We start from the raw sequence: 57,671 nt of genomic DNA, 5'->3' as shown, positions 1-57,671 counted from the left end.
CCGTTCCAGCGGGTGCTCCCCGCCGACGAGGCCACGCTCGACATGCCCCTGGTGGTGACCGACGAGGAGGGCCTGCCGGACGCCATGGCCGAGGCCGTGGCCCACCGCTTCGAGCTCTCCAAGGACATCCCGGTGGCGGCGACGCTGTTCCGCACCGGCGAGCAGGAGCACGTCCTGGTGCTCCTCATCCACCACATCGCCAGCGACGGCGAGTCCATGGCCCCGCTGGCCAGGGACCTCGGTACCGCGTACACCGCCCGCATGCAGGGCGACGCCCCGCAGTGGGCGGACCTCTCGGTGCAGTACGTCGACTACACGCTGTGGCAGCGCGAGGTGCTCGGGGACGAGAACGACCCCGACAGCGCGCTGGCGGGCCAAGTGCGGTACTGGCGCGAGGAGTTGGCGGGCGTACCGCAGCCGCTCCAGCTGCCCGTCGACCGCCCGCGTCCGCCGTCCGCCAGCCACCGCGGCGACACGGTCGAGTTCGGCCTCGCGCCGGACGTGGTGGCCAGCGTCGACGAGCTGGCCCGCGCGCACGGCGTGACCGTCTCGATGGTCCTGCAGTCGGCCCTCGCGGTGCTGCTGCACGGCCTCGGCGGCGGCGACGACCTGACCATCGGGTCGCCGATCGCCAACCGCACCGACGAAGGCCTCGCGGACCTGATCGGCTTCTTCGTCAACACCTGGGTGCTGCGCGCCGACCTGTCGGGCAACATCACCTTCGAGGAGCTGCTCGACCAGGTGCGGAACAAGTCCCTGGCCGCCTACGACAACCAGGACGTTCCCTTCGAGCGCCTGGTGGAGGAGCTCAACCCGGAGCGCTCCACCGCGTACTCGCCGCTGTTCCAGGTGATGTTCGCCTGGCAGAACTTCGCCCGGAAGGACTTCACCCTGCCCGGTGTGCGGGTGGAGTTCGAGCGGGTCCGCAACGAGTCCGCGAAGTTCGACCTGTTCTTCAACATGGCCGACCTTCCCGGCATGGGCGTACTGGGTCATCTGGAGTACGCCACCGACCTGTTCGACCGCAAGACGGTCGAGGCCGTCGCCGCCCGGTTCACCCGGGTCGTGGAGCAGCTGGCGGCCGATCCGCGCCAGCGGGTCAGCACGGTCGAGCTGGTGGAGCCGGCCGAGCGGGAGCTGGTGCTGCGCGGGTTCAACGACACCGCGGTGGCGACCCCCGACCTGACCGTCCCCGGCCTGTTCGAGCAGCAGGTCGCCCGCACGCCGGACGCGGTCGCGGTGGAGTCCGGCGAGCAGTCGCTGACCTACCGGGAGCTGGACGCGCGGGCCAACCGCCTGGCGCGTGAGCTGGTCGGGCGTGGTGTGGGTCCGGAGTCGGTGGTGGCGCTCTCGCTGCCGCGTTCGGCGGACCTGGTCATCGCCCTGCTCGGCGTACTGAAGGCGGGCGGCGCGTATCTGCCGATCGACCCCAAGTACCCCAGCACCCGGCTCGACTTCATCCTGTCCGACGCCCGGCCCACGCTGCTCCTGAGCGACGCGGAGACCGTCGGGATCCTCCCGGAGACCGACACCCCGCGCCTGCTCCTGGGCGACCTCGATCTCGCCACGAGCGAGCAGGACGCCGGATTCGGCGACGCCCAGCGGATCTCCGCGCTGCGGCCCGAGCACGTGGCGTACGTGATGTACACCTCCGGCTCGACCGGACAGCCCAAGGGTGTGGCCATCACCCACCACAACGTGGTGAACGGTGTGTCGGCGCTGGCGGCCTCGGTCGGCATGCACCCGGGCACCCGCACCCTGGCGGGCACGTCCATCAACTTCGACGTCTCGGTGTTCGAGACCTTCACCACGCTGTCCTCGGGCGGCACCCTCGAAGTCGCCCGCGACGTCCTGGTCATCGGCGAGCGCGGCGGCTGGAGCGGTGGGGTCATCAGCACCGTCCCGTCCGTCTTCGCCGAACTGCTCGACCAGACGGCCGGCCGGATCAGCGCCGAGACCGTGGTCTTCGCCGGCGAGGCCCTCCCGGCCTCCCTGGTGCGACGGGTGCGCGAGACGATCCCCGGCGCCCGGCTGGTCAACGCCTACGGGCAGACCGAGTCGTTCTACGCCAGCACCTTCGCCCTGCTTCCCGAGGCGGAGTGGGACGGTGCGGGCAGCGCCCCGATCGGCGCCCCCATCGGCAACATGCGCACCTATGTGCTCGGCCCCGGCCTCGTGCCCGTGCCGCCGGGTGTGGTGGGCGAGTTGTACGTCGCCGGGAACGTCGGGCGCGGCTACCACCGGCGTCCGTCGCTGACCGCCGAGCGCTTCGTCGCCGACCCGTTCGGTCCGGCCGGATCGCGGATGTACCGCACCGGCGACCTGGCCCGCTGGAACGCCGACGGGCAGCTGGAGTACGCCGGCCGCGGTGACGCGCAGGTCAAGGTGCGGGGCTTCCGCATCGAGCCCGGCGAGGTCGAGGCCGCGCTGGTGGCCCACCCCGAGGTGGCCCAGGCGGTGGCGATCGTCCGCGAGGGACCGGGCCGCGGCAAGCAGCTGGTGGGCTATGTCGTGCCGGTCGGCGCGGACTCGGACCACAGCGTCGACGGCCTCGGCGATCTCGAAGTGGACATGACCGCCGGTCTCTCCGCCCGCGATCTGCGCCGCTTCGTCGCCACCCGGCTGCCGGAGTTCATGGTGCCGTCCGCCTTCGTCGTCCTGGACCGGCTGCCGCTGGCCCCGAACGGGAAGCTGGACCGGGCGGCCCTGCCCGACCCGGAGTTCACCGGCGGGACCTACCGCGCGCCGCGCACGGCGGTCGAGCAGACCCTCGCCGCCGTCTACGCCGACGTGCTCGGCCTGGAGCGGGTCGGTCTCGACGACGACTTCTTCGCGGTGGGCGGCGACAGCATCCGCTCCATCCAGGTCGTCACCCGGGCCCGCGCCCAGGGCATCGAAGTGACACCCCGTCAGATCTTCGAGCAGCGCACCGTTGCCGAGCTGGCCGAGGTCGCCACCAGCGACATCGGGGCCCGCCTGGTGCTCGAAGAGCTCGAAGGCGGCGGCGTGGGCCGCATGCCGCTGCTGCCGATCGGCGCGTACATGCTCGAACTGGGCGGCGGCTTCGACCGGTTCTCCATGTCGATCGCCCTGGAACTGCCCGAAGGAATCGACGAGCACCAGCTCGCCGCGACCCTCGGCGCGGTCCTGGACCGCCACGACATCCTGCGCTCCCGCCTCCTGCTGGAGGACGGCGGCGCCCTGGAGGTCGCAGCGCCCGGCACGGTGGACGCGGCCTCGCTGATCCGCAAGGTCGTCTGCGACGGCACCTGGAGCGACTGGCAGCAGGCGGCCGCGGCAGAGCTGGACGCCGCGACCGGCCGCCTCGACCCGGCCGCCGGAGTGATGGCCCAGTTCGTCTGGTTCGCCCCCGAGCAGGGACCCGGCCGCCTCCTGGTGGCACTCCACCACCTGGTGGTGGACGGAGTGTCCTGGCGGATCCTGGTCCCGGACCTCGCCGAGGCCTGGAAGGAGATCCGGGCCGGCCGGACCCCGGAGCTCCCCGAGGTCGGCACCTCCATGCGGCGCTGGACGCACGCCCTGGTGGAGCAGGCGGCGAGCCCCGAGCGGGTCGCCGAGATGGAGCTGTGGCGCGGCACGCTGGACGGACCCGACCCCGTACTGGGATCGCGGCCGCTCGACCCGGCGGTGGACGTCCTGTCGACCGTCGAGCACCTGGAGATCCAGCTGCCGGTCGCGGTGACCGAGGCGCTGCTCACCTCGGTGCCGGCCGCCTTCCACGGCGGCGTCAACGACGGCCTCCTGGCCGCCCTCGCGCTCGCCGTCGCCAAGTGGCGGCGCGGGCGGGGCGTCGTGGAGTCCTCCGCGCTGATCCGCCTGGAGGGCCACGGCCGCGAGCAGGACATCGTGCCGGGCGCCGATCTGTCGCGCACCATGGGCTGGTTCACCAGCATGTTCCCGGTCCGCCTGGACACCGCGGGCTTCAGCCTGGACGAGGCGTTCGCCGGCGGCGCGGCCGCGGGCGGTGTGGTCAAGGCCGTCAAGGAGCAGCTGCGGGCGGTCCCGGACAAGGGCATCGGCTTCGGCCTGCTGCGCTACCTCAACCCGGAGACCGCCGCCGAGCTGCGGCAGCACTCCGCGGGGCAGATCGGGTTCAACTACCTGGGCCAGTTCTCCTCGGCCGACATGCCGGAGGAGCTGCGCGGCCTCGGGTTCACCCAACTCCCCGACATGGACGCGCCGTTGGACGCCGACATGCCGGCCATGTCCACCGTGGAGATCAACTCGGCGGTCATCGACACCGGCCAGGGCGCCCAGCTCGGCGCCATGATCGGCTTCCCGGCCGGGGTGCTCACCCGCGAAGAGGTGCAGGAACTGGCCGACCTGTGGTGCGAGGCGCTGACCGCGCTCACCCGCCACGTCGCCACGCCCGGCACCGGCGGTCTGACCCCCTCGGACCTGCCGCTGGTCTCGGTGCGGCAGAGCGACATCGAAGCCTGGGAGCAGCGCTATCCGGGTCTGGCCGACGTCTGGCCGCTGACCCCGCTCCAGTCCGGACTGCTCTTCGAGTCCACGCTGCTCGACGACGACACCTTCGACGCGTACCAGATGCAGATCGTCTTCCACGTGTCCGGCCAGGTCGACCCCGCCCGGATGCGCCTGTCCGGGCAGGCGGTGCTCGACCGGTACGCCAGCCTGCGCACCGCGGTCGTCACCGACGCCGGAGGCAACCAGGTCCAGGTCGTCCTCGACCACGTCGAGGTGCCCTGGCGGGAGGTCGACCTCAGCACCCTGGACGAGGGAGCCCGCGAGGAGGCCTTCGAGAAGCTCCTCGCCGACGACCACCACGAGCACTTCGACCAGGCCACGCCCCCGCTGCTGCGCCTCACGCTGGTCACGATGGGCCCGGACCGCTCCGAACTGGTCCTGACCGCCCACCACATGCTGTTCGACGGCTGGTCGTTCCCGCTCCTGATGCAGGACCTGCTGCGCCTGTACGGGTCCAGCGGCGACGCCTCGGCGCTGCCGAGGGTGCGCGGCTTCCGGGACTTCCTGGTCTGGCTCTCCCAGCAGGACCACGACGCGACCGCCCGCGCCTGGGCCGAGGAATTCGCCGGGGCCGACCCGACGGTGCTCGCCCCCGGGGCCCCGGACAACGAGGGTGTCGGCCAGATCGACATCCCGCTGCCGCTGGAGGATGCGCGCCTGCTCAACCGGCGCGCATCCGAGCTCGGCGTCACCGTCAACACCCTGCTCCAGAGCGCCTGGGGCGTGCTGCTCGGCCAGCTCACCGGCCGTCAGGACGTGGTGTTCGGCGCCACCGTCTCCGGCCGCCCGCCGGCCCTGGCGGACGTCGACTCGATCATCGGCCTGTTCATCAACACCCTTCCGGTGCGCGTCACGTACGCCCCCGGGGACTCGCTCGCCGATCTGGTCACCGGTCTGCAGAAGCGGCAGGCGGCGCTCCTGGACCACCACTACTACGGGCTGAGCGACATCCAGCAGTCCCTCGGGCACAAGAGCCTGTTCGACACGCTGGTCGTCTTCGAGTCCTTCCCCGTGGACAAGGAGGGCCTCACCGACGCCAACACGGCGGCGGGCATCGCCTTCACCGGCATCCGCCCCTTCTCCGGCACCCACTACCCGCTGGCCCTGATGGCCGGTGCCGAACCGCACCTGATGATGGTCCTCCAGTACCGGCAGGGTGCCTTCGGCCGGGACGAGGTGGAGGCGATCGCGGCCCGACTGGCGCGGATCCTGCGGCAGTTGGCGACCGAGCCGACCACACCGGTGGGACGGGTGGACGTACTGGAGCCGACCGAGCACCAGCGGCTGCTCGAACTCAACGACACGGCCGCCACCACGCCCGAACTGACCGTTCCCGGTCTGTTCGAGCGCCAGGCGGCGGCGAGTCCGGACGCGGTCGCGGTGGTCTGCGACGGCCAGGAGCTGACGTACGGTCAGGTGAACGCGCGGGCCAACCGGCTGGCGCGCGAGCTGGTACGGCGCGAGGTCGGACCCGAGTCGGTGGTGGCCCTGTCGCTGCCGCGCTCGGCGGACCTGGTGGTCGCACTCCTCGCGGTACTGAAGGCGGGCGGCGCCTATCTGCCGATCGACCCCAAGTACCCCAGCCACCGCCTGGCGGCCATCCTCACCGAGGCCCGCCCGCAGCTGATCCTCACCGACACCGCCACCGAGTCGGTGCTGCCGCCCAGCGACAGCGCCGTGTTCCACCTGGACACCTTCGACCTCGAAGGGTCCGCAGCGGACACCGATCTCACCGACGGGGACCGGACCGCCCCGCTGCGCCCCGAGCACCTGGCGTACGTCATGTACACCTCGGGCTCCACCGGCACGCCGAAGGGTGTGGCCATCACCCACCACACCGTCGTCAACGGTGTGCTGCGGCTGGCTCCCCAGGTGGGCATGGGTCCGGGGCGGCGGGCACTGGCGAGCACCTCGATCAACTTCGACGTCTCCGTGTTCGAGATCTTCACCACCCTCACCTCGGGCGGCAGCATCGAAGTGGTCCGCGACGTCCTCGTCCTGGGCGAGCGGGACGGCTGGTCGGGCAGTGTGATCAGCACCGTCCCCTCCGCCTTCGCCGAACTGGTCGACCAGATCGCGGAGCGCACCACCGTCGACACGCTGGTCTTCGCCGGTGAGGCGCTGTCGGCGACGCTGGTGGAACGGGCCCGCGCGGCGTTCCCGGGCGTGACCGTGGTCAACGCCTACGGGCAGAGCGAGTCCTTCTACGCCACCGCCTTCGCCGCCCCGGGCGACGAGGAGTGGACCGGCTCGGGCAGCACTCCCGTCGGTACGCCGCTGGGCAACATGCGCACCTACGTCCTCGGCCCGGGTCTGACGCCCGTGCCGCCGGGCACCGTCGGAGAGCTGTACGTCGCCGGAAGCATCGGCCGCGGCTACCACAACCGCCCCGGCCTGACCGCGGAGCGCTTCGTCGCCGACCCGTACGGTCCGGCCGGTTCGCGGATGTACCGCACCGGCGACCTGGCCCGCTGGAACGCCGACGGGCAGCTGGAGTACGCCGGCCGCGACGACTCGCAGGTCAAGGTGCGCGGTTTCCGCGTCGAGCCCGGCGAGGTCGAGGCGGCCCTCACCGCCCACCCCGACATCGCCCAGGCGGCCGTCATCGCCCGCGAGGGCCGGGCGGGCAACGCGGGCAAGCAGCTCGTCGCGTACGTGGTCCCCGCGAGCGAGGGCCTCACCGCCGACGAACTGCGCCGACTGGCCGCCGAACGCCTCCCGGACTACATGGTCCCCGCGGCGTTCGTGACGCTGGAGCGGCTCCCGCTGGCCCCCAACGGCAAGCTGGACCGCAAGGCGCTGCCGGACGTGGAGTTCACCGCCGGGACCTACCGGGCCCCGCGCACCCCGCGCGAGGAAGTGCTGTGCGGACTGTTCGCCGAGGTGCTCGGCGTCGAGCGGGTCGGGATCGACGACGACTTCTTCACGCTGGGCGGGCACTCACTGCTGGCCAGCCGGCTCATCAACCGGATCCGCACGCTGCTCGGCGTCTCGATCCCGATCCGGGTCATGTTCCAGTCGGCCACCGTCGTGGAGCTGGACGAACACCTGGCGTCGGGCACCGGATCGTCGGAGTTCACCGACCCGTTCGGAGTCGTCCTGCCCCTGAAGACCGGGGGAGACGGGGCACCGGTGTGGTTCGTCCACCCGGGTGTCGGGCTCTCCTGGGCGTACATGGGATTCGCCGCCCACCTGGGCGACCGGCCCCTGTACGCGATCCAGGCGCGCGGCTTCGACGGTGCGGCGCTGCCGGAATCGATCGAGGAGATGATCGCCGACTACGTGGAGCAGATCCTCAAGGTCCAGCCGGAGGGCCCCTTCCACCTGGTGGGTCTCTCCCTGGGCGGCACCCTCGCCCAGGCCATGGCGGCCCGGTTGCAGAGCCAGGGCCACGAAGTGGCCACCCTCGCCCTGCTGGACTGCGTCCCCGCCTCCTGGTTCACGCACAACGAGACGGTCGACGTGTCCGAGGTGCGCGAGTTCTTCGGCGAGCGCCTGCCGGCCCTGGCCGGAACGGCCGAGGGCGACCGGGAATCCCTGATCGACAATTCGGCGGCCATCATGGTGCGGCACATCACGCTGATGAAGGACTTCGAGTCCCCGGTATTCAGCGGTGACGCCCTCTTCTTCAACGCGACGCTGAATCCCGACGATTCGTACCGCGCCCACTGGACTCCCCACATTCTCGGGGACGTTCAGGAATGGGACATCCACTCCACGCACCTCGGAATGAACATGCCGGGCCCCGCGGCCGAGATCTGCAAGGTCATCAACCGGCACCTCAATGGCATCAAGGCAACTTCGGGAGCTTCTCTTGTATGACGTGATTGTGGTTGGCGCGCGAGCCGCCGGAGCACCGGCCGCCATGTTGCTCGCGCGCGCCGGATACCGGGTGCTCATGCTGGAGCGGGCCCGGTTCCCCAAGGACACCCTGTCCACCCTCTACATCCACCAGCCCGGTGTGGCGCAGCTGGCCCGCTGGGGCGTGCTGGACGACGTCGTGAACACCGGCGCCCCGGTCCTCGACCAGGTCCGCTACACCATCGACGACATCAGGCTCGACGGCTGCTCCTGGCCGGCCGACGGCCAGGCGGCCTCCTACGCGCCCCGGCGCTACCTGCTCGACTCGATCCTGGCGCAGGCCGCGGTGGACGCGGGCGTCGAGTTCCGCGACAACTGCTCCGTGAACGACCTGGTGTGGGAGGACGACCGGGTGGTCGGCGTCCGCATCGGCTCGGTCCGGGGCGGCGGCGGCACCGTCGAGCGCGCCCGCCTCGTCATCGGCGCCGACGGGATGCGCTCGACGGTCGCGGCGAAGGTCGAGGCCCCCCTCGTGATCGAGGACCCGTCCCTGACCTGCGCGTACTACAGCTACTGGTCGGGCCTTCCGGAGCAGTTCCGGCTCTTCGAGGCGCCCGGCCGCTGGGTCGGCACCGTCCCGACCAACGACGGCGCGACCCTGGTGGCCGGCTACTTCCCCCAGTCGGAGTTCAACACCGTCCGCGGCGACGCCCTGAACGCGCTGCTCGACTGCGTGGCCGCGACGGCCCCCGAGGTGCGCGAGCAGATGGCGGGCGGCGAGCGGCTCGAACGGGTCCACGGCACCGGCGACCAGCGCAACTTCTTCCGGCAGGCCGCGGGCCCCGGCTGGGCGCTGATCGGCGACGCCGGACACCACAAGGACTCGATCACCGCGCGCGGCATCACCGACGGCTTCTTCTCGTCCCAGCTCCTCGCGGACTGCATCGGCGACGGCCTCCAGGACCCGGACCGTCTTCAGGCCGCCCTGGAACGCTTCTCCGTGCAGCGCACCGAGGCCCTCATGCCCTATTACCGCAGCACCCTGAAAACGGGCCGACTGTCCGCGCCGGAGCACCAGTTGGAGATGCTGCGCGCGATTTCCACCAGTCCCGAACTCAGTTCCCGGTACTTCTCGACGATGTCGGGCGTCTGCCCGGTCGATGAATTCCTCACCCCCGAGCTGCTCGAACTCATGGCGGACCGGGTGGCCGCGTGACCGGCGCCGCTCTCTGTGGAACCGAACTTTCTGTGGACGCGAAGGGATTGACACGATGACCGACGTGACGATCGGCCCCGGCGCCCGGCTGGGCGAGGAGCCGACGCTGATGCTGCGGGACCGGGGGTCGGCCACCACCGGGGACGAGCTGCTTCCGCTCTCCCTCGGCCAGGAACAGCTGTACAAGCTCGCCTCCCACGGGCCGGAGCACCACCTGGTCGTCGCGCTCCGCCTCACCGGCGAGCTGCGGCAGACCGCCCTGACCGAAGCGGTCCGCCAGCTGGTGGCCCGGCACGAACCGCTGCGCACCACCTACGCGGTGGTGGACGGCAAGCCCTGCCAGAGCGTGTGGCCGGTCGCCCCGATCGAGCTGGAGCTCGCCGACCTCGCACCGCTGCCCGCACCGGCCCGCCAGGCCCAACTGGACGCCCGCATAGGGGAGTTGCTCGCGGCTCCCTTCAACCTCGCCTCCGGCCCCGTGCTGCGGGTGCTGCTCGCCCAGCTGACCGCCACCGAGCACGTCCTGGTGCTGTGCCTGCACCAGATCGCCGCGGACCTGTGGTCGAAGGACGTCATCACCGCCGAGCTCGGCGAGCTGTACGAGGCCGCGCTGGTGGGCCGGCCCGCCCACCTGCCCGAGCTCACCGTGCGCTACGCCGACCACGCGGCCTGGCAGCGCAAGCGGTTCAGCGACGCCAAGCTCGCCTCGCGCCTGGACTGCTGGCGCAAGCGGCTGGCCGACCTCCCCGTGCTGCGGCTGCCCACCGACCGGCCCCGAGGGGGCGGTCGCGGCGCCGACGGCGCGCTGCACTCCTTCCGCGTCCCCGCCGAGGTCGTCAGCGGTCTGGGCGAGCTGGCCCGCGAGCGCGGCGGCACCCTGTTCGGCGGCCTCTTCACCGCCTGCCAGGTGCTCTTCTCGCGCTACAGCCAGCAGCAGGACCTGGTGCTCGGCACGGTCGCGGCCGGCCGCGAGGCCCGGCCCGAACTGAGCCGCCTGGTCGGCCACTTCGCCAACCCGCTCGTCGTGCGCGGCACCGTACTGCCCGCCACGCCGTTCGCGGAGCTCCTCACCGAGAGCACCCAGGCCCTCCAGGACGCCTTCGCCCACCAGGAGGTGCCCTACGAGCGCCTCGTGGACGAGCTGGGCGAGCAGGGCGAGGGCGGCCGCCGGCCGCTGGTGCAGGCCATGGTGGTGCTGCGCGAGACGGCGGGCCACGAGGCCGCCCTGCCCGGACTCACCGTGCGGGAGTTCCGCCCCGCCGGTGTGCCCTCGGCGTACGACGTCACCGTCGAGTTCACCGGGACCGAGACCGGCGAACTGGCCGGGGTCCTGGAGTACGACACCGCGCTGTTCGACGCGGCCACCATGCAGCGGCTCGCCCGGCACCTGGTCGTCCTGCTGACCGCCGCCGTCGCCGACCCGGCGCGCCCGGTGGGCGAGCTCCCCCTCCTCGACGAGGAGGAGCGCCGCACGGTGACCGCCGACTGGGCCGTCAACCGCGTCGACTTCCCCGCCGACCGCGGCGTCCACGAGCTCGTCGGCGACCAGGCGCGGGCCCGCCCCGACGCGGTCGCGGTGGTGGACGGCCGCGGCGGCACGACGACGTACGCGGAGCTGGACGCGCGGGCGAACCGGCTGGCCAACCTCGTGGTGTCGGCCGGTGTCCGGCCCGGGTCCTTCGTCGCGATCTGCCTGCCGCGCGGCCCCGAACTGTTCGCCGCGCTGCTCGGCGTCCTGCGGGCCGGCTGCGCCTATCTGCCGCTGGACCCCGAATACCCCTCCGACCGGCTGGCGTTCATGCTCGCCGACGCCGAGGCGACGGTGTGCCTGACCGAGCGGCGGCTGACGGCGAAGCTGCCGGACGCGGACGTGCGGATGGTCTGCCTGGACGAGGAGAAGGAGACCATCGCGGCACTGCCCGACACGCCGCCGCGGATCGAGGTCTCGGGGCGGGACGCCGCGTACGTCATCTACACCTCGGGCTCGACCGGCCAGCCCAAGGGCACCGTCATCGAGCACCGCTCCATCACCCGCCTGGTGTGCAACGCCGACTACGTGGCGCTGCGCGAGGACGACGTGGTGGGCCAGGGCGCCGACGCCACCTTCGACGCGGCCACCTTCGAGATCTGGGCACCGCTGGTCTCCGGGGCCCGCCTCGTCGTGATCGACAAGCACACGCTGCTCGACCCGGCCGCCCTGATCGGCACGCTGACCCGGCACCACATCACCACGCTGTTCCTGACCACCGCCGTCTTCAACCAGGTCGTCGCCGCCGACCCCACCGCCTTCCGCACGCTGCGCCACCTGCTCTTCGGCGGCGAGGCGGTCAACTCCGCGCGGGTGGCGCAGGTCCTGGCGGCCGAGCCGCCCGAGCGCCTGCTGCACGTCTACGGGCCCACCGAGACCACCACGTACGCCACCTGGCAGCTGGTGCGCGAGGCCGACGAGAACACCGCCGTCCCCATCGGCGGCCCGCTCGCCAACACCACGGTGTACGTACTGGACGAGCAGCTCAACCCGGTACCCGTCGGGGTCGTCGGCGAGCTGTACATCGCGGGTCCCGGGGTGGCGCGCGGCTACCTCAACCGTCCCGAGCTCACCGCGGAGCGCTTCCTGGACAACCCGCACGGCCAGGCGCCGGACGACCGGATGTACCGGACCGGGGACCTGGTGCGCTGGACGGGCCAGGGCGCCATCGAGTACGTGGGCCGGGTCGACCACCAGGTCAAGGTCCGCGGCTACCGGATCGAGCCGAGCGAGATCGAGCTGGTCCTCGCCCAGCACCCGGGCATCGAGGCCGCGTTCGTCATGGCCCTGGAGGAGGACGGGCACAAGCGCCTGGTCGGCTACGTACGGCCGGTCGACGGGCAGCAGCCCGACGCGGCCGAGCTGCGCGACTTCGTGGCCGCCCGGCTGCCGGAGTTCATGGTGCCCTCGGCCGTCGTGACGCTCGCCGAGTTCCCGCTCACCCCGAACGGCAAGATCGACCGCAAGGCGCTTCCGGCCCCGGAGCACACCGCGGACGCCGGCGCCGGCCTCGCGCCGCGCACCGACACCGAGCGGCTGCTCGCCGAGATCTGGTCCGCTGTCCTGGGGGTCGCCGAGGTCGGCGTCACCGACAACTTCTACCAGCTGGGCGGCGACTCGATCCTCGGGATCATGGTGGTCGCCAAGGCGAAGAAGGCCGGGCTGCCGATCACCGCCAAGGACGTGTTCCGGCGGCAGACGATCGCCGAGCTGGCCGAGGTGGTCGACGGCGAGGCGTAACCGAAGCACGAAAGCAGCGCGGCCCGCCGGATCCTGTCCGGCGGGCCGCGCTGCCGCCCGCGTGCGGGCGCACGGGCAGGGGCTGGGCACGGCGAAAGGGCCGCACCTTCAAGGTGCGGCCCTTTCGCCGTGTACGGGCGCCACAGGCCCCGTGCCGCCCCGGTTCAGATACGTCCCCGGCCGAGCTCCAGGAGCGTCATGGCGAGGGTCGTACCGGGCTTGCCGAGCGAATCGCTGTAGTGGGACAGGATCTCCATCTCACGGGACAGGTTGACGCGGCGGCCGCCCGAGGAGATGCGGGTCTCCTGGATCATGGCCGAGTAGGCCATGCGCTCCCGGATCAGGCCGATGATGCGGTTGTCGAGCGCGTCGATGCGCTCACGGGCGTCGCTGATCACCGACGCGGCCTGCTCGGTACGGGCGCCGGTGGTCTCGATGGGCGCCTGCGCGGTGGTGGTGACGGACATCTTCGGGGCCTCTTCTCGATGGGACCGAACCGTTGGGCACCAGCAGACCGGACAGCCCGCAACGGGTGCGCAACGCGGGCGCCGGAGACGCCTGTTGCGCAGGCGTTGCGCGGTGCGGTGTTCGATGGCCCATGAGCGGCCTCCCCTCGCGCGGGCGGGCCCTGTGCCACCGGGCGCGGGGGAGGAGGCCGACAGCCGCCATGACGTGGGGGTTTCTGTGGTCGAGGCGAACGGGGGGAGTGGTCGAGGGTGTTGACGGTCCGGCCGTGCAGAACGGTGCGCAGAGGCGACCGATGGCGAGCCGCATCCGAGGACTGCTGCCGCAATCCCATGAATCCATTCCCGTTGGGGAGCGGACCGCGCTGCTTAGCGCGTCCGCGCCCATGCACACGGAGGCATGATGACCAGTCGGACCAGTGACCTCGAAGGCGCCACAGTCGCCCCGTTCCGCAGAAGGACCGACGCCCTGCCCCGCCAGCGCAGGAACAGCCCGGACGACCGGCGCGCCCAGGTGCTCACCACCAAGGTGGGTCTGCAGCTGCCGGCTGGGATGAACTACGACGACTGGGAGCAGGCCGGGTGCCGGCTCTCCGGCATCGTGGACTCGTCCTCGTGGTGGCTCGGCGACTGGCTCGTCTACGGCAAGGACCACTACACCGACCGCTACCAACGGGGCATCCGCACCGCCGGGCTCCAGTACCAGACCCTGCGCAACTACGCCTGGGTCGCCCGCCGTTTCGCCTTCGACCGGCGCCGCCAGGCGCTGACGTTCCAGCACCACGCCGAGATCGCCTCCCTGCCGGTCGAGGAGCAGGAAGTGTGGCTGGACCGCGCCGAGCAGAAGAAGTGGACCACCAAGCAGCTCCGCGGCGCGCTGCGCATGGCGCGGGCCGACGAGCCGCGGGCCGGCAAGCAGTTGGAGACGACCCGGCGTCTGGCCCTGCCCGACAGCCGCCTGCAGTGGTGGCACAAGGCCGCTGAGCAGTCGGGGCTCGGCCTGGAGCAGTGGGTCCTGGAGACGCTCGACAGCGCCGCCGGGCGAGCCCTGGAGGAGATCGCCGAGCTGGAACAGCTACAGGAGCGGGCCAGCATCAGCGCCTGAGAGCCGGGCTCGGACACCGGCTCCCACCCCACGGTTCGTCGCACATGCCGCAGGGCCCGCACTCCGCCAGGAGTGAGGGCCCTGAAGGCTGTCCGGACGAGCCTACGCGGCCGGGGGCCGCGGCCGGCTCAGACCCGCGCGCACGACGGCAGCTCGCTCATGAGCCGGGCCGCCTCGCGGTGCCGGCCGCACTCACGTCCGGCGAAGGACGCCTGCACGCGGTCGCGGACCTCGGGTGCCTGCTCCTGGCTGAGCTTGAACATGCCGTCCGCTCCGGTCACCCGGATCCGGAACGAACCCACCGCGGGCGCCAGTTTGTGGAAGTAGCCGATCGACTCGGACATGTCCCAGCCGGTGCCGAAAGCGCCCTCGAAGGCCCGCACGGTGGACTGAACCACCTCCAGCGTCTCGTCGAGCGAGTCGAACTTCTCGACCACGCCGTGCACATGGACCGAGGTGAAGTTCCAGGTCGGGGCGGCCGGCGTCAGCTCGTACACGGTCGGCGACACATAGGCGTGCGGGCCGGAGAAGACCAGCAGGACATTGCTTCCCGTCTCCAGCGCGGACCAGTGGGGATTGGCCCGGTTCATATGGCCAAGAAGAGTCCCGCCGGACAGGTCGTCGGACCATTCTCCGACCATCTGCGGATCCGGTATCACGGGCAGGTGCGTGGCATAGGGACTCGCCGGAGAACTTCCGTCGGCCGGGCTGCTGTTGGAGGCCATAAGCGCCATCGGATTGTTGCGGATCAGATCGACCATCCACGAACCGTCAGGTTCACGATATTGACTGGGAACGAACATCCGGCATCCACCCTTTCAGAGGTCCCACACGCGGCAGGGGTGCCACTCGACATCGACGCTACTGCGGCTTCGCGTGGTCCTGTCAAATAATTTCGGCACACTTGCGAAGCTGTACTGTCGACAGGACATCGGCATCCTGTTGCGTTCCTTGACCGAAAGTCTTGCAACACTCGTCCGGCCGCTCTAGGTTGGTTTCCGAGGCGTTCTTGAGTGCACCCCTTGAACGCATGTCTCCCGGACCGCCGGTTGAGACTCCGAAACCACAAGCCATGAGCACGACGACAGTTGACGACTTTCCTGTTCAGAGGCCTCTTGGGATATACACGAATTGGCCTGCCGAAAGGTCGGCAGGTCCCGTCACAGCTACCCAAACGGGAGAATTCTCTATGAGTACTCGTGCACCCGAGGTATACGACGTTGTCGGCATCGGTTTCGGCCCGTCGAACCTGTCGCTCGCCATCTCTCTGGAAGAACACCGGGAGAACACTCCGGCAAACCCGACCACCGCGGTCTTCTTCGAGCGGCAGCAGGCGTTCGGCTGGCACCGGAACATGCTGCTGCCGTCCGCGACCATGCAGATCTCGTTCCTGAAGGACCTGGCGACCTTCCGCAATCCCGTGTCGCGGTTCGGCTATGTGTCGTACCTGCACGAGTCGGGCCGGCTGGCGAAGTTCGTCAACAACATGGACTTCTTCCCGACCCGGCTGGAGTTCCACCAGTACCTGGAGTGGGCGGCGGCGAACTTCACCGACCGCGTCTCCTACGGGTCGGACGTCACCGCGATCCGGATGCCGCCGGGGCTCGCGGGCGAGCGCCCCGACTACGTCGAGGTCGAGGTCCGGGACAACGCCACCGGCGTGACCCGGCTGGTCAACGCGCGCAACGTGGCCATCTCGACGGGCCTGGTGCCGCGCATGCCGCAGGGCATGAAGGCCGACGAACGCGTCTGGCACAGCTCGGAGTTCCTCGCCAAGTACCGGCGCATGAACCCCAGCGACCTCAAGCGCGTGGCGGTGGTCGGCGCCGGCCAGAGCGCCGCCGAGATCACCAGGTACCTCTACGACAGCCTCCCGCACGCGGAGGTGTCCGCGATCTTCCCGTCGTACGGATACTCCGTCGCGGACGACACTCCTTTCGCGAACCAGATATTCGACCCGGACGCCGTCGACGACTACTACTACGGAACGGAGAAAGCGCGGGAATCGTTCTGGCGCTACCACAAGAACACGAACTACTCGGTGGTCGACGGCGACGTCATCAAGGACCTGTACCGGCGCTCGTACGACGAGGACGTCGCAGGCGTCAAGCGGCTGCACTTCCTCAACATGACCAGGGTCAGAGAGGTCAAGCGGGCCGGCGACGAGACGAGGGTCCTGCTGGACACCCTGCTCGACGGCCACACGAGGGAACTGGACGTGGACGCGATCGTGTTCGCCACCGGCTACGACTCCCTCGACCCGAGCCGGCTGCTCGGCGACCTCGACCGCTACTGCCTGCGCGACGACGCCGGACGGCACCAGGTGCAGCGCGACAACCGGCTGGTCACCCTGCCCGAACTGCCCTGCGGCCTGTACATCCAGGGCGGCACCGAGCACACCCACGGCCTGTCGTCGGCCCTGCTGTCCAACATCGCCATCCGCAGCGGGGAGATCGCCGACTCCATCGTCAGCAGCCGGCCCGTGGCGGCGGAGCGGGGGCAGCTGGTGGCGGCCATGGCGGGTTGACCGGATGCCCCTGCGCGAAACGGCCCGTCAGCCGGGCTGACGAGCCGTTCGCAGGTGGGGGGATCGGAGCCTGCCGATGGGCAGCCGCCTAGGCGGCCATCGCCTCACGCAGGCTCTTGGGGCGCAGGTCGGTCCAGTTCTCCTCGACGAAATCCAGGCACTCCTGGTGACCGCTCTCGCCGAACGCCACCCGCCAGCCCGCCGGAACCTCGACGAACGAGGGCCAAAGGGAGTGCTGCTCCTCCTCGTTCACCAGGACATAGAACTGGCCATCCGCGTCATCGAACAGGTTGCTGCTCATCGTCCACTCCAATTCAAGCCGTTCACGATCTGCTTCCCGTGGGAAGTGATTCGTGATCCGTGTACTGTGCGAGGTGGATGGGCTCCCATCCCGCATTCTTAGGGTGTTCGGCCTTTCGGAGTCGCGCATAATGGCAAATACGCGCTCCTGAAGGCCGGTTGATCTGTCCATGCATATCAGTGATCGGTCCACGGTCAAAGCCGGGTAGTTTCTTCCCGGCCGGGACCGCCCGGTGTCCTGTGGACAGGACAGTCCGTGCTGAAGGACTTGAATTTCCAGCAGTTTGGCACAGGGCGCTAGACGAACGGTCGAGCTCCGGAAGATAGTGGCTGACGTACCGCTCCGGCACCGGCTTGGAGACACGGGCACCGGCAGTCCGGGCCCGATGGACCAGCCGCTCGCGGCAGCCCTCTCAAGCCGCTCGCCCCCTTAGGAAACAAGGCATTTTTCCACCCTAGGAGTTTCGCCATGAGTGTTACGGCAGCGCAGGGCTTCTCGGCCGCAGGCGTCGCAGCCGGAATCAAGAGCAGTGGCAACCCGGATCTCGCCCTCGTGGTCAACACCGGCCCGAGCAGAGCCGCGGCGGGTGTCTTCACGTCCAACCGGGTGCAGGCCGCGCCCGTCCTGTGGAGCAAACGGGTTCTGGCCGGCGGAGAGGTCGGCGCCGTCGTCCTCAACTCCGGTGGCGCCAACGCCTGCACGGGCACCGAGGGCCAGGACGACACGCGGGCCACCGCCGAGAAGGTGGCCGGGCTGCTGGAGGGACACAGCGCCGATCAGGTCGCCGTCGCCTCCACCGGGCTCATCGGCATCCGGCTGCCGATGGACCGGCTGCTCAGCGGAGTCGAGAACGCGGCGGCCCAACTGTCCACGGACGGCGGTGAGAACGCCGCCCTCGCCATCATGACCACCGACTCGGTGCACAAGACCGCCGTGTACGAGGGCGACGGCTGGACCCTGGGCGGCATGGCCAAGGGCGCCGGCATGCTCGCCCCCGGCCTCGCCACGATGCTGGTGGTGCTCACCACCGACGCGGACCTCGCCAGCGACAGCCTCGACAAGGCGCTGCGCGCGGCGACCCGCACCACCTTCGACCGGGTCGACTCCGACGGCTGCATGTCCACCAACGACACCGTGCTGCTGCTGGCTTCCGGATCCTCCCGACTCAGCCCGGAATACGGCGAGTTCGCCGAAGCGGTCCGGACCGTCTGCGACGATCTGGCCCGCCAGCTCATCGGCGACGCCGAGGGCTCCTCCAAGGACATCCGCATCGACGTCGTGGGCGCGGCCTCGGAGGACGACGCGGTCGAGGTCGCCCGGACCATCGCCCGCAACAACCTCCTCAAGTGCGCCATCCACGGCGAGGATCCCAACTGGGGCCGGGTGCTCGCGGCGATCGGCACCACCCGGGCCGACTTCGACCCGGACCGGCTGAACGTCGCCTTCAACGGTGTGTGGGTCTGCAAGGACGGCGCGATCGGGGCGGACCGCGACGCGGTGGACCTGCGCGGGCGGAGCGTCGTCATCACCGCCGACCTCGCCGCGGGCACCGAGTCGGCCACCGTCTGGGCCAATGACCTGACCGCCGAGTACGTCCACGAGAACAGCGCGTACGCATCATGAAGACCGACCAGCACCCGGGCCTGGCCAAGGCGGAGTCCATCCTGGAAATGCTGCCGTGGCTGATCCGCCACCGCGGCGAGATCGCCGTCATCAAGTTCGGCGGCAACGCGATGGTCGACGACGAGCTGAAGGCCGCCTTCGCCCGCGATGTCGTCTTCCTCCACCACGCCGGACTGAAGCCGGTGGTCGTGCACGGCGGCGGCCCGCAGATCAGCGCGGAACTCGACCGGCGCGGACTGGCCAGCGAGTTCAAGGCGGGCCTGCGCGTCACCACGCCCGAGGCGATGGACGTCGTACGCATGGTGCTCGCCGGCCAGGTCCAGCGCGAGCTGGTCGGTCTGCTGAACCAGCACGGCCCGCTCGCCGTCGGCCTCACCGGCGAGGACGCCCACACCATCACGGCCTCCAGGCACTGGCCCGAGATCGACGGCGAGCTGGTCGACATCGGCCGGGTCGGTGAGATCACCGAGGTCGACACCGGCGCCGTCGAGGCACTCCTCGAAAACGGCCGGATCCCGGTGATCTCCTCTATCGCCCACTCACAGGACGACGGACATGTCTACAACGTCAATGCTGATACGGCGGCTGCGGCGCTCGCTGCGGCGCTTGGCGCCGAAACCCTGATGGTCCTCACCGACGTCGAAGGCCTCTACGCGGACTGGCCCAACAGCGACGAGGTGATCAGCAGGCTCACGGCGACGGAGCTGGAGGAGCTGCTGCCCGAGCTGTCCAGCGGCATGGTGCCGAAGATGGCGGGCTGCCTGCACGCGGTGCGCAACGGCGTGAGCAACGCCCGCGTCATCGACGGCCGGGTCCAGCACTCGGTCCTGCTGGAGATGTTCACGGACGAGGGAGTCGGCACGGTGGTCGTGCCGGACGGAGAAGAGGGATCGAAATGAGCGAGGCCGACAATACCGAGCTCGTACAGCGCTGGCAGGCCTCGCTGATGGGCAACTACGGGACCCCCCGCGTGCCGCTGGTGCGCGGCGAGGGCGCCGCGTTCTGGGACGCCGACGGCAAGAAGTACCTGGACTTCGTCGGCGGCATCGCCGTCAACGCCCTGGGTACCGCGCACCCGGCGGTCGTACGGGCCGTCAGCGAGCAGGTCGGCCGGCTCGGCCACGTCTCCAACCTGTTCATCGCCCCCGAGCCGGTCGAGCTCGCCGAGCGGCTCCTGGAACTGGCCGGCCGGCCGGGGCGCGTCTTCTTCTGCAACTCCGGCGCCGAGGCCAACGAAGCCGCCTTCAAGATCGGCCGCCTGACCGGGCGCCGGCACATGGTGGCGACCCGGGGCGGCTTCCACGGCCGCACCATGGGCGCCCTGTCGGTGACCGGGCAGCCGGCCAAGAGGACTCCGTTCGAGCCCTTCCCCGAGGACGTCACCTTCGTCGAGTTCGGAGACGCCGAGGCGCTGCGCGAAGCCGTCACCGCGCACACCGCCCTCGTCGTCCTCGAACCGATCCAGGGCGAGAACGGCGTGATCGTCCCGCCGCCCGGCTACCTGGCCGCCGCCCGTGAGATCACCCGGGCCGCCGGAGCACTGCTCGCCGTGGACGAGGTGCAGACCGGCATCGGCCGCACCGGCCACTGGTTCCAGCACCAGGCCCAGGGCATCGAACCGGACATCGTCACGCTCGCCAAGGGCCTCGGCGGCGGGCTCCCGATCGGCGCGACCCTCGCCTTCGGCCGGGCCGCCCAGCTCCTGGGCCCCGGCTCGCACGGCACCACCTTCGGCGGCAACCCGGTCGCCTGCGCGGCCGCGCTCGCCGTCCTCGACACCATCGCGGGCGAGGGACTCCTGGACCACGTCCGGCGCCAGGGCGAGCAGCTGCGCGACGGCATCGAGGCGCTCGGCCACCCCCTGATCGCCGAGGTGCGCGGAGCGGGCCTCCTGATGGGCATCGTCCTGGCCGAGCCGCTCGCCCTCCAGGTGCAGCAAGTGGCCGAGGAATCAGGTCTGTTGGTGAACGCCGTCGCGCCGGACGTGATCCGGCTCGCCCCGCCGCTGATCATCGGCGACGAGGAAGTCGCGGCCTTCCTGCACACCCTGGGCCGCGTACTGGGACACATCCACGAGGGGTGGCGCCGGGCGACGACCGCCGTCGACGCCCTCACCGAAGAGCGCGCCGAGCGCTTCGCCCACCTCTGATGTTCACGACCGACATGGCTGACGGCGGCCGTCGGGGACCGGTACGGAGACAGGCCCGCGACGGGGAGGACTCATGAAGAAGATACGAGCGGCAGTGGCCGGAGCGAGCGGGTACGCGGGCGGTGAAGTGCTGCGTCTGCTCCTGGGCCACCCCGATGTCGCGATCGGCGCCCTGACCGGCAACTCCAACGCGGGCCAGTACCTGGGCACGTTGCAGCCGCACCTGCTGCCGCTCGCCGACCGCGTCCTGGAGCCAACCACCGTCGAGGCGCTGTCCGGCCACGACGTGGTCTTCCTCGCCCTGCCGCACGGCCAGTCCGCCGCCGTCGCCGAACAGCTCGGCCGCGACGTCCTGGTGGTCGACATGGGCGCCGACTTCAGGCTGGCGAACGCGGCGGAGTGGGAGAGGTTCTACGGCTCCGCCCACGCCGGCACCTGGCCCTACGGACTTCCCGAACTCCCCGGCGCGCGGGCCGCGTTGGAGGGTTCCAAGCGCATCGCGGTACCCGGCTGCTATCCCACCGCCGTCTCGCTGGGCCTCTTCCCCGCGTACGCCGGGCGGCTCGCCGAGTCGGAAGCGGTGATCGTCGCCGCGTCCGGGACCTCGGGGGCGGGCAAGGCGGCCAAGCCGCACCTGCTCGGCTCCGAGGTCATGGGCAGCATGTCGCCGTACGGCGTGGGCGGCGGCCACCGGCACACCCCGGAGATCGCGCAGAACCTCAGCTCCGTCGCGGGCGAGCGGGTGACCGTCTCGTTCACACCGACGCTGGCGCCGATGCCGCGCGGCATCCTGGCCACCAGCTCGGCGCGGGCGAGGCCCGGAGTGACCGCGGAGGCGGTCCGGGCCGCCTATCAAAAGGCTTACGCGGACGAGCAGTTCGTCCATCTGCTGCCCGAGGGGCAGTGGCCGACGACCGGCGCCGTGCACGGCTCCAACGCGGTGCAGGTCCAGGTCGCGTACGACGAGAGCGCGCACCGGATCATCGCGGTCAGCGCCATCGACAACCTCACCAAGGGCACGGCGGGCGGTGCGGTGCAGTCCATGAACATCGCCCTCGGACTTCCGGAGGAGACGGGCCTGTCCACGATCGGCCTCGCGCCGTGAGCCGCACGGCCGGTCGCTGACCTCTCCCGTACCGCGTACCGCCGCCGTGGGCGGCACCCCAAGAACGCGCCGTCACCCACGGCGCCGCACGAAGGCGCCCCACCCACGAGCGGGGGCGCCGTACCAAGGCACCCCGACCCCGGGTGCCTCAAGGGCGTGGCGGCCGGGGCGCACCACAAGCCCCGGCCCGCCCGCTCAGGCCTCCAGCCCGTTGAGCAGCCGGTCCAGGCCGTAGGAGAAGATGTCCGTCGAGCCGCCGCCCATCGGGTCACCGGTGCGGCGCGACACGCACCAGGCGTGCAGTCGCGGGTAGGGCTGGGCGGCCTGTTCGACGGTCGGCCACAGGTCTTCGGCCCACTCCTGCGGGCTCTTGCCGCTGCGGTTGAGCGCCGTCAGCCACGCCGCCTCACTGGTGCCCATCCCGACGACGTACGCCAGCAGCGCCTTCATGGCATGGTCGGCCTCGTCCAGATCGCAGCCACCGGCCTCGAAAACGGCCAGCATGCGGTCGGTATTGCGCATCATGTTCGGGCCGAGCGACGAGAATCCGGCACGGCCGAGGACGGAAACAAGCCACGGGTGGCGGAGGATGGCGGCACGCAGACTCTGCGCGCTGCGCGCGGCCGCCGAGCGCCAGCCCTCCTCCTCGGCGTCCGGCACCATCATCTCGCCGTAGACCTCGTCCACGACCAGCTCGATCAGCTCGTCCTTGCTGGCCACGTGCGAATACAGCGAGGTGGCACCGGCGTTCAGACGGGCGCCCAGGCGGCGCATGCTCAGCGCCTCAAGCCCCTCGGCGTCCAGGAGCACGATCGCCTCGGCCACGATCTGTTCGCGGCTCAGTGCGGGCTGCTCGCGTCGTACGCGGCGCGGGCGGGTCCAGACCGATTGGATCAGCTGCTCCTTGGCAGGCATGTGGGGCCTCCTTCTTCTCTCGTCGCTTCAGGATAGCGCGTGAACCGCACGTTGTGCGGGATTGCGTACAGCGTTCGTGAGGCGTACAGTGTGCGCTAGATCGAACGACGTACACGGACGGCGGGAGTGGCTTGAATCGGACTAGTAACTAGATAAAAAACCGGCACGCTGGTTTGATGACCGCCTAAGCTCCCCCCCACCTGGGCGCGGCCCGTTCGCCTGGCCCACACCGTTCGAGAGGTTTTCAAGATGGAACGTCATCCGCGACGCTGGCTCATCCTGATCGTGCTGTGCCTAAGCACGCTGGTGCTGGTCATCGACAACATGGTGCTCACCGTGGCGGTCCCGCACGTGGCGGAGGACCTGAAGGCGAGCGCCCAGGACATCCAGTGGATCATCGAGTCGTACATGCTGGTCTTCGCCGGCCTCCTGCTCACCGCGGGAAGCCTCTCCGACAAGTTCGGGCGACGGCGAGTGATGATCATCGGTCTCGCGGCCTTCGGGGCCGCGTCGGTCCTGGCCACCTGGGCCGGCAGTCCTGAGCAGCTGATCCTCGCCCGCGTCCTGATGGGCGTCGGCGGCGCACTGATCATGCCGAGCACGCTGTCCATCCTCATCACCGTCTTCGACGACGAGGAGCGGCCCAAGGCCATCGCGGCCTGGAGTGCGGTGGCCATGCTCGGCCTGGTCGGCGGCCCGGTGCTCGGTGGTGCGCTGCTCGCCCAGTTCTGGTGGGGTTCGGTCTTCCTGATCAACATCCCGATCGCGTTCCTCGCGATCATCGCGGCGCTGATCCTGATGCCGGAGTCCAAGGGCCCCTGGCGCAAGGCCGACCCGATCGGCATGGTGCTCTCCATCGTCGGCATGGCCTCGCTCGTCTGGACGATCAACGAGCTGCCCAAGGGCGGTCTCGGCCACACCGGCACGCAGATCTCGCTGGCCCTGGCCGTGGTCGGCCTGGTCTCCTTCGCGATCTGGGAGAGCCGCGTCGAATCGCCGATGGTCCCGGTGACGCTGTTCCGCAACAAGATCTTCACCGGCGCCAGCTTCTCGCTCGTGCTGCTGACCTTCGCCAACGGCGGCCTGATGCTGGTGCTCACCCAGTACCTGCAGTACGTCCTGGACTACAGCCCGGTCCAGACCGGTCTGGCCTTCACGCCGCTGGCGGTGGCGACCCTGGCGTTCAACGGTGTCGGCGCCGGCCTGATCCCGAAGACCGGCAACCGTCCGATCGCCGTGGCCGGTCTGCTCCTCATCGCGAGCGGGTTCGCCGTCCTGTCGACGCTCAAGACCGGCGACGGCTGGGGCCCGCTGATCACGGCCATGGTCCTCATGGGTGCGGGCAGCGGTCTGGCGATGCCGGCGGTCATGTCGGCCCTGATGGGCGCCGTGCCGGAGGAGCACGCCGGTGTCGGCTCCGCGCTCAACGACACCATCCAGCAGGCCGGTGCCGCCCTCGGCGTCGCCGTTCTGGGTGCCGTCCTGTCGGGCACCTACACCAGCTCGATGCCGGGTTCGGCGCCGGAGACGGCCAAGAAGTCGATCGTCGACGCGCTCGCCGTGGTCGCCAGGACCAAGGACAGCGCGCTGCTCAACACCGCCCACCAGGCCTTCACCGACGCCATGTCCGCCAGCTTCCTGGCGGGTGCGGGCGGCGTCGTGGGCGCCGCGGTACTGGCCCTCTTCCTCATCAAGGGAGGCAAGGCGGACCCGGCCGCGGCCGCCGAGGCGGACTCCGTCGCGGACGTCGCGGGGGCCGGAGCCGTGGAGGCCAGCCACTGACCCGGGCGCAAGGCCCGGCCGGACAGCGGTGACCGCGGTCGGCGTGGCGATCCCACGCCGACCGCGGTCATCGCGCTTTTCCCGCCCGGGAGTTGAGACCCCGCCCCCCGCACCTTGGCGCCCCGTACGGCGGCCGCAGCGTCCCCGCCGCCTGCGCCTGGCGCCCGACCGGCGCCCTCGCCGCCCCCACCCGGCATCCCCTTTGCCCCACCTTCGACCATCCCGGCACCGCAGTTCCTCAAGGCTGACTAGACGCCGACTCAAGGGCCGCTAGTGAGCGCTTGAGGCCCTTTGAGCTCGGCCGATATCCTTAAGGAAACCGTCTGAGCGGTTTGCCCCATCCTGCTGTCCCCGACCAACGGGAGTCCTTTCGCCGTGGCTACGTTCCTCTACAAACTGGGCCGCTTCGCCTTCCGACGGCGGGGCTTAATGGCACTGCTGTGGGTACTGATCTTCGGCGGAGTGGGCTTCGCTGCCTCGTCCGCTCCGGCACCCCCGGCCGATACGTTCTCGATGCCCGGAACCGAGTCGCAGAAGGCCTTCGACCTTCTGCAGGCCAAGTTCCCCGCAGCCAGCGCCGACGGCGCGAGCGCCCGCGTCGTCGTCCGCGCACCCGACGGGCAGAAGATCTCCGCCCCCCAGCAGAAGGCCGAAGTGGCGGCGCTCGTCGCCGACTTGGCCAAGGGGCCGGACGTCGTCTCCGTCACCGATCCGTTCAAGACGAAGTCCGTCAGCAAGGACGGCACGACGGTCTACTCGGTCGTCACCTACAAGGTCGCCGCACCCAAGCTGACCGACGCGGCGCACAACGCGCTCACCGACGCGACCGCCAAGGCCCGCACCAAGGGCCTGACCGTCGAGGCCGGCGGTGACGCCGTCAAGGTGGACGGCACGATGGGCGGCACCGGCGAGAAGATCGGCATCCTCGTCTCCGCCGTCGTCCTGCTGATCACCTTCGGCTCCGTGCTCGCCGCGGGCATGCCGCTGCTCACCGCCCTGATCGGCGTCGGCATCGGCATCTCCGGCATCACCGCGCTCGGCAGCACCCTCGGTCTGTCCAGCACGACCTCGACGCTGGCGATGATGCTCGGCCTCGCCGTCGGCATCGACTACGCGCTGTTCATCGTCTCCCGCTACCGCGCCGAGATCGCCGAGGGCCGCGACCGCCAGGAGGCCGCGGGACGGGCCACCGGCACCGCGGGTTCGGCGGTCGTGTTCGCCGGTCTGACCGTCATCGTGGCGCTGGCCGGCCTGGCCGTCGTCAACATCCCGATGCTCACCAAGATGGGTCTGGCCGCGGCCGGTACGGTCGTCGTCGCCGTACTCATCGCGATCACGCTCGTTCCCGCGCTGCTCGGCTTCGCACCCGTCAAGGTGCTGCGCCGCAGGGACCGCAAGCAGCAGTACGGCAAGCCGCTCTCGGAGCGCCAGCAGCGCAAGGCCGCCAAGCGGGCCGCCAAGACCCGGCCCAACCTGGGCGCGCGCTGGGCGGGTTGGGTCCTGCGCCACCCGGTGGGTGTCCTGCTGATCGCTGTCGTGGGCCTGGGTGCCTGCGCCGTGCCGGCCGCCAGCCTGGAACTCGGGCTGCCCGGCGAGGGCACGATGGCCAAGGACACCACGCAGCGCAAGGCGTACGACATCCTCTCGGAGTCCTTCGGCGCCGGGTTCAACGGCCCGCTGATGGTCACCGTCGAGGCCAAGGACGCGGCCTCCGCGGCCGACGGCGTCAGCAAGGCCCTGGCCAAGGAGCAGGGGGTCGAATCGGTCTCCCCAGCCACGGTCAACAAGGCGGGCGACACCGCGATCATCAACGTCATCCCGACCACCGGACCGACCGACAGCAAGACCCAGGACCTGGTCCACTCGATCCGCCACACCGTGACCGGCCTCCAGGCCGGCAACGGCTCGGAGATCCTGGTGACCGGCCAGACCGCGATGTTCATCGACTTCTCCAAGACGCTGGACGACGCGCTGCTGCCGTACCTCGGGCTCGTGGTGGGCCTGGCGTTCCTGCTCCTGATGGTGGTCTTCCGCTCGATCCTCGTACCGCTGAAGGCGGCCCTCGGCTTCCTGCTGTCGGTGAGCGCCGCACTCGGCGCGGTCGTCGCGGTCTTCCAGTGGGGCTGGCTCGCCAAGGTGTTCGGCGTCGCCCAGCCGGGCCCGATCATGAGCACGATGCCGATCTTCATGATCGGCGTGGTGTTCGGCCTCGCGATGGACTACGAGGTCTTCCTGGTCACCCGCATGCGGGAGGCGTACGTCCACGGGGCGCGGCCCGACGAGGCGGTCGTCACCGGCTTCCGCTACGGCGGCCGGGTCGTCAGCGCCGCCGCGATCATCATGGCCAGCGTCTTCTCCGGCTTCATTATGGAGAACAACGACCTGATCAAGATGATCGGCTTCGGCCTCGCCGTCGCCGTCCTCTTCGACGCGTTCATCGTCCGGATGACGATCGTGCCCGCACTGCTCGCGCTGCTCGGCAGGGCCGCCTGGTGGCTGCCGAGGTGGCTCGACTGGCTGCTGCCGAACGTGGACGTCGAGGGCGAGAAGCTGAGCCGCACCACGCCCGCCTGGATCCCCTCGCAGCAGCACCGGGAACACGAGCTGGTGGACTGAGAACCAGCCCTACCCGTACGTCGTACGCTCTTGCGTACAGCGTATGAATGGCCGTACACTGTTCAGACAGGTCGGCGCGCCGCCATCCCCCGTCGGCGCGCCGACCATACGGACCGCAAGGCTCGGACGGACGAACGTGAAGGGGCCGGGATCGCTCAGCGATCCCGGCCCCTTCACGTTCGCTCTACCAGGTGACGGGGAGGCGGTGCACCCCGTAGACGTCCATGTCGACGCGCAGCGGCACCTCCTCGGGCGGGACGGCGAGCCGCAGTGTCGGGAAGCGGTTGAACAGCGCCGGAAGCGCGACCCGCATCTCGACGCGGGCCAGTTGCTGGCCCAGGCACTGGTGGACTCCGTGGCCGAAGGCCAGATGCCCGGTGGCCTTGCGGCGCAGGTCGAGGGTGTCGGGGTCGGCGAACTTCGCGGGGTCGCGGTTGGCGGCCGCCACCGAAATGGTCACCGACTCACCGGCCTTGATCAGCCGGCCGTCCAGCTCGACGTCCTCCAGCGCCGCCCGGACCCCGGTGTGGGCGATGCTCAGATAACGCAGCAGCTCCTCGACCGCCTGGTCGGCGAGGTCCGGGTCGCCGCGCAGGGCGGCGGCCTGCTCGGGGTGGCTCAACAGGGCGTAGGTGCCGAGCCCGATCATGTTCGCGGTCGTGTCGAGCCCGGCGGCCAGCAGGAAGCTGCCGATACCGGCCAGTTCCGCGTCGCTGAGGTCGCTGGAGGTCAGATCGCTGAGCAGGTCGTCGGTGGGGCGGGCCCGCTTGGCCAGCACCAGGGCGTGCACCACTTCCTGCAGCGCGGTGTACGCGTCGAACTGCTCCTCGCGCGTGGAGTCCACGCCGCTCAGGGTCGCCGCGTGACGCTGGAAGACCTCGCGGTCGCCGTGCGGAACGCCGAGCAGTTCGCAGATCATCAGCGCCGGGACGGGATGCGCGTACGCCTCCACCAGGTCGACCGACGGGCCCCGGCGCTCCATCGCGTCGAGGTGCTCGGCGGTGATCTCCTCGACGCGCGTGGTGAGTTCACGCATCCGGCGCACGGTGAACTTGCCGGCGAGCAGCCTTCGGTAGCGGGTGTGCTCGGGCGCGTCGATCCCCGTGAGGTCGCCGAGGGGCGCCGGGGGGATCTCGCTGATGCCGCCCGGGAACGGGTAGTGCATGAGCTCGTACCGCGAGCTGAAGCGGGGGTCGGCGGTTAAGGAGCGGACGGTGGCGTGGCTGGTGGCCAGCCAGCCGATGTGCCCGTCGGGGTAGCGCATCCGGCTGAGCCCCTCCTGCTCGCGCAGCCCCGCCAGTTCACTCGGCGGATCGAAGGGGCAGCCCTTGGGGCGGGCGGTGGGCAGCTGTACGGGGCCGTTGCTGGACGGTCCGTTTTCCATGGTTTCCTCCGGTGTGTGTGAGGTGTACTGAGCAACGACGTGCGCCTGAGCCGCGTCACCCCAGGGGGTGACGCCTGGCGGGAAATCGCCCGCGGCGCTGGATTCGGGCAGCACGAAGCCGTGCCCGTGGCTTTGTGGGCCAACTCCGGGCCGGCCGGGGGCAGTTGGACGGTTGGGGGCGTGGGAGCCGGATCCCGGGTGCAGTGCCGGGGCGGATCAGTGGCGGCGGATCACGTGGTGCCGGGGGTGGGTCAGGGGCGGCGGATCACGATGTCGCCGACTCCGGTACGGGCGCGCACCTCGACGGTCTCGTCGGAGGACGCGGGTCCTTCCGACGCCCCGATGGAGTTGCGCACGCTGCCGATCCGGGTGTTCACATCGAGCCAGGCGGCCGTGGACTCGCGGATGCCGATCTCCAGGTCACCGGCCGCGGTCTGCAACACGACCTGGCCGCGCGCCACTTCGCCGACCCGGATCCCGCCGCTGGCGGACTTGGCGTCGACGCCCGCGTGCGCGATGCCCACGGAGATGCGGCCGTTGGACGACTTCGCGCGCAGATCGCCGGTGACCTCCCCGACGGTGGTCTCACCGTTCCCGTTCTTGACCGTCGCCGTGCCCGCGATCTCGCCGACATCGATCCGCCCGGCCCCGGTGACCTCGGCGTCGCCCGTCACCCGGTCCACGCGGATGTCGCCGTGGTCGGTGTTGAGCCGGACGGCGGCCGCCTCGTCGATCTGGATGTCACCGAGCGCGGTCTTGAACCGGACGTCGCCGAACACGCCCGCGCAGGTGAAGTCCGCCATGGACGAGGCACCGTGGACGTCCGATCCGGCGGGCAGCTCGATGCTCACCTCGATCGACCCGGCCTTGCCGAACAGGGACCGCTTCCGGGGCCCCTTGACCTGCAACTTGCCGCCCGAGCAGGTGACTTTGGTCTGCTCCGCGGCCAGGACGTCCGCCTCGTCGGCGCTGCTGCTCGGCAGCACCTCGACCACCGTGGCGGTGCGCTTGCCCGCGGTGACGCGGGCGGTGCCGACCTCGAATTCGAGGGTGACGGAGATGGGTTCGGGGGTGTCGAATTCAGGCATGGCTGTCCCGTCCTCATGGCTGTGGTGTGCGTTCCCGCTGGTGGGGCGGGTGAAGGGTGAAGTGGGGTGCGGTACGGGTCCGGGCTAGCGGACCCAGCCCGTGAAGCCCTGTCTGCCCAGCTGGCGGGCGCGTCCCTGCGATCTGCTGGGCTCGGCGGGCTCCAGGGCGGTGGCGACGGCCCGGACCAGCCAGGCGTTGACCGAGAGGCCCTCCTGCGCCGCGGCGTCCTCGACCCGGTTCTTGAGGTGGCCGGGGAGGCGGAAGTTGATCCGCGCGGTGCTTCCGTCGTCACCCTCCGCCGGGACGGGGGCCAAGGGCGCCCGCGCCCCGCTCGGCGCGCTGTCGCGCTCCCGCGCATCCTCATACGCCTCCTGGCCAGGCGGCGGTGTCACCACGAACTCGGGGTCGAGCCCGCGCAGCCGTACGTCGACCGAACCCGGCGCGAGGTCACGGGTGACCTCACCCATGGCCGCGGACAGCGCGTTGAGCAGGGTGAGCCGGGCGGCCGACTCCAGCGGAGCGGTGAGCCGCTCGGCCAGGGCCCGCGCTTCGGCTCCGCCCGCGTCCGCGGCGACCGCGAGCTCGTGCCGGAGGTGGTCGACATACGGAGTAAGGTCCATGACGCCATCTTGGCACCATGATGGCGTCATGGCAACCCGCGATGGCGCAGGCGTGGCATCCCTGGGGCCAGTCGGGGCGGGAAAAGGTTTCGGCTACCGGCGGCGCCGTCGTCGCAGGCGGCGGAGGTGTTCCTCGCAGCGGCCCGCGCGTCGGCCGGCCGTCCAGATGCGGCGGGCCCAGCGCACTGCCCGGCGCGCTTGTCGGCGGGGGTCCATCACGCGGCCTCGTGGTGAGCGGCAGGTGCTTGCTGCCACGGGATGCCGGGGGAGTCGCCGTCGAACTCGTCCATGAATCCAGGGTGGTGCGCCCGACCGCCCGGCGCATGCCGGAGCGTGCCCGCGCGGTGGCGGAGTGGTCGTGCGAGCCGGGGGTCTGCAGCCCCCCGGCAAGGTGAGCGGTGGGTCAGCTCAGCCGGGCGTCGGCGTAGGCGACCATGGCGTCGCGCTGGTACTCCGCGAGGCCTTCAGCGATCTTGTCGAAGTTGGTGCGGAACCGCGGGTCCTCGGCATAGGTCTTGGCCAGTCCCTTGTACGCGGCCGCGTTCGGCGACCAGAACCGGCAGACGCCCCGGTAGTGGGCGTCCACCACGTCCTGCACCGCGGGATCGGTGACCGGGGTGCCGGCCACCATGAACTCCGCGAGGCGGATCATCTGCGCCGTCGCCTCGCGCTGCCACAGCTCCGTGTCCTCGCCGGTCATCGTCTCGACGGCCTGCCGGGACTGCTCCCACGCCTTCGGCCACCGCTCGCGCACCTCGGCCTCGATCGCGGGGGACGGCTCGAAACCCTCGAACAGGTTCTCCGGCCTGTTGATCTTCGTCATGGTGTTGTCGTCCCTGTCCTTCTTGGATTCCTCCAGTTCGGCGATGGTGCGCCCGACCGTGCGGGCCAGCGTCTCCAGCCGGTCCCGCTCCCGCAGCAGCCGCTCGTGGTGCTCGCGCAGCACGGCCACCCGGTCGACCTGGCTGTCCAGAACCGCCTGGATCTCGCGCAGCCCCAGGTCCAGCTCCCGCATCAGCAGGATCTGCTGCAGCCGCAGGAGATCCGCCTCCTCGTAGTAGCGGTGCCCGTTGCTTCCGATCCACGCGTGCGGCAGCAGACCGATCTCGTCGTAGTGCCGCAGCGTCCGGGACGTCACCCCGGACATTCGAGCCACGTCCGCGATCGACCATGCCATGGCCGTGCCTCCCATCGCCGGGCCGGTCTCTCCGGCCCCACAACCGACCGTACGAGTTGACGCAGCGGCAACCACAAGTCCGACCCGGCGTCCGGATCGTGCCACATGCGGGGATCTGTTACGGGTCACTGAGACCGCTGGACCATTGAGACGGCCGGACGGTGCAGACCATGGGAAACCTGCGCGCCTGGGGGAGGCGCGCCTGAGGGAAGATCTTCGGTGAGTCCGCCGATGGGAGGCCCGTGGAGATCACCGTGGACACGTTCACCGCGCCCTGGGAAGGGGTGCTGGCAGCGCCAGTTGGGGGCAGCACGGTCGGGGTGCTGGTGCTGGCCGGTTCGAGTGGCCGTATCGAGACCGGCCGCTGTCAGTTGCTGGCGCGAGCCGGGATGACCGCCCTGTCGATCCGATGGTTCGGCGGCGCCGGGCAGCCCGCCGGAATCTGCGAGGTCCCGCTGGAGACCTTCACTGAGGCGATCGACTTCTTGCAGGCCAAGGGGGCAAAGAGGATCGGTGTGCTCGGGTCGTCCAAGGGCGCCGAGGCCGCTTTGCTGCTGGCTGTCCGCGATCCGCGGGTCGACGCGGTGGTGGCGGTCTCGCCCACGTCCGTGGTCTGGGCGAACCTGGGCCCCGGCGTCGACGGCGAGAGCCGCCCCTATCGCTCCGCGTGGACATGGCGGGGCGAGCCCGTCCCGTTCGTCGCCTACGACGACGACTGGACCCCGGCGGAAGCGGACGGCGAGCCCGTCGCCTACCGGCCGCTCTACGAGCGCAGCCGGCAGACCTTCGCCGAGGACGCGCGGCAGGCCGCGATCCCGATCGAGCGGTCCACGGCGGAGGTCCTGCTCGTGGCGGGCGGGGACGACGAGATGTGGCCCTCGCTGGCCTTCGCGCAGGAGTTGGCGTCACGCGGCGCCGCGACCGGCCGCGCGGCGCAGCTCATCAGCACCCCGGACGCCGGGCACCGCCCGCGCCTGCCGGGGGAGGGGCCGCCTGCTCCCTCCGGCCGGTTCCGCTACGGCGGCACGGCGGAAGCGGACGCGGTCCTCGGCGCGAAGGCCTGGCCGGACATCGTGGCCGTCCTCACCGGCCGCAACGGCCCTGCGACCGCCCGGCCCTGAGACGCATCCCGCACCGGCCGACACGCCCGCGTACGCGAGGTTGTCCGGTGCGGACAGACCTGCCGTCCGACGCCATACACCAGCCGGGACCTGTGCGTGAGCGCCCTCCACCGCCCTCACCGTCTCGGCTCCGCACGTGGTCCGGGCCCTATACGTCGTCCCAGGCCATCGAGCTCATCCGCCACCCGGCAGGCGTCCGCACGAACTGAGTGGTCTTGTGACCCGAGCCCTCGAACCATGTGCCGTCGCGGAAACCGGACTTGCGATATTCGCTGAAGCGGTGGGCGATCGACCCGAACACTTCGGTCCGCTCGGCGACTTCCCATTCCGAGAACTCCGTCAGCGACCCATCGGTGAGGATCTTCTCCCGGGGCTCGATGAAGCCGTCGAGATCGTAGACAACGGGCTCACCCCCGACGTTGCTGATGATCATCCCTTGCGGAATGAACACCTCCCGGACGATGCCGACGTCGGGCGCACGGCCACCGGTGTTGGTGAACGCGCCGAGAAAGGCACGCATCAACTGGTCGAGCTCGCCCTTGACTTCGGACACAAGCACCCCTCCCGTGGAAAACCGCCTCGCTCTTGATCGTCACCTACGCCGGGCGTCCCCGCAAGGCCGATGCATGTGGTCAACCAGCACAGGGGGCTGCCCAACGTGAGGGCGTCACGAAGCGACCAGGGGCAGACCGACCGCCCCACCGGCCGCCGATCGCGCGCCCTGCGGGCCGTCTGAGCGGACAGCCACGCCAGTTCCAGCTAGCTCCGGCTACCGATCATCGACATCAGCAGCCCGTGGGTTTCCGCGTCGGCGGCCGCCACCAGTCCGCGGCCTGCCGGTCCGAGCGGGCCGCCGTCGATCCCGGTGACCACGCAGCCGGCGGCCCGGCACAGCGCGATGCCCGCGGCGAAGTGCACGCTCCCGGACAGGTCGCCGCCGTCGGTGACGTACGCGGCACGCTTGCCGGCGGCGACCCAGGTCAGCGCCAGCGTCGTGGACACGACCCGCGGGCGGAACCGTTCGACGAACCCGGGGTGCGCCAGCAGGTCCACCGCCCGGAAGCCGGGCGCGCTCGGGAACGGCGGGTCCAGATTGACGTCCACCAGCTGGGTGGCCGACGTGGGCGCAAGGCGCGCGTCGGCCCCGTCGTGCCGCACCCCGGCGGTCTCACCGTCGGTGAAGAAGACCTCCCCGCTGAACGGGTCGGCCACCGCCGCCGCCCCGTCGCGCAGCGCCACGTTGACGGCCACCACCATGTTGCCCACGGCGTAGTTCAGGGTGCCGCACAGGGGATCCACCAGCCACTGGCGCACCGACTCGGCGGCACCCTGCTGCCCGCCCTCCTCGCCGAGCACCGCGTCATCGGGCCGGGCGGCACGCAGGACGCCGAGAATCGTCTTCTCGGCCTCGACATCGGCGGCGGTGGCGAAGTCCCCGGCACCCTTGTCGATACGGGTGAGTCGCCGGCCGTACATGGCGCGCACCACGTCAGCGCCGGCACTGGCCGCAGCCATCGCAACCCCGGCATCGTCAAGGCCCGCGTATGAGTCGATCATGTCGCGCAGAATACCGGCGGCAGCCGTCCCCTGGATCAGCCGCCGTCGACGAAGTGCCAGTACGTCGTGGCCTCCGGGCGCAGCCGCCGGGCCAGGGGGTCGGCGATCAGGCGGTGCAACCGGCCCCACGGCGTGATGGCCAGGTAGTAGAAAACAGCGAGCAGAATCCGGCGCACGGTGGTGCACCTCCTCGGGATCGGGTGGCGGGCGGGTGCGTTGGCGGGTGGGACGTGGGTCGGAGGCCGCCCCACGGGAGAGCCCCCCCTCAGTCCACCGGAATCCTCGCCCGCCAGTCCCCCTCCTCCTCCCACACCGGCTGCGCCTCCTTCATCAGCAGGAACCCCCCGATGGCCAGCGCGTCGATGTTGGTCCGCATGAAGCAGGCGTACGCGTCGTCCGGGCTGTTGACGATGGGCTCCCCGCGTACGTTGAACGACGTGTTGATCAGCACCGGGCAGTTCGTGCGCTCCTTGAAGGCGAGCAGCAGGCGGCGCAGGTGCGGGTGGGCCGGGCCGACCGTCTGGACGCGGGCGGTGCCGTCGATGTGGGTGACGGCGGGCACGGTCGACCGGGGAACCCGCAGCAGGTCGAGCCCGCTGCTGCCGGCCGGCACCTCGTGGTCGAGCCGCTGCGCCGCCGAGACCCGGCTCACCAGGAGCATGTACGGGCTGTCCTGCCGCAGGTCGAAGTAGTCCTTGGCGTCCTCGGCCAGGACGGCGGGCGCGAACGGGCGGAAGGACTCGCGGAACTTGGTCCGCAGATTGAGTGCCGACTGCATACCGGGATCGCGGGGGTCGGCGAGGATGGAGCGGGAGCCGAGCGCACGGGGCCCGAACTCCATCCGGCCCTGGAACCACCCCACGATCTTGCCGTCGGCCAGCGCGGCGGCCACCTCCCGGGCCAGCGCGTCCGGTTCGAGGCGGGTGCGGGGCGCGCCGAGGCGGTCGAGACAGGCGGCGATCTGCTCGTCGGAGTACTCGGGCCCCAGCAGCGCCCCCGACATGGCGTCCCGACGGGACTTCGGACGCGGGCCAGGATGGTGACTGCCCGTCAGGTGGGAGCGGGGCGCGCCCCGCCCGTGGGCGACCGCGAGCGCCGCGCCCAGCGCGCCCCCCGCGTCCCCCGCCGCCGGCTGCACCCACAGCTCGTCGATGCCGGCCTGTTCGACGACCTTGCCGTTGGCCACGCAGTTGAGCGCCACCCCGCCTGCCATGCACAGGCGTGATTCTCCGGTCAGTTCGCGCGCGGTCCTGGCGAGCCGGACCACGACGTCCTCGGTGACCTGCTGCACGGAGGCCGCGAGGTCGAACTCCCTTTCCGTGAGAGGGCCTTCGGGCTGCCGACGGGGGCCGCCGAAGAGTTCCTCGAAGGCGCGGCCGGTCATGACCCGGCCGCGCAAGTACTCGAAATAGCGGACGTCGAGCCGGAAGGTCCCGTCCGGCTTGATGTCGATCAGCCGCTCGCGGATGAGCGGCGCGAAGCGCGGCTTGCCGTACGGCGCCAAGCCCATCAGCTTGTACTCCCCGGAGTCCACCTTGAAACCGCAGAAGTAGGTGAACGCCGAGTACAGCAGGCCCAGCGAGTGCGGGAAGCGCAGCTCGGCCAGTTGTCGCAGTTCGGTGTCCCGGCCGTGCCACAGCGTGGTCGTGGCCCACTCCCCGACGCCGTCGATGCACAGGACGGCGGCGGTGGGGAACGGACCGGGGAAGAAGGCGGAGGCGGCGTGCGATGCGTGGTGGCGCAGGGACATGACCGGGGGTACCGCGCGGCCGCCCCGGGCGAGTTCGTCGCGTACCGCGTCCGCGGCCCTGCGCTTCCAGCGCAGCCACGCGGGAAACGAGCCCTGGAAGGCGGACAGGGCATGCGGGGCGGAACCGGCGAACGTGGCCATGACCCGGCGGAACTTCAGCGCCGGGTCCTCGTAGTACGCCACCGCCGACAGGTCGCCGAGGGCGACGCCGCCCGCGTTCAGGCAGTACTCGACGGCCTGCCGGGGAAAGGACGGGTCGTGACGGCGGCGGCTGAACCTCTCCTCCTGGGCCGCCGCGACCGGCACGCCGTCGGCGACCAGGGCGGCGGCGCTGTCGTGGTAGTACGCCGACAGGCCAAGGACCAGCTCCGTCACGTTCCTGTCCCCTCCTCGGATGCGGGCGGCCGGTACGGTCAGAACATCGGGTAGATGGAGGCGTCGTCCTTGGGCTGCGCCTTCAACTTCGGTTTGCGGCGCAGCAGTCGGTTCAGTACGTTCCGCAGCCGTGTCATCGTGACCTCCTCCGCGCTACGACAGGTCGAGGTGCTCGGCGAGCACGCGGGCCACGGTGTCGTACCCGGCGTCCACGCAGTGCACGCGGTCCACGAACAGCCAGTCGTCGGCGGCGACCGCCTCGCCGAGCGCGGGATTGAGGTCGAGGAAGCCGACCCCGGCGCTCGCGCAGCCCTCGCGCAGAGCCTGCGCGTAGCGGCGGCCGACCTCCATCGAGGCGATGTCGTTGTGCAGCCGCCGCCAGTTGGAGACATCGTCCAGTTCGTCGAAGAGCGCCTTCTCCTGCGGGGCGGGCTCGTCGCGGACCCAGGGGGCCAGCGGTTGCAGTACGAAGGTGAGGCGGGCGCCGAACGCCGTGGCGAAGCGCTGCCAGCCCCGCAGGTGACGTACCGTCAACTCGCTTGCGCGGGCGATGCGTTGATCCGGTGTGGGCACCTGTTCCGGCGCCGGGCCGCATTCGAAGAAGGCGCCGTGGCGGCCCTGCTGGGACTCCGGGAGCCTGCTGAGGACCAGGTTGTTGACACCCGACAGCACGACGATCTCCTCGACCTCGTCCAGGTGGTGCTGGAAGAGGGTGCTGAGCATCAGCTCCTGTACGGAGTTCAGGCTCTGGCCCGCGAAGTTCAGCCACGGCCGCCCGGGGGCGTAGCGGCTGCCCAGGCGGGAGGGGACGGTGGCGTGGTCGCCGGTGGCGCCGACGCCGAAGACGGCGGAGCTGCCGGCCAGCAGCCGCACCGGCCCCGGCGGCCGCTCGCCCGCCACGGAGGCCGTCCGGCCGTCCGCGGCGTGCGAGATCCGGAAGCCGCACGGGTCGGTGCTGTAGACCGGGGTGCTCTCGTTGCCGTACTGGAAGAAGCCGATGTACGGCTGGTCCTCCAGGACGAACGTGTAGTGCTCCATCTGGGGCGTCAGTTCGGCCCGTGGGGACTTCACGGCGGTCTGCCCTCCTTCTCACCTCGTCAGGGGTACGGGTTACAGGTCGTACAGGGCGCCGGGACGGTCCTCGCGGATGAGGTCGGCGTTGATGGCCATCGCGGCCAGCGCGCCGCTGGCCGCCGCCATGGCCGCCTGCTGCATGTTCTTGCCCAGGTCGCCGGCGACGTAGAGACGCGGCAGCGAGGTGCGGCCGCGCTCGTCGGTCTGCACCTCGGTGAGGTCGTCCGCCCGGAGCCAGGGGCGCAGCGGCCGCACCCTCGGCTCGGTCTCCAAGTGCGTGAACAGGGCGGTGAATTCGAGGGACCGCCCGTCGTCCAGCTTGACGCTGACGCCGTCGGGATGACCGGCGATGCCGAGGACCTTGTCCGCGACCGTGGGCACCCCGGCGGCGGCGAGCCGGGCCTGCTCGTCCGCGGGCAGCTCGCGCTGGTCGGAGAGATAGGTGAGGGAGGACGCCCACACCGTGAGGGTCGCGGCCAGGCACTCGCTGGGCACCCCGCCGCCGTAGACCCCGAACGCACCGTCGCGCACCTCGTAGGCGTGGCAGTACGGGCACTCGAAGACGCTCTTGCCCCACAGATCGGCGATGCCGGGGAGGTCGGGCAGGATCGAGCGCACTCCGGCCGCGTACAGCACCGTACGGCTGCGCACTTCGAGGCCGGACCGGGTCACGGTGACGACCTCGTCGCCGTCGGGCGACACCGAGGTCACCTCGTCGTCGCGGAACTCCACCCCGTATCCGGCGATCTCGGCGCGGGCCCGCTCCCGGAAGTCCGCGATGGTCACACCGTCGTTGGTGACGACGTTGTGCATGACCCCGGCCGCCATGTTCCGTGCGTCGCCGGAATCGATCAGCACGGTCCGGCGGCGCGAGCGGCCCAGGTACAGAGCGGCGTTCAGGCCCGCGGGGCCGCCGCCGACGATCACGGCGTCATACGGAGTGGCTGTCATTGTCTCCTCTTTCGTCTTCTGTGTTCCGGTGGTGCGAGCCCGTGGCGTCCGCGAGATCCTGGGTCAGGACGACCTTGCGCAGCGGGGCGAGCAGGACGAGGGCGCCCACGATCAGGGCGGCTCCGAACGTCACGAAGACCGTGGCGACGGAGGAGAAGCGGGCGAGCAGACCGCCCAGGGCCGCTCCGACCGGCATGGTTCCCCAGGAACACAGCCGCGAGACGCTCATCACGCGCCCCTGGAGCTCGGCGGGGGCGAAGCGCTGGCGCAGGGACAGGACGGGGATGTTCCAGCTCATCATGAACACGCCGTTGCACAGCAGGGCGGCGCCCACCGCCACCACGTTCCCGGCGAGTCCCATCGCGATGTACGCGCTGCCCGACAGCACCAGCGACGCCATCGCGAGGGGGATGGTGGGCACCTGCTCGGCGAGCCGGCCGGCGAGCCACGTGCCGAAGACCGAGCCGATCGAGCCGACGGTGAGCAGCAGTCCGTAGCCGACGGCGTGCAGGCGCAGTGGTCCGTACGCCAGGAGCACCAGCATGGAGAAGGTCGCCGAGTACACCAGGCCGTACAGCGCGCTCGCCGCGAGGGTGCGGGCGAGCGCCGCGCGGCCGAGCACGAAGCCGACGCCCGCCCGGATCTCCCGCCACATCGAGGAGCCGGCCCGAGCGCTCGGGCGCGGCGCCGGTACGGCTCCGGCGAGGCCGGTCAGCAAGACGGCGGCGACCGCGTACAGGGCGCCGCCGGTGGCCAGCGCGAGAGTGGCGCCGACACCGACGAGGAGCCCGGCGAGCGGCGGGCCCGCCATCTCGTTCAGGATGACCTGCGGGGCGAGCAACTGCCCGTTGGCGCGCTCCAGTTGCTCGGGGGCGACGATCGCGGGCAGCATCGCGGGACCGGCGGTCTCGGCGAGCGTCTCGGCCATTCCGAGCACGAAGGCGAGCGTGTACAGCAGGGGCACCGAGCCCCCGGCGGCGAACGCCGCGATCGCCCCCAGCAGTGCGACCGTCCGCACGACGTTGCTGAGGAGCAGCAGGCGGCGGCGGTCGTGGCGGTCCACCAGCACACCCGCGGGCAGCGCGAACAGCAGCCAGGGAAGCATGTTGACGGCGGTGAGCCCGGCCACCACCAGCGGCTGGGGATGTCCGGCGACCACGAGCAGGGGCAGCAGCGTACGGGTGATGCCGTCCCCGGCGTTGGAGGCCACCGAGGACGACCAGAGCCAGCGGAACGGGCGTCCCAGCCGGGGCGCGCCCCGCGTGGCCGGAGGATCTGCCGTGGTCAAGAAACCTCACTCTGATCTGGTGCCGGAACCGGTGCGCGGTGCTGCGTTCAGGCGGACCAGCTGCGCAGACCCAGGAGCCGTTCACCGAGCGGGGTCAGCTCGGCGCGGTCGTACAACTCGCGTTCCCTCTTGCGGGGTCGGCCGTGGTGCTCGTGCTCGTGCGGCGGGATCCGGTCCCGCCAGAAGGCGATCCGGGTGTCGCGCAGAGCGGTGTCGTCCTCCAGGGCCGGGGCCATGGAGATGTACTGGGCCATGCGCACCTGGTCCGCCGAGCGGTTGGGCCGCACGCCGTGCGGCAGCAGGCTGTTGAAGATGATGAGGTCTCCCGGGTCCACCCGGGGGGTGACGATCTCGTGGCCGGTCAGGTCCGGGGTCATCGGGTCGCGGTCGGCGGGCTGCTCGGCGAGCCAGTTGTCGAGCTTCTCGAAGATGCCCGGCACGCACTGGAACCCGCCGATGTCCTCGTTGCCGGCGCTGAGCGACAGGACGCCCTGGCAGCTGATCGGCAGCGGGCGCCGCGAGGTGTCGACGTCCCAGTGGACGAAGCCCTCGAACTCCCGGGTGCCGCGGTTGGGCGGGTTGACGTTGGCGAAGTCGATGACCACCCACAGGTCGGTGGTGTCCCAGAGGTCGACGAAGGCGTCGTACAGGCGCGGGGTCTGCCGGTTGTCCCACATGGCCTGGTGGTTGTAGATCTCCACCAGACCGCTGTGTCCGGGCAGCCGCTGACTGGGGGCGTCGCTCTTGTACCAGGTGGCCTGGTCGTCCGGGTCCATGTCCTCGAACGCGAACAGCGCCTTGGTCAGCCGTTCGACGTGGTCGGCGGGGACCGCCTGGCGCACGATGACATAGCCGAGGGTGATCCACTGCTCCCAGTCCTGCGGCGACAGGGTGCGCAGGGGCAGCCGTTTGCGGACGTCCCTGAGCTGGGTGGCTTCCATCGAGCTCCTCGTTCCGGTTGGTGCGGTGGGATGTCGGCGGCGCGTACGCCGGGCGGGGTCAGGAGTGGATGACGGTGCGCTCGTCGGCGAGTACGACCGCGTCCAGCGGGGTGCTGTCGAGCAGGGCCAGTGCCTCGTCGAGGCTGTTGAGGATCGGGCGCCCGCCGGCGTTGGCGCTGGTGTTGATGACGACCGGCAGTCCGGTACGGGGCTGAAGGGCGAGGCACAGCCGGTGCAGCAGCGGGTGTTCGGCCCGGGTCACCGTCTGCAGGCGGGCGGTGCCGTCGATGTGCCGGACCTCGGTCAGCTCCTCGGCGCGCTCGGGGCGCACCCGTACGGCGAAGAGCATCCGGTCGGTCTGGTCGAGCGGACCGCTGAAGTACTGGCCGGCCACCTCCACCGGGCACAGCGGGGACACCGGGCGGAACCACTCGCGGTGCTTGATGGCCTGCGAGACGTGCTTGCGCGCGCCGGGCCAGTGTGGGGAGATGAGGAGCGAGCGGTGGCCCAGGGCGCGCGGGCCGGTCTCCATGCCGCCCTCCAGCCAGGCCACGCAGTGCCGGGAGGCCAGCAGTTCGGCGACGCGGTCGATGAACTCGGCCTCGCTCGCCAGGACTTCACGGCGATGACGGGTGTCGGCGGTGGTGGTGATGAGCGCGGGGCCCGCGTAGGCGGGCTCGGCGTCCGCCGCGCGGCGGGGCCGGTCGTCGGCGTTCGCGAGCGCCAGGGCGGCGCCCAGCGCGATGCCCGAGTCGTCGCAGCAGGTCGGGATGTGGATGCGGTCGAACAACTCGGCTTGTGCCAGGCGGGAGTTGGCGAGGATGTTCAGGGCGCAGCCGCCCGCGTAGCACAGCACCCGGTACTCGGGATAACGCTCGCGCAGCGCCGTGACCAGATGCAGCAGGTCCTGCTCCACGGCCGCCTGCACGGTCGCGGCCAGATCGCGGCAGACCGCGTCCTCGGGGCTCTTGCCGACCACGAAGCGGCGACCGGACGCGGCGCGGATCTCGTCGGGGAAGATCCCGCCGTAGGAGTGCACCACGTCGTCGTCGGTGGCGTCGGCGAGCAGCCCGTCGAGATAGCCGCCGGCCTCCTCGTCGTACTCGAACCAGTTGTCCGCGTAGCGCAGCGCGCTGCCGACGGGCGCGGTGGCGCCGAGCGGCGCGAACAGCGCGTCGGTGCACCGGGACCGCTCCCCGATCATCATGGCCCGCACCACCGGCAGCAGATCCGGGTCGACCTCGCCGGTGGCGGCGAGACCGAGGAGCTTGCCGGTGTCGAACTGGCCGCCGTGGACGCGCCGGGCCAGCGCCTCGTACAGCAGGCCGAAGCGCGGGCCGGTGCGGTTGTCGAACGACCGGACGGGGACCAGGTCGTCCCCGTCGCCGAGGCAGACCATGCCGCACTCGGCGTAGTTGCCGGTGCCGTCCAGGGCCAGGGTGAGCGCCTTGGACTCGCCGGAGGTGTAGTAGGCGAGGGCGGCGTGCGCGTAGTGGTGGCGCACCGCGGTGACGGGCACCGAGCGGGTGGCACCGGTGAGCGCCCACTCCACGGACTTCAACGGGCGCAGGACCGACGTCGCCAGCGCCTTGCCCGGCCTGCTCCAGGTGATGTCCTGCCCGACCAGTTCGGTGAGCTGGCCGGGCAGGATCTGGCAGGCCGGGGTGTACCAGTCGGACACGGCGATGCCGGTGACCGGGCCGCCGGCCCGCGCGAACAGCGTGCCGATCCAGCCGCCGACCTCCTGGGCGAACGTCTTGTTGCCGCCGCACACATGGCGGAGTCCCACCTGGCGTTCGGCCTCGATGACGTGGACGCCGGCGGCCTCGGCCAGGGCGGCGCCACCGTCGTGTCCGAAGTTCAGACCGATCGTCGGCATAGGGTGCAGCTCCCTCTCAACGGCCTCAAACGGCGGAGACGACCTGGGCGTGGTGCCGTTCGAGCAGTCCCTGCACGGTTTCCCGCATGTAGGCGCAGTACCCCGGTGACATGACCTGGATCGACCCGTTCTCCTCCTCCAGCGCTCCGGCCGAACCGCCCGAGCAGGTGCCCTGGAGCTCGCAGCCCTGGCAGCCGGGCCCGTTGGTGTAGGCGCGCATGCCGTAGTCGCGGTAGCCGGGGGAGTTGAAGATGCCGCGCCAGTCGTCGATCGAGCCGAGCTTGCGCGCGGTCGCCTTGCAGGCGAAGACGCTGCCGTTGGGCTCGATGGACAGCTGCCGGCCGACGGCCGGGCAGGTCTTGTAGTCCGCCTGGGCGGCCCACTTCTGCTCGTCGGCGATCATCTGGAACGTCTGGTACCAGTAACCGCTCAGCTGCACCCCGCGCTCGCGACCGTAGTCGACGGCCGAGAGCAGCCGCTGGGCCACGTCGTGCGGACTGTGCTGCTGGAAGAACTCGTTCGCCTGGAAGGAGACGATGACGTCCAGGGAGTCCAGGCCCGCCTCGGCGACGAAGTCGATCAGCGGGGTGCCCCACTTGTCCCAGGTGTACTGCGACAGCACCGTCGTGATGCTGACCGGGACACCGGCCGCCTTCATGTCGAGGATCGCCTTGCGGACCACGGGCCAGGCGGTGCGCTGCTGCTGCCCGCCGCGGAACTCCCCGGTCTCGGGGACGAGGTAGTCGATCGAGACGGTGGTGGAGACCTGGTGCTCGGCGAGCGCCGCGAGCAGCTCGGCGTCGATCCGCGAGCCGTTGCTGGTCATGTCGTACGAGAGGCTGACGCCGTCGTAGGACTCACCGAAGGTGCGCAGGATGTGCAGGATGGTGCCGCGCGCCAGCGTCGGCTCGCCGCCGAAGAACGACACGGTGAGCTCGCCGCCGCCGTTGGCCTTGCGCAGCGCGACGGCCTCCCGCAGGGTCTTCTCGGCGACCTCGGCCGACATGTGCATCGAAGGGTTGCGGCCGCCGTCGGTGCCCTCGTTCCAGTCGCCCTTGGCCAGGGTCGGTCCGGTGTCGCCGCGCGTCGCGCGCAGCTCGACCAGGACGGGGCCGGGCTTGACGGACTCGCCGGAGTGGTTGCGTTCCTCGACGCCGCCGTCGAAGTTGTAAGCGAAACAGCCCTGACAGCTGAAGTTGCACGCGTTGGTGAGGACCAGCTGGATCGAGGAGTGGAAGACGCCCGTGCTGAGCGCCTCGCCGCGCGTGGACAGCAGCGCGTCGATCTCCGCCGCCTCGTCGTAGCCCGCCGCCACCAAATACTTGGCCTCGATGAGGCTCTCCACGGTCTCCTTGTCGGCGCGCTCCCACAGCTTCTCCAGGGGCAGCCCCTCGGAGGCCGTACGCAGCAGGTCGATCGTGTCGCGGTCCACCAGCCGGGCGTTGCCGAACAGGGAGTGGAAGGCGATGGTGCGATCGTCGTCGAAGTTCTCCAGGCGGCCGCCGAAACGCGAGAAGTCGCGGTCGTTCGCTGAGCGCAGGGTCCGTACGTAGCGGGAGGACTGATAAACCGGGGTGGACATCGGCGTGCTTCCTCCTGGGAGTTTCACGGTGTGCGGCGGGAAGCCTCAAGGAGAAGGAGCGAACGAGGGGCCCGTCGTGGTACGGGAAAACCGGGACCCACCGCCACCGGGAAGACAGCGTGCTCAGACCGACCCTGTGACGACAGGCCCCGGGAACAGGAGCGGCGACGAGCTCAGGCCCGCGCGCTCGTCTCCTCCGCCTTCGCGGTGGGAACCGACTCCGCCTTGGGAAGCGGGGTGATCGTCGGCGCATTGCCCTTGTCGGTCGACACGAACCCGCAGGGCCGTGAAGACGCGGTGGGTGTCGGGTTGTTCATCTTGGTGACTTCGGCCATCTGGGTCACTCCTCGCCGTGAGATATACGGTGCGTGGAACTACCGACGTGCCAGCCAAGCACGGCCCCGGCCGGAGCGAGAACTTTCTTTCTGGCCATATGGCCCGGCCGCCCGCCCACCCGGCCGCGCCCACAACCTCCGCGCCCCAGGGGCCCCACCCGCCACCCTCCCGATACCGCACGGGCCGCGCCCCACCCAGCCCCCAACTGCGGTAACACGTCCGCGCGTTGGGCGCAGAGCCCCCGAACCACGGCTGGCCCACAAGCTTCCGGAGCGACCGGGCGCATGCGCCGGAGCGGGGGACAGACGGACCATTCCCGACGGTGGTCAAGGCCGGTATCCCTCTGGACATGGACGGCCCTTACGCGACCACTCCGGTCGCCTGTGGACCGCCGCGACCACTCCGACAATGGAGTGAGTAGTCATCGCGGCGAGGCCGGCGCGCCTCCCTCGATCTGCCAGGTGCTTCCGGGCGGGCCGGTCGGCTCAGCTGTGCGAGACGATGAGCTTGTAGAAGGCGACGCGGGCGCCCTTGGTGGTGCTGTTGGAGGACGACTGGTTGTAGGAGCCGGCCTTGAAGTACTGCTGGTAGGCGTCGAAGGAGGACGGGATCGGGTAGTGGGTGGTGCTTCCGTTGACCGTCAGGTCGAGGGTGTGCCCGCCCGAGACGCCGATCGTGTAGCTCCATGTTGTGCCGACCGGCACATGGCCCACGGCGTGTCGTGTCTGGCCGCCCGAGGGCGAGTTCTCGGTGCCGAGGGAGATGTCGCCGTTGGAGTCGTAGTACAGCTCCACGAGCGGCTTGGTGGACGAGCCACCCGTACCGAGGTGGATCTGCCCGACACACACATGGGAGGTCACCGACACCACGCGCAGTGTCGCGGCGAGGCGGTGGGTGCCCTGGAGCGACCAGTCCGCGGCGCTGCCGTCGCGGTTCATCTCGCGCAGTTCGGAGCGGGCGTAGTTGGAGTTGGGTGTGGTGACGCCCTTCTCGGGTGCCCAGAACGTCATCGCTCCGTCGTGGCTGTCGGTGTAGAAGTACGAGTCCTGGAACCCGTTGGCGCCCTGAAGCCGGGACGAGGGGATCGTGGTCGGCGAGCCGGGCGAGCCCACGGGTTCCTGGAGCTCCCACACCGACAGGTCGAAGGCGCCGCCGGGCGCGGTCTGTCGCGCGGTCTGTACGGCGGGGTGCGGGACGGCTGGTGCGGCCGACGAGGCGGGCGCCGCACAGGCCAGGCTGGTGGCGGCGGTCGCGATGGCCAGGGGTGTGAACAGTGTGCGTATGCGCATGGGGGGCTTCTCCGCATAGATGTTCAGAACCATGAACGACGAGTGTGGATGTGAACTCTGGAACGGTAGAACCCTGATGAGGACGCGTCAATATCTGCGGCCGATCCGATCCGCCGCAGAGCCGGACCGGTCGCGGCCGAGGGGCAACAGGGCGACAACGCAGCCCTCCGGGTCCCGCCTTGCCGCGCTGCAGCCGCCTGCTCCCAGGCCATCGGCGTCGGCGAGGATGGGACCCGCCCCGTTGGCCGTCCGAGCGGAGGAGTGCTTGCGCAGATGCCCGCTTCCGGCAGCCGGCCACACGTGGGAGCGGCGCCGAGCACAGTGGGCCCGGCATGCGGACGATCGGCGTCCGGATCACGCTGGGAGCATGACCGAAGCGACGATCACCGTGCACCGGCCCCGGGAAACCGGCGGCCGGCATGTCACCGTCCACGGCCGGGACGATGCTCGCCCTGGGCAGACAGCGTCATCAATAACTGATTGACCATCAAAAGTGGGCCCCCTTCCTTGAGGAGGGGGTCCACTGCTGTCTCGGCGAGGCGATGTTCCTCACCTGACGCAACTCGCTCGTACGTGAATCGAATGCTTTCGGTCGTCCTGACAAACCTGATGCGGGGCAAGTGCACTGCATCGAGGTAATACCGACCGGATCTTGGCGTGAGCCGACGGCAGCGGCCCTATTACTGGTCCCGGAGAGCTGGGCGGATTCCGGAGATCCGCTCTCGGTTCTCCTTCGTCGGTTGGCCGGCGTACTCCGATCACCCCTCGCCAAGGAGAGCCCGGCGGATGACCCTTGAGACCACCCCGGAAGCGCAGCCGGCGCCACCTCGGCAGAACAGTCTGGGCACCGCGGCCGCCCGCAACCTTGCCACCACGGCCAAGTCCGCCCCGCAGATGCAGGAGATCACCTCTCGCTGGCTGCTGCGGATGCTCCCCTGGGTGGAGGCCAAGGGCGGTGCCTACCGGGTGAACCGCCGACTCACGTATGCCGTCGGCGACGGGCGCATCGAATTCGTCCAGGACGGTGCCCACGTCCGGGTGATCCCCCGTGAACTCGGCGAACTGGCCCTGCTGCGCGGCTTCGAGGACGTCGAGGTGCTGGCCGCGCTCGCCGACCGTTGCGTCCAGCGCGACTTCCGAGCCGGCGATGTGCTGGTCGAGCGTGGCGCCCCCGCCGGGCAGGTCCACCTGATCGCCCACGGCCGGATCAGCCAGACCTCCGTCGGTCAGTACGGTGACGAGGCGGCCGTCGCCCTGCTCGCCGGCGGTCACCACTTCGGTGGGGACACCCTCTTGGACGCCGACGCCACGTGGGACTGCACCGCCACCGCCGAGACGGCCGGCACCCTGCTCGCGCTGTCCCGCGCCGACTTCGGCGACGTGCTGTCCAGGGCGCCGAGCCTGCGGGCCCACATCGAGCACTACAGCTCGCTTCGTCTCCAGCGGCAGAACCGCCATGGCGAGGCCGTGATCGGGATGTCGGCCGGTCACGCCGGCGAAGCCCGGCTGCCGGGCGCCTTCGTCGACTACGAACTCCACCCGCGCGAGTACGAACTCTCCGTCGCGCAGACGGTTCTGCGGGTCCACACCAGGGTCGCCGATCTCTACAACGGGCCGATGGACCAGACCGAGGAGCAGCTCAGGCTCACCATCGAGGCGCTGCGCGAGCGCCAGGAGCACGAGCTGATCAACAACCGGGAGTTCGGGCTGCTCCACAACGTCGCCTTCAAGCAGCGGTTTCAGACGAGCTCGGGGCCGCCCGCCCCGGACGACCTCGACGAACTCCTGTGCCGGCGCCGCGGCACGAAGCTGTTCCTCGCCCACCCCAGGACGATCGCGGCGATCGGGCGCGAGTTCAACGCCCGCGGGATCCACCCGGGCCAAGTCGATCTCGACGGGCACCGGGTCCCGGCGTGGCGCGGCGTCCCGATCCTGCCCTGCGACAAGATTCCCATCAGCGAGGAGGGGACCAGTTCGATCCTTGCGATGCGAACCGGCGAGGACAGCCAGGGCGTCATCGGCCTGTACCAGACCGGCCTGCCGGAGGAGCACGAGCCGGGGCTGTCGGTGCGCTTCATGGGCATCAGCGAGCAGGCGATCACCTCGTACCTGGTCTCCACCTACTACTCCGCCGCCGTCCTGGTGCCCGATGCGCTCGGCGTGCTGGAGAACGTCCAGATCGCCAGCAGGCGCGACTAGGAGCCGAAACGGCCTGTCGTCCCGGGAGGCCATGCCCGGGGTTCGGGGCAGACCGCCCTGCCCCACTTCACCTCATCTCAGGAGCTACGGATGCCCGAGCCTGGTTCTGCCCCCGCGCTGTCGAGCCAGTCAGCCGTCGCGGCCCGTCTTCAGGCCCGCACCCATCCCTCCGGCGTCGAAGCCGGGGCCCGGCCCGCCCTGCCCGGCCCGCCCCGCGTCCCCGTCCCGGCGGCAGAGGCCGTTCCCGCAGCCACGTCCGTACCCGACATCGGCCCACGTGGTGACCTGATCGCGCGGCACGTGCGGGAGGGCACTGCACCGGCGAGGCAACTGGGCCCGGCCCTGGAACGGATCCTGCGCGGCCCCACCGGCCTGGGCACGGCCGGCCTGCGGCCGGGCCGGCGCGATCCGTCCCCCGCTCCTGGGCCACCGGTGGAGGGCACCGCGATCCCGGGCCTCTACCACCATCCGGTACCGGAGCCCGACCCGGCGCGGGTGGAAGAGGTCAGCCGCAGGATCAAGGCATGGGCGGTGGACGAGGTCCAGGCCTACCCCCCGGAGTGGGAGGACCAGTTCGACGGCTTCTCCGTAGGCCGCTACATGGTCGCCTGCCATCCCGACGCTCCCACCGTCGACCACCTGATGATCGCCGCACGGCTGATGGTCGCCGAGAACGCGGTCGATGACTGCTACTGCGAGGACCACGGGGGCTCACCCATCGGTCTCGGCAGCCGACTCCTGCTGGCGCACACGGCCCTCGACCCGCTGCACACCACGAGTGAGTACGAGCCGCAGTGGGCGGCCTCGCTCCAGTCGGACGCCCCCCGGCGCGCCTACCGCTCCGCCATGGAGTACTTCCTCCAGCACGCCGCTCCCTCCCAGGCCGACCGGTTCCGGCACGACATGGCCCGTCTGCACCTGGGGTATCTCGCCGAGGCCGCGTGGGCCGAGACGGACCACGTTCCCGAGGTGTGGGAGTACCTGGCGATGCGCCAGTTCAACAACTTCCGCCCCTGCCCCACCATCACCGACACCGTCGGCGGCTACGAACTGCCGGCAGACCTGCATGCCCGGCCCGCCGTGCAGCGCGTCATCGCCCTCGCCGGCAACGCCACCACCATCGTCAACGACCTGTACTCGTACACCAAGGAACTCAACAGCCCCGGCCGGCACCTGAACCTGCCGGTGGTGATCGGCGAACGTGAGGGCATGTCCGACCGGGACGCCTATCTGAAGGCGGTCGAGGTCCACAACCACCTCATGCACGACTTCGAAGCCGAAGCTGCCGCCGTGGCGGCCGCCTGCCCCGTCCCGAGCGTGCTGCGCTTCCTTCGGGGCGTGGCCGTATGGGTCGACGGCAACCACTACTGGCACCAGACCAACACCTATCGATACAGCCTGCCCGATTTCTGGTAAAGAACGGACCTCTCTGTGACCACCGAGCTCACCACCAACACCTCCGCCTTCATCCCCGCCCCGGTGTCGCCCTACCAGGGGGACATCGCCCGTTACTGGGACCAGGAGGCCAGGCCCGTGAACCTGCGTCTGGGCGACGTCGACGGGCTCTACCACCACCACTACGGCATCGGCGACGTCGACCACGCCGCCCTCGGGAACGCCGAGGACAGCGAGTACGAGAAGAAACTGATCGCCGAGCTCCACCGCCTGGAGTCGGCGCAGGCCGAAGTCCTGTTGGACCACCTCGGCTCCATCGGGCGTGATGACACGCTCATGGACGCCGGCTGCGGGCGGGGCGGGTCGATGGTCATGGCCCACCAGCGATTCGGCTGCAAGGTCGAGGGGGTCACCCTGTCGGCCAAGCAGGCCGAGTTCGCCAACCGGCGCGCCCACGAACTCGGCATCGACGACCACGTCCACGCCCGCGTGTGCAACATGCTCGACACGCCCTTCGAGACCGGGCGGGCAGCGGCTTCGTGGAACAACGAGTCGAGCATGTACGTCGACCTCGACGACCTCTTCGCCGAGCACTCCCGCGTCCTCGCGGTCGGCGGCCGCTACGTGACCATCACCGGCTGCTGGAACCCGCGTTACGGCCAGCCCTCGAAATGGGTCTCCCAGATCAACGCCCACTTCGAATGCAACATCCACTCCCGCCGGGAGTACATGCGCGCCATGGCCAACAACCGTCTCGTACCGCAAGCCGTCATCGACCTGACCGCCGCGACCACGCCGTACTGGCAGCTGCGGGCCACCTCCTCCCTGGTCACCGGCATCGAAGAAGCCTTCCTCAACTCCTACGAGGACGGCTCCTTCCAATACCTCCTGATCGCGGCAGACCGCGTCTGACCTCGCTGCGCCTCCGGCGGTGGTGGCACACGGGGCGGGGCCGGCCGGGTTCGACCTCGCCCGGCCCCTGGCCACTGACATGACTCGCCCATGCCGAACGGGGTCACTCCGCGAGCCCGGCGTGGTCGCCTCTGGGGAGCCGGTTGACGCGGTACACCTCCGGCACACAGAGGTTGGCCGCGGCGGCGACGGCGATCAAGCCCGCACACACCATCAGCACCACCCGGCTGTCCCAGGCGTCGGCCGCGACGGCGGTGATGAGGTAGCCGAGGGGAATGGCGAGGCGTTCGCCGATGCTGTTGAACGCGCTCATACGGCCCAACTCGGCCTGAGGTACGTGCTGTTGGAAAGCGGTGCTCCACGTCACGATCGAGACGTCGACCCCCATCCCCGCGAACAGGGCGGCGAGCAGCACGAGGACGAGCGGCATGCCCCACGCCATCGCGGCCAGGGGGAGCGTGAGGGTGAAGCCCGTCGCGACCGACACCGCCAGCAGGTGGTGCGGCTTCCAGCGCAGGCACACCAGCGTTCCGGCCAGCAGACCCGCCGCGAAGGCCGCCTGAACCAGCCCCCAGTCACGTGCGCCCCCGTACCGCTGCGCGGCGATGACGGGCCCCAGGAGTTGGTAGCCGGCCAGCCACGCGGCGACCAGGACGGTTCCGGCGGCCGTGTACGTCCACAGCCAGGTGCGCGACCAGAAGCCGGTCCATCCCGCCCGCAGGTCGGCCAGGGCGCTGCTGACGGCGAGGGGGGCGTCCAGGCGGAGACCGAGGAGCAGCAGGGCCGCGACGGCGAAGGTCAGCGCGTCCCAGGCCAGCGCCCAGGCGGGCCCGCTGAAGGCGACGACGAGTCCGCCGACCACGGGCCCGAGCACCTTGACCGCGTTGCTCGGCAGCCGCAGCAGGACGTTGGCCTGCTGGAGGTGCTCGGCCGGAACGATCTGGCTCACGGCGCCCTGAGCGGCGGGCACAGTGAGGGCGACCGCGATTCCCGAGGCGAAGCCGCACACGGCGATGGAGGTGGTCGACGCGTGTCCGGTGGCGACGGTCGCGGCCAGCGTGCCCTGAGCGGCGGCGGCGAGCAGGTTGCCGAGGAAGAGGATCCGGCTGCGGGAAAGACGGTCCGCGAGGACCCCGCCCGCGAGCAGGAAGACGATCGTGGGCACGGTGTTCGTGGCGAGCACCAGGCCGAGGGATCCCGCGCCCCCTCCCGCGCCGATGACGGAGTAGGCCAGCGCGAGCGGGGCCATCGCGGACCCGGTGGCGGAGATCAGATTGGCGAGCACGAACCGCCGGAAGGCCGCGACCTTCAGAGGTGCCATACGGATGGTCGGTGAGCCTGCGGCGGTCTTCAACGTTCTCCCTGGAGTCGAGTGCGGCGAGCACCCTAGTACCGCTTCGGGTACGCAGGCTCGCCGGGGGGTGATCACATCTCCGCAGGTCAACGGCCACAAAACGCGCCCAAGTTGTCGATATGAAGGCATGGGCGGAATGACCTCGCCGCCCCCGAAAAGGCTGCCTCGCGCCCGCTCGCGCCGCCGAGCCGTCCGCTCCGTTCAAGATCTTGTTCGGGCTATCGTGACCGGATGCCTGAAGCTCCCGAGAAGTTCGACACCGCGATGGCCGCCTGGCAGGAGTGGCAGGAGGCGCCCTGGGGCCGGCTGCGCTACGCGATCGCCGAGGCCAACCTGGCCCGTCATCTCGACGGCCTGGACGGCGGGCCGTTGCGGGTACTCGACGTGGCCGGCGGCGACGGCGGCGACGCCATGCGGCTGGCGGCCCGGGGGCACCACGTCACCATCGTCGACTACGCATCCGAGATGCTCGCGGCCGCGACCGAACGGGCCTCGGCGGGCGGCCTGACGGAGCTGATCACCTGTGTGCGGGCCGATGTGACCTCGCTGCCCGCCGACCTCGCCGCCGGAGAGTTCGACGTGGTCCTGTGCCACAACCTCCTCCAGTACGTGGACGATGTGCCGGGTATCCTCGCCGCGGTCCTCGCCCCGCTGAAGCGCGGCGGGCTGTTCTCGGTGATGGCCGCCAACCGGCACTCGGCGGCCCTGAACGTCGCCGTCCGCGAGATGGACCCCGCGGCCGCCCTGGCCGCGCTCGACACCGACCAGGCCCGGACGCAGACGTTCAACTCGGCGCTGACGCTCCACGCCGCCGAGGACATCATCCCCGTCCTGCGAAACCTCGGCTGCCAGGACGTGCGGCACTACGGCATCCGCAGCTTCTGCGACTACATCACCGACGACGCACGAAAGCACGACCCGGCTTTCTACGCCGACCTGGAACGACTGGAACTCGCCACCACCGCGCGTGCGCCCTACATGCACACGGCTCGGCTCTTCCAGCTGACGGCGACCAGAGGCTGAGATCCGGCGGGCGTCAGACAGGCAGGAGTTCTTCCTGACGCGTCGACGGCCGTACGGTGGCGCGATGGTGCAGGTCCGGGAGATGAACGAAGCCGACATCGAGGCCGTCTCGGCGATCCGCGTGGCGGGCTGGCAGTCCGCGTACGCCGGGATCGTTCCCGAGGCGTACCTGAACGCCATGACGGTGGAGCACGATGCTCGTGAGCGGCGCGAGTGGTTCTCGAATCCACGCCGGAAGTCGACGGATCTGCTGGCCGTCGACGCGGGCCTGCCCGTGGGCTGGATCAGCTTCGGCCCGTACCGGGGCCAGGCGCCCGGCCTCGAACGAGCGGCCGAGGTCTACGCCTTGTACATCCGGCCGGAACTCATCGGCCAGGGCATCGGCCGAACCCTCCTGAGCGAAACCCATGCCCGCATGGCAGCCGAGCCCTTCCAGAGCTCCGCCCTGTGGGTCCTCAGCGAGAACGAGAACGCCCGTCGCTTCTACGAACGCGCCGGTTACGAGGCCGACGGCGGCGCTCAGGACGATGCCTACGACGCGACCACCCTCACCGAACTCCGCTACCGGCGGGCGCTCTAGTGGGTGTCTGAGAAACCCCGTTCAGGGCGGGGATCTTGCCGCGCGGTGCGGCAGGAGCGTGCCCAGCCTCCTTCGGCGGCGGCACGAGCGGCGCCAACACCGCCCACTCCGCGTCGGACGGATCCGTCGGATCTCCGAGCCGCCGCACGGCCATCTCGGCCTCCACCCCATGCAGGGACCACCAACCCACCTGCCCTGAACGGGGGTTCCCAGGCACCGCTAAAGGTGCCTCGCCATGAGCCGACACGAAGCATGGAGGGTCAAAGGTCCCAAATTGCCGCAATTCTTATATATATCTTCATGCTGAGCAGTCAACCCAGGGCTTCACGCCCCGGTAAGAAAGGGCCAAACCATGCGCAAGTTTCAGCGCGCTGCCGTCGTAGTCGCAGCGGTCACGGGGCTGTCCGCCCTCGGTGCCGGCGTCAGCTTCGCCGACGGCTACAACGCCGCTTCTCCACAGGCCACTGCGGTGGCCGGCTCGCAGGCCAATGCTGTGGCCACGGCGGGTACTGCGGTGGCCACCGCGCAGGCCAACGCCGTGGCCAGGTGGAACGGCACCCCATAGACCCATGCCGGTCTCGACAGTTGCTGCATGCCCCGCTTCGCGTACGCACCGGGGCATGCAGCGGTCATGCCCCGGCGGGCGAGGGCCGCAGGCCCGGAGCAGGGTGGTCCGCATCGTCGTCGAGGAGGAACTGTGAAGCGTCATGTCGTCGCCGTCTTGGCCGTTGTCGTCGCCGGGCTGATGCTGTTCGCGGTACCGGCCGCGGCTCAGGACGGCCCTGGCCATGTCGAAAGCAACGACTGGAACATCCCACTCACCAACATCGGCCTGTTGTAGTGCCGAGTCCCGCCTCGGGAAACAACGCAACAGCGGCTGGATTGATCCGCTCAGCGCCCGCCCGCTTCACCCTGTCCCGGGGCATTTAGGGCCTCGGCCGCGCTTCCACGACGACTACGACCTCGAACGCGGCTGATCGCGGGACAACGCCCCGGCGGCACCGCACGGTTGGCACGCCAGTCCGGTGCGTCACCCGAAAGGTGATCTCCGACGTGCCCGTGCCGAACCAGGGTCAGGCTCGGTGCAGGGACCGGGGGTGGGCCACCGGCCCCGTGCCTGGCAGCCGGTCACCGTGCTGTCCGACGGCTGGTGGCCGAAGGGGAGGACGGCGTGACGTACGAGAGCGGACCGGCGCGCGGGGCCCGGCCCAGCGACGCGGTACTGCTGGTGGCGGGGCTGGCCGATCTCGCGGTGAGCGCCGTGAGCAGTGCGGTGGGGGAGGTGCGCGGGCTGCTGGGCCGTGCGGACGTCGCCGAGTTGGCCGAGGAGGGGCAGCGGGACCTCAGGGCCCGCGGGCGGCTCGCCCTGGACCGCTGTGCCACGATCCCGCCCGCACATCTGGAGGTGCTCGCCCGACACACGGTCGCCCGGCGCGGTGACGATGCCTGACACCACCGGACAGGCGGCGCGGTGACCCCGGCGATGAGCCGACGGCACCGGGAAGGTGGCGCGATGTCCGACGGCGACGGGCAGGCCGCCGCACGGACGTCGCTGACCCCGGCGATCACCAACACCACCGGGCAGGCGGCGCGGTGACCCCGGCGGTCACGGACACCACCGGCCAGGCGGCGTTCAAGCGCCGGGTGGACGACGTACTGCGCCCCTTCGTCCAACGCGAAATCGACGAACTGCTCGACATCGACGCCGACTTGGCCGCGCTGGCCGAACAGCTCCACGTCGCCACCGCCCACGGCAAACGGCTCAGGGCGGCCTTCTGCTACTGGGGATGGCGCGCGGCCGGGCAGCCGGACAGCGACGCCCTCCTGCGCGCGGCGGCCGCGATGGAACTCGTGCACGCCGCGGCCGTCGTACACGACGACCTCATCGACAACAGCGCCGTACGCCACGGCCTGCCCACCGCCCACATCGCGCTGCGCTCCGCCACGGCCGGCAGCCCGGACCCGAAGACCGCCGCCCGGTCCCTGGCCATGCTGGTGGGCGACCTGTTGATGTCCTGGGCCGGCCAGCTGTTCACGACCAGCGGCCTGCCCGCGGCCTACCTCTCGCGGGCCCGCCCGCTGTGGGCGGTGCTGGCCCGCGAACTGGTCGCGGGGGAGTGCCTGGAGATCCTGCACACCGGCGGGCGTCCGGACCCGTACACCTCCTTGAAGGTGATCCGCTACAAGACGGCCAAGTACACCGTGGAGCATCCGCTGCACATCGGCGGCGCCCTGGCCGGTGCCTCCCGCGAACTACGGGCGGCCTACTCCGAGTACGGGCTGCCGCTGGGCGAGGCGTTCCAGCTGCGGGACGACCTGCTCGGGCTGTTCGGCGACCCGGCCCGGACCGGGAAGGCGAACGCCGACGACATCACCGCACACCGGCCCACCGCGCTCCTGGCGTACACCTGGCACAACGCCCCGCCGGACGAACGCCGGGAGCTCGCAGAGCTGTTGGGCACGCGCGTGCTCCAGGAGGACGGGCTGCGGCGGGTGCGGGAGATCATGCACGGCGCCGGTGCCCCGGCCCGTATCGAGTCCATGATCACGGAGCGGATCCGGCTCGCCGCGGCCGTCCTGGACCACACGGACCTGCCCCGCGAAGCCGCCCGCGCGCTGGCCGACCTGGCCCGGACGGCCACCGTCCGCCACCACTGATCACACCCTTCGCCACCCCTGGTCACACCCTTCACCGCGAGGAGCCCCGATGGCCTACACCGAGCAGAACCTTCAGGCGCTGCGGCAGGCGGGCGACGAGCTGGCCGACGCCACCGTGGCGACCCTGTTCGAACGCGGTGAGGTGGGCACGTTCAACACCCTCATGCGCTACGTCTCCACCGTGGGCCAGGAACTGCCCGACGGGCTGCCGGAGGTGGCCCGCGCCTACCTCCACGAAACCGGCGCCCCGCCCTCCTGGGTGGACTGGAGCGAGATGGAGAAGGCCCGGCTGTTCTTCATCGACAACAACGTGCACATCTCCACCGCCCTCTCCTTCGCCTCGATGCCCGCCTGCTACGTCGTGCCCCATGTGGCCAGACTGCTCGCCACGACCCATGGGCTGAGCTACCCCTCCAAGCGGATGGCGGAGACCGGGCAGTTCACCGTCTACCTCATGCGACCGGACGCCTTCGAAGCCGGCAGCCGCTTCATCCCCGCCGCCCAGAAGGTGCGCCTTCTGCACGCCTCGATCCGCCACCACCTGCGCCGCGAGAACCGCTGGGACACCGAGAACCTGGGCACGCCGATCTGCCAGGAGGACATGATCGGCGGACAGATGATGTTCTCCATCCAGGTCCTGGACGCCCTCCACCGGCTGGGCATCCACATGAGCACCGAAGGCGCCGAGTCCTACTTCTACGCCTGGCGGGTGGTGGGCGCGATGCTCGGCATCGACCAGGCCCACGCGCCACAGGACCTCGACCAGGCGCGCCAGTTCTCCGACCTGTACATGACCCGCCACATGGGACCGTCCGAAGAGGGCGCCCACCTGACCCGCCAGCTCATCGACCTCTTCGAAGAGGTGGTCCCGGGCACGTTCTTCGACCCCCTGGTCAGCGCCCTCATCCGCTTCCTCATCGGCGACACCTGCGCCGACTGGCTCCAAGTGCCCCGCACCCGCTGGGACACCGCCGTCAAAGCGGCCCCCGCCCTGCTCGGCGTCCTGGAGACGATCGAGGACAAGTCACCGCTCGGCGCCTGGGCACTGGACCGCCTGGGCCACCTGACCACCCTCTTCGAACTCAGCTCGCTGACCCGCGGCCGCGTCATGCACTACGCCATCCCCGAACACCTGAAGAACGAGTACGACATCCCCTCCACGCTCCCCCGAACCCACCGCTGGACCCCACCGGCGTCGACGGTGGCGGGGTACTGAACCGCACCGGCGGCCACGCCCCACGACGTTGGAGCGGCTGAAGGCGAGCGATGCCTCCCGGGTCACCCGGCCCGAGATCACCGACTCCCCCCTCCTCCCCCCGGAGGGACAGCCGCTTGATCGCCCTCGCATAGGTTTCCTCCATGACGAACGATTGGCGTACGGACCGGATCGGAAGCGCTCTGCGTGGTGAAAACCCTGCGGTGATACGGCAGTTGGAAGCGGGGTTCGCCGTGATGGGGGACGTCCAGTTCCTGCCGGGCTACTCGGTGTTCCTGGTGGACGATCCGCAGGTGCAGCGGCTGTCCGAACTCCCCAAGGCGAAAAGGCTGGCCTTCCTGTCCGGCATGGACGCGCTCGGCGAAGCCGTCGAGCGCGCCTGCCGTCGGCTCGACCCGGCGTTCCGGAGGGTCAACCTGGAGATCCTCGGCAACACCGACGGCTTCCTGCACGCGCACGTGTGGCCGCGCTACGAGTGGGAGCCTGCTGATCTGGTGGGCATGCCGGTCTGGCTCTATCCCCGAGACAGGTGGCAGGACG

The 57,671-nt window shown here is 70.6% G+C and carries 44 protein-coding genes (2 of these 44 cut by a window edge); 23 read left to right on the top strand and 21 right to left on the bottom strand.

The window, feature by feature from the left end:
- The 3 genes in view from ACIQ8J_RS24485 to ACIQ8J_RS24475 are tightly spaced (at most 55 nt apart) and all read left to right on the top strand, a layout consistent with a single transcriptional unit that may run on beyond the window.
- On the top strand, nt 1–8,331 hold the 3' portion of the coding sequence (locus ACIQ8J_RS24485; RefSeq protein WP_403274266.1) for an amino acid adenylation domain-containing protein. 8,049 nt of this gene lie to the left of the window's left edge; the window shows 8,331 of its 16,380 coding nt (coding positions 8,050–16,380); its start codon lies off the left edge, out of view; its stop codon occupies nt 8,329–8,331.
- A 43-nt stretch (nt 8,332–8,374) separates the two neighbouring features.
- Complete coding sequence (locus ACIQ8J_RS24480) at nt 8,375–9,526, top strand: NAD(P)/FAD-dependent oxidoreductase (RefSeq protein ID WP_403274267.1); 1,152 nt, start codon at nt 8,375–8,377, stop codon at nt 9,524–9,526.
- Nucleotides 9,527–9,581: 55 nt separating this feature from the next.
- Nucleotides 9,582–12,794: an amino acid adenylation domain-containing protein gene (locus tag ACIQ8J_RS24475; RefSeq protein ID WP_403274269.1), complete on the top strand. Its 3,213-nt coding sequence runs from the start codon at nt 9,582–9,584 to the stop codon at nt 12,792–12,794.
- A 164-nt stretch (nt 12,795–12,958) separates the two neighbouring features.
- Here the strand turns inward: ACIQ8J_RS24475 and ACIQ8J_RS24470 are convergent, their stop codons facing one another.
- The gene (locus ACIQ8J_RS24470) at nt 12,959–13,261 is read right to left on the bottom strand and encodes a chorismate mutase (protein ID WP_403274272.1); all 303 of its coding nucleotides are present in this window, start codon (nt 13,259–13,261) and stop codon (nt 12,959–12,961) included.
- Nucleotides 13,262–13,661: 400 nt separating this feature from the next.
- On the opposite strand from ACIQ8J_RS24470, the gene ACIQ8J_RS24465 reads away from it, so the two are divergent.
- Nucleotides 13,662–14,363, top strand: a complete 702-nt coding sequence (locus ACIQ8J_RS24465; RefSeq protein WP_403274273.1) for an LmbU family transcriptional regulator — start codon at nt 13,662–13,664, stop codon at nt 14,361–14,363.
- A gap of 128 nt (nt 14,364–14,491) precedes the next feature.
- Here the strand turns inward: ACIQ8J_RS24465 and ACIQ8J_RS24460 are convergent, their stop codons facing one another.
- A complete protein-coding gene (locus ACIQ8J_RS24460) occupies nt 14,492–15,166 on the bottom strand; it encodes an FMN-binding negative transcriptional regulator (protein WP_403274275.1) in 675 nt (224 codons plus the stop codon).
- 386 nt (nt 15,167–15,552) lie between these two features.
- Here ACIQ8J_RS24460 and ACIQ8J_RS24455 point away from each other — a divergent pair, with 386 nt between their 5' ends.
- Nucleotides 15,553–16,890 carry a lysine N(6)-hydroxylase/L-ornithine N(5)-oxygenase family protein gene (locus ACIQ8J_RS24455; protein WP_403274277.1) on the top strand — a complete coding sequence of 446 codons (1,338 nt, stop codon included), beginning with the start codon at nt 15,553–15,555 and terminating at the stop codon, nt 16,888–16,890.
- An 88-nt stretch (nt 16,891–16,978) separates the two neighbouring features.
- Here the strand turns inward: ACIQ8J_RS24455 and ACIQ8J_RS24450 are convergent, their stop codons facing one another.
- Complete coding sequence (locus ACIQ8J_RS24450) at nt 16,979–17,191, bottom strand: MbtH family protein (RefSeq protein ID WP_399055240.1); 213 nt, start codon at nt 17,189–17,191, stop codon at nt 16,979–16,981.
- Nucleotides 17,192–17,659: 468 nt separating this feature from the next.
- Between ACIQ8J_RS24450 and argJ the strand changes: the two genes are divergently transcribed.
- From argJ to argC, 4 genes are all read left to right on the top strand, one after another.
- Nucleotides 17,660–18,814: a bifunctional glutamate N-acetyltransferase/amino-acid acetyltransferase ArgJ gene (gene argJ / locus ACIQ8J_RS24445; protein WP_403274279.1), complete on the top strand. Its 1,155-nt coding sequence runs from the start codon at nt 17,660–17,662 to the stop codon at nt 18,812–18,814.
- Nucleotides 18,811–19,713, top strand: a complete 903-nt coding sequence (gene argB, locus ACIQ8J_RS24440; protein ID WP_403274281.1) for an acetylglutamate kinase — start codon at nt 18,811–18,813, stop codon at nt 19,711–19,713. The genes argJ and argB overlap by 4 nt, the downstream gene beginning before the upstream one ends.
- On the top strand, nt 19,710–20,963 hold the full coding sequence (locus ACIQ8J_RS24435) for an acetylornithine transaminase (protein WP_403274282.1): 1,254 nt from the start codon (nt 19,710–19,712) through the stop codon (nt 20,961–20,963). Before argB ends, ACIQ8J_RS24435 begins: the two co-directional genes overlap by 4 nt.
- Before the next feature lie 73 nt (nt 20,964–21,036).
- Complete coding sequence (gene argC / locus ACIQ8J_RS24430; RefSeq protein ID WP_403274284.1) at nt 21,037–22,068, top strand: N-acetyl-gamma-glutamyl-phosphate reductase; 1,032 nt, start codon at nt 21,037–21,039, stop codon at nt 22,066–22,068.
- A 195-nt stretch (nt 22,069–22,263) separates the two neighbouring features.
- On the opposite strand, the gene ACIQ8J_RS24425 is transcribed toward argC, so the two are convergent.
- A complete protein-coding gene (locus ACIQ8J_RS24425; RefSeq protein WP_403274286.1) occupies nt 22,264–22,983 on the bottom strand; it encodes a TetR/AcrR family transcriptional regulator C-terminal domain-containing protein in 720 nt (239 codons plus the stop codon).
- A 249-nt stretch (nt 22,984–23,232) separates the two neighbouring features.
- Here ACIQ8J_RS24425 and ACIQ8J_RS24420 point away from each other — a divergent pair, with 249 nt between their 5' ends.
- Both ACIQ8J_RS24420 and ACIQ8J_RS24415 read left to right on the top strand, forming a co-directional pair.
- On the top strand, nt 23,233–24,765 hold the full coding sequence (locus ACIQ8J_RS24420) for an MFS transporter (RefSeq protein ID WP_403274287.1): 1,533 nt from the start codon (nt 23,233–23,235) through the stop codon (nt 24,763–24,765).
- 375 nt (nt 24,766–25,140) lie between these two features.
- Nucleotides 25,141–27,381, top strand: coding sequence for an MMPL family transporter (locus ACIQ8J_RS24415; RefSeq protein WP_403274289.1), 2,241 nt, complete (start codon nt 25,141–25,143; stop codon nt 27,379–27,381).
- Between the two features lie 184 nt (nt 27,382–27,565).
- Here the strand turns inward: ACIQ8J_RS24415 and ACIQ8J_RS24410 are convergent, their stop codons facing one another.
- The 4 genes from ACIQ8J_RS24410 to ACIQ8J_RS24395 form a co-directional block, all read right to left on the bottom strand.
- The gene (locus ACIQ8J_RS24410; protein ID WP_403274291.1) at nt 27,566–28,765 is read right to left on the bottom strand and encodes a cytochrome P450; all 1,200 of its coding nucleotides are present in this window, start codon (nt 28,763–28,765) and stop codon (nt 27,566–27,568) included.
- A 251-nt stretch (nt 28,766–29,016) separates the two neighbouring features.
- Nucleotides 29,017–29,853 carry a DUF4097 family beta strand repeat-containing protein gene (locus ACIQ8J_RS24405; RefSeq protein WP_403274293.1) on the bottom strand — a complete coding sequence of 279 codons (837 nt, stop codon included), beginning with the start codon at nt 29,851–29,853 and terminating at the stop codon, nt 29,017–29,019.
- An 84-nt stretch (nt 29,854–29,937) separates the two neighbouring features.
- A complete protein-coding gene (locus tag ACIQ8J_RS24400; RefSeq protein ID WP_403274295.1) occupies nt 29,938–30,474 on the bottom strand; it encodes a hypothetical protein in 537 nt (178 codons plus the stop codon).
- Nucleotides 30,475–30,877: 403 nt separating this feature from the next.
- Nucleotides 30,878–31,651, bottom strand: coding sequence for a MerR family transcriptional regulator (locus ACIQ8J_RS24395; protein WP_403274297.1), 774 nt, complete (start codon nt 31,649–31,651; stop codon nt 30,878–30,880).
- A 242-nt stretch (nt 31,652–31,893) separates the two neighbouring features.
- Between ACIQ8J_RS24395 and ACIQ8J_RS24390 the strand changes: the two genes are divergently transcribed.
- Nucleotides 31,894–32,772, top strand: a complete 879-nt coding sequence (locus ACIQ8J_RS24390; protein WP_403274299.1) for an acyl-CoA thioester hydrolase/BAAT C-terminal domain-containing protein — start codon at nt 31,894–31,896, stop codon at nt 32,770–32,772.
- A 148-nt stretch (nt 32,773–32,920) separates the two neighbouring features.
- Here the strand turns inward: ACIQ8J_RS24390 and ACIQ8J_RS24385 are convergent, their stop codons facing one another.
- From ACIQ8J_RS24385 to ACIQ8J_RS24330, 12 genes are all read right to left on the bottom strand, one after another.
- Nucleotides 32,921–33,325, bottom strand: a complete 405-nt coding sequence (locus tag ACIQ8J_RS24385) for a DUF4440 domain-containing protein (protein ID WP_403274300.1) — start codon at nt 33,323–33,325, stop codon at nt 32,921–32,923.
- Nucleotides 33,326–33,531: 206 nt separating this feature from the next.
- Nucleotides 33,532–34,329: an inositol monophosphatase family protein gene (locus tag ACIQ8J_RS24380; RefSeq protein ID WP_403274301.1), complete on the bottom strand. Its 798-nt coding sequence runs from the start codon at nt 34,327–34,329 to the stop codon at nt 33,532–33,534.
- A gap of 35 nt (nt 34,330–34,364) precedes the next feature.
- The gene (locus ACIQ8J_RS24375; protein WP_403274303.1) at nt 34,365–34,505 is read right to left on the bottom strand and encodes a hypothetical protein; all 141 of its coding nucleotides are present in this window, start codon (nt 34,503–34,505) and stop codon (nt 34,365–34,367) included.
- Between the two features lie 89 nt (nt 34,506–34,594).
- Nucleotides 34,595–36,454: a carbamoyltransferase gene (locus ACIQ8J_RS24370; RefSeq protein ID WP_403274304.1), complete on the bottom strand. Its 1,860-nt coding sequence runs from the start codon at nt 36,452–36,454 to the stop codon at nt 34,595–34,597.
- A 153-nt stretch (nt 36,455–36,607) separates the two neighbouring features.
- Nucleotides 36,608–37,525 (bottom strand): SGNH/GDSL hydrolase family protein, encoded by a 918-nt coding sequence (locus tag ACIQ8J_RS24365; RefSeq protein WP_403274305.1) that lies wholly within the window; start codon nt 37,523–37,525, stop codon nt 36,608–36,610.
- A gap of 39 nt (nt 37,526–37,564) precedes the next feature.
- Entirely contained in the window at nt 37,565–38,479 is a 915-nt protein-coding gene (locus tag ACIQ8J_RS24360; protein WP_403274307.1) for an NAD(P)/FAD-dependent oxidoreductase, read from the bottom strand.
- A complete protein-coding gene (locus ACIQ8J_RS24355) occupies nt 38,460–39,767 on the bottom strand; it encodes an MFS transporter (RefSeq protein ID WP_403274308.1) in 1,308 nt (435 codons plus the stop codon). Before ACIQ8J_RS24355 ends, ACIQ8J_RS24360 begins: the two co-directional genes overlap by 20 nt.
- 47 nt (nt 39,768–39,814) lie before the next feature.
- A complete protein-coding gene (locus ACIQ8J_RS24350; RefSeq protein ID WP_403274309.1) occupies nt 39,815–40,708 on the bottom strand; it encodes a phytanoyl-CoA dioxygenase family protein in 894 nt (297 codons plus the stop codon).
- Between the two features lie 58 nt (nt 40,709–40,766).
- The gene (locus ACIQ8J_RS24345) at nt 40,767–42,587 is read right to left on the bottom strand and encodes a carbamoyltransferase C-terminal domain-containing protein (RefSeq protein WP_403274310.1); all 1,821 of its coding nucleotides are present in this window, start codon (nt 42,585–42,587) and stop codon (nt 40,767–40,769) included.
- Between the two features lie 25 nt (nt 42,588–42,612).
- Nucleotides 42,613–44,169, bottom strand: coding sequence for a radical SAM protein (locus tag ACIQ8J_RS24340; RefSeq protein WP_403274311.1), 1,557 nt, complete (start codon nt 44,167–44,169; stop codon nt 42,613–42,615).
- Between the two features lie 173 nt (nt 44,170–44,342).
- Entirely contained in the window at nt 44,343–44,504 is a 162-nt protein-coding gene (locus ACIQ8J_RS24335) for a hypothetical protein (RefSeq protein ID WP_403274313.1), read from the bottom strand.
- A 486-nt stretch (nt 44,505–44,990) separates the two neighbouring features.
- On the bottom strand, nt 44,991–45,794 hold the full coding sequence (locus ACIQ8J_RS24330) for a polysaccharide lyase family 7 protein (RefSeq protein ID WP_403274314.1): 804 nt from the start codon (nt 45,792–45,794) through the stop codon (nt 44,991–44,993).
- Nucleotides 45,795–46,580: 786 nt separating this feature from the next.
- Between ACIQ8J_RS24330 and ACIQ8J_RS24325 the strand changes: the two genes are divergently transcribed.
- The 3 genes from ACIQ8J_RS24325 to ACIQ8J_RS24315 all read left to right on the top strand — a co-directional run bounded on the left by ACIQ8J_RS24325 (nt 46,581) and on the right by ACIQ8J_RS24315 (nt 50,300).
- Nucleotides 46,581–47,993, top strand: coding sequence for a family 2B encapsulin nanocompartment shell protein (locus tag ACIQ8J_RS24325; RefSeq protein WP_403274316.1), 1,413 nt, complete (start codon nt 46,581–46,583; stop codon nt 47,991–47,993).
- 90 nt (nt 47,994–48,083) lie between these two features.
- A complete protein-coding gene (locus ACIQ8J_RS24320; protein WP_403274318.1) occupies nt 48,084–49,409 on the top strand; it encodes a family 2 encapsulin nanocompartment cargo protein terpene cyclase in 1,326 nt (441 codons plus the stop codon).
- A gap of 15 nt (nt 49,410–49,424) precedes the next feature.
- A complete protein-coding gene (locus ACIQ8J_RS24315; RefSeq protein ID WP_403274320.1) occupies nt 49,425–50,300 on the top strand; it encodes a geranyl diphosphate 2-C-methyltransferase in 876 nt (291 codons plus the stop codon).
- 103 nt (nt 50,301–50,403) lie between these two features.
- Here the strand turns inward: ACIQ8J_RS24315 and ACIQ8J_RS24310 are convergent, their stop codons facing one another.
- On the bottom strand, nt 50,404–51,621 hold the full coding sequence (locus ACIQ8J_RS24310; protein ID WP_403274323.1) for an MFS transporter: 1,218 nt from the start codon (nt 51,619–51,621) through the stop codon (nt 50,404–50,406).
- A 264-nt stretch (nt 51,622–51,885) separates the two neighbouring features.
- Here ACIQ8J_RS24310 and ACIQ8J_RS24305 point away from each other — a divergent pair, with 264 nt between their 5' ends.
- From ACIQ8J_RS24305 to ACIQ8J_RS24270, 8 genes are all read left to right on the top strand, one after another.
- Nucleotides 51,886–52,677: a methyltransferase domain-containing protein gene (locus ACIQ8J_RS24305; protein WP_403274325.1), complete on the top strand. Its 792-nt coding sequence runs from the start codon at nt 51,886–51,888 to the stop codon at nt 52,675–52,677.
- Nucleotides 52,678–52,741: 64 nt separating this feature from the next.
- A complete protein-coding gene (locus tag ACIQ8J_RS24300) occupies nt 52,742–53,257 on the top strand; it encodes a GNAT family N-acetyltransferase (RefSeq protein WP_403274326.1) in 516 nt (171 codons plus the stop codon).
- A gap of 352 nt (nt 53,258–53,609) precedes the next feature.
- Entirely contained in the window at nt 53,610–53,822 is a 213-nt protein-coding gene (locus ACIQ8J_RS24295) for a hypothetical protein (protein ID WP_403274327.1), read from the top strand.
- Nucleotides 53,823–53,954: 132 nt separating this feature from the next.
- Nucleotides 53,955–54,098 carry a hypothetical protein gene (locus tag ACIQ8J_RS24290; RefSeq protein ID WP_403274328.1) on the top strand — a complete coding sequence of 48 codons (144 nt, stop codon included), beginning with the start codon at nt 53,955–53,957 and terminating at the stop codon, nt 54,096–54,098.
- A 330-nt stretch (nt 54,099–54,428) separates the two neighbouring features.
- Nucleotides 54,429–54,707 (top strand): polyprenyl synthetase, encoded by a 279-nt coding sequence (locus ACIQ8J_RS24285; RefSeq protein ID WP_403274329.1) that lies wholly within the window; start codon nt 54,429–54,431, stop codon nt 54,705–54,707.
- Between the two features lie 143 nt (nt 54,708–54,850).
- Nucleotides 54,851–55,915, top strand: a complete 1,065-nt coding sequence (locus tag ACIQ8J_RS24280; RefSeq protein ID WP_403274330.1) for a polyprenyl synthetase family protein — start codon at nt 54,851–54,853, stop codon at nt 55,913–55,915.
- 49 nt (nt 55,916–55,964) lie between these two features.
- The gene (locus ACIQ8J_RS24275) at nt 55,965–57,131 is read left to right on the top strand and encodes an oxygenase MpaB family protein (RefSeq protein WP_403274331.1); all 1,167 of its coding nucleotides are present in this window, start codon (nt 55,965–55,967) and stop codon (nt 57,129–57,131) included.
- 143 nt (nt 57,132–57,274) lie between these two features.
- Nucleotides 57,275–57,671 carry the 5' portion of an HIT family protein gene (locus tag ACIQ8J_RS24270; RefSeq protein WP_403274332.1) on the top strand. 77 nt of this gene lie beyond the right edge of the window, so only the first 397 of its 474 coding nucleotides appear in the window; it begins with the start codon at nt 57,275–57,277; its stop codon lies beyond the right edge, outside the window.

It is taken from the genome of Streptomyces sp. NPDC094147 (genome assembly GCF_044764265.1).
Classification (GTDB): domain Bacteria; phylum Actinomycetota; class Actinomycetes; order Streptomycetales; family Streptomycetaceae; genus Streptomyces.
This window is presented reverse-complemented; position numbering and strand designations above follow the sequence as displayed.

Coding starts and splice junctions, on each gene's coding strand:
- ACIQ8J_RS24480 (WP_403274267.1), top strand. CDS start 8,375: ATGTTGCTCGCGCGCGCCGGATACCGGGTGCTCATGCTGGAGCGGGCC.
- ACIQ8J_RS24475 (WP_403274269.1), top strand. CDS start 9,582: ATGACCGACGTGACGATCGGCCCCGGCGCCCGGCTGGGCGAGGAGCCG.
- ACIQ8J_RS24470 (WP_403274272.1), bottom strand. CDS start 13,261: ATGTCCGTCACCACCACCGCGCAGGCGCCCATCGAGACCACCGGCGCC.
- ACIQ8J_RS24465 (WP_403274273.1), top strand. CDS start 13,662: ATGACCAGTCGGACCAGTGACCTCGAAGGCGCCACAGTCGCCCCGTTC.
- ACIQ8J_RS24460 (WP_403274275.1), bottom strand. CDS start 15,166: ATGTTCGTTCCCAGTCAATATCGTGAACCTGACGGTTCGTGGATGGTC.
- ACIQ8J_RS24455 (WP_403274277.1), top strand. CDS start 15,553: ATGAGTACTCGTGCACCCGAGGTATACGACGTTGTCGGCATCGGTTTC.
- ACIQ8J_RS24450 (WP_399055240.1), bottom strand. CDS start 17,191: ATGAGCAGCAACCTGTTCGATGACGCGGATGGCCAGTTCTATGTCCTG.
- argJ (WP_403274279.1), top strand. CDS start 17,660: ATGAGTGTTACGGCAGCGCAGGGCTTCTCGGCCGCAGGCGTCGCAGCC.
- argB (WP_403274281.1), top strand. CDS start 18,811: ATGAAGACCGACCAGCACCCGGGCCTGGCCAAGGCGGAGTCCATCCTG.
- ACIQ8J_RS24435 (WP_403274282.1), top strand. CDS start 19,710: ATGAGCGAGGCCGACAATACCGAGCTCGTACAGCGCTGGCAGGCCTCG.
- argC (WP_403274284.1), top strand. CDS start 21,037: ATGAAGAAGATACGAGCGGCAGTGGCCGGAGCGAGCGGGTACGCGGGC.
- ACIQ8J_RS24425 (WP_403274286.1), bottom strand. CDS start 22,983: ATGCCTGCCAAGGAGCAGCTGATCCAATCGGTCTGGACCCGCCCGCGC.
- ACIQ8J_RS24420 (WP_403274287.1), top strand. CDS start 23,233: ATGGAACGTCATCCGCGACGCTGGCTCATCCTGATCGTGCTGTGCCTA.
- ACIQ8J_RS24410 (WP_403274291.1), bottom strand. CDS start 28,765: ATGGAAAACGGACCGTCCAGCAACGGCCCCGTACAGCTGCCCACCGCC.
- ACIQ8J_RS24405 (WP_403274293.1), bottom strand. CDS start 29,853: ATGCCTGAATTCGACACCCCCGAACCCATCTCCGTCACCCTCGAATTC.
- ACIQ8J_RS24400 (WP_403274295.1), bottom strand. CDS start 30,474: ATGGACCTTACTCCGTATGTCGACCACCTCCGGCACGAGCTCGCGGTC.
- ACIQ8J_RS24395 (WP_403274297.1), bottom strand. CDS start 31,651: ATGGCATGGTCGATCGCGGACGTGGCTCGAATGTCCGGGGTGACGTCC.
- ACIQ8J_RS24380 (WP_403274301.1), bottom strand. CDS start 34,329: ATGATCGACTCATACGCGGGCCTTGACGATGCCGGGGTTGCGATGGCT.
- ACIQ8J_RS24360 (WP_403274307.1), bottom strand. CDS start 38,479: ATGACAGCCACTCCGTATGACGCCGTGATCGTCGGCGGCGGCCCCGCG.
- ACIQ8J_RS24350 (WP_403274309.1), bottom strand. CDS start 40,708: ATGGAAGCCACCCAGCTCAGGGACGTCCGCAAACGGCTGCCCCTGCGC.
- ACIQ8J_RS24345 (WP_403274310.1), bottom strand. CDS start 42,587: ATGCCGACGATCGGTCTGAACTTCGGACACGACGGTGGCGCCGCCCTG.
- ACIQ8J_RS24340 (WP_403274311.1), bottom strand. CDS start 44,169: ATGTCCACCCCGGTTTATCAGTCCTCCCGCTACGTACGGACCCTGCGC.
- ACIQ8J_RS24335 (WP_403274313.1), bottom strand. CDS start 44,504: ATGGCCGAAGTCACCAAGATGAACAACCCGACACCCACCGCGTCTTCA.
- ACIQ8J_RS24330 (WP_403274314.1), bottom strand. CDS start 45,794: ATGCGCATACGCACACTGTTCACACCCCTGGCCATCGCGACCGCCGCC.
- ACIQ8J_RS24325 (WP_403274316.1), top strand. CDS start 46,581: ATGACCCTTGAGACCACCCCGGAAGCGCAGCCGGCGCCACCTCGGCAG.
- ACIQ8J_RS24320 (WP_403274318.1), top strand. CDS start 48,084: ATGCCCGAGCCTGGTTCTGCCCCCGCGCTGTCGAGCCAGTCAGCCGTC.
- ACIQ8J_RS24310 (WP_403274323.1), bottom strand. CDS start 51,621: ATGGCACCTCTGAAGGTCGCGGCCTTCCGGCGGTTCGTGCTCGCCAAT.
- ACIQ8J_RS24305 (WP_403274325.1), top strand. CDS start 51,886: ATGCCTGAAGCTCCCGAGAAGTTCGACACCGCGATGGCCGCCTGGCAG.
- ACIQ8J_RS24300 (WP_403274326.1), top strand. CDS start 52,742: ATGGTGCAGGTCCGGGAGATGAACGAAGCCGACATCGAGGCCGTCTCG.
- ACIQ8J_RS24295 (WP_403274327.1), top strand. CDS start 53,610: ATGCGCAAGTTTCAGCGCGCTGCCGTCGTAGTCGCAGCGGTCACGGGG.
- ACIQ8J_RS24275 (WP_403274331.1), top strand. CDS start 55,965: ATGGCCTACACCGAGCAGAACCTTCAGGCGCTGCGGCAGGCGGGCGAC.